The sequence below is a fragment of the Bordetella genomosp. 7 genome, from assembly GCF_002261265.1.
Lineage (GTDB): Bacteria > Pseudomonadota > Gammaproteobacteria > Burkholderiales > Burkholderiaceae_B > Bordetella_A.
Map to the genome: position 1 here is coordinate 391,615 of NZ_NEVK01000003.1, position 55,406 is coordinate 447,020.

Sequence of the window (55,406 nt, forward strand, 5' to 3'; positions counted from 1 at the left end):
GCGGTGGAGCTGGGGCCGCGGGGCATACGCGTCAATGCATTGGCTCCCGGGCCGGTGGAGACGCCGGGGGCGAGCTCGGTTATCGATGCGCAAGGCTGGGAAGCGCGGCGCGCCCGGACGCCGCTGCGCCGGCTGGCCGAGGCGGACGACATCGGCGCGGCCGCGGTGTTCCTGGCGTCGGACGAGGCCGTGTCGGTCGCGGGCGTCACGCTCAAGATCGATGGCGCCATGACGGTGATGGGCTACTGAGGCGAGGGCGGACCGGCACATGGAACAGAACACGATGCACGGTTCGAGCGCGGCCGCCAGGCTGGCGCGCGACGGGCTGGCGGCGCGCCAGTTCGGCGCCCCGACGCTCGCCCATGCCAAGCGCTGCCTGCTGGATTACTTGTCGTGCGCATTCGAGGCGCTGCCCTTGCCCTGGAGCGAGCAGGCCGCCGCGCTGGCGCCGGCCGCGCAGGGGGGAGCGCATGTGATCGGCCGCGCGGGGCCCCGGCAACCCGATGCGGCCGCCTTCGCCAATGCGGTGGCCGGGCATGGCCTGGTGCGTGAAGACATGCACGCGGGCAGCGTGGCCCACCTGGGGGTGGTGGTCTGGCCCATGGTGTTTGCGGTGGCCCAGCAGCGTGGCGTATCCGGCGCGCAGGCGCTGGACGCCGCCATTGTGGGCTATGAAACCGGCGCTCGCCTGGGCCGGGCGGTCATCACCCCGGACCTGGCGCGCTTGTTCCGGCCTACCGGACTGGTTGGGCCGTTTGCCGCCGCCATGGCGGGCGCGCGCCTGCATGGCTTCGATGAAGCTCGCACCCTGTACGCGCTCGCCCTGGCGGGAAATTGCTGCGCGGGCCTGAATCAATGGGCGCATACCGGCGGCAGCGAAATGTATTTTCATCCGGGTTTCGCGGTGCGCAACGCGTGGACTTGCCTGCAACTGGCCGCCGGCGGTGCGCAGGCTTCGGCTTCCATCCTGGAGGGCGAGGCGGGTTTTTTCCAGGCGTATGCGCGCGCGCCCATGCCGGCCGGCATTGCCTTGTTCGCCGACGGATCGGCGGAAATCGACCATGTGTTCAACAAGCCGGCGCCCGCCTGCAATTTTGCCCAGTCGCCTTGCCAGGCGGCGCTGCGCGCCGCGTGCGAGGCGGGGCGGCGGCGTATTGCATCGGTGCGCATCGAAACCACGCATGCCGCGGTGCGCTATCCGGGGTGCGCGGCCACAGGGCCTTTCGAGCACGCGCTGCAGGCCAAGATGAGCATTCCGTTCGGCGTGGCAGCCACGCTGGCGACGGGCGTGATTGCCGAAGACAACTACCGGCGCCTGGACGACCCCGAGATCGCGCGCTTGATCGCCGCAACCGAACTGTGCGCCGACGCCGAGTACACCGCGGCATTTCCCGCCAGGCAGGGCGCGCGCGTCACGCTGCTGCTGGAAGACGGTTCCCGCATATCCGGCGCGCTGGATGACGTGGTGGCGGCGGACGATGCCCTGATCCGTCAGCGCTTCCGGCAAGCGGCGCAAGCCGTGCTTGGCGCCGACACGGCAGCCCGCATCGAAGACCTGGTGGATCGCTATGAGCGGGTCGCGGATGCCGGAGAGTTGCCGCGCCTGTGCGCGGCGGCGGCCTGATCCCATTCTCGTAAGGAACCTTCATGACAGAACTACAAATCCATCTGGAAGCCTTCCTGCAATCGCTGGCCGCCGGTGTGCTGGTGGGCGGCATCTATGGCCTGATGTGTGTGGGGTTGGCGATGATCTTCGGGATCATGCGCGTCATCAACTTCGCGCAGGGCGATTTCATGATGCTGGGCATGTACATCACCTATTTCTTCTTCATGCTGCTGGCGGGACACGGGATGGCGGGCTCGGTGGCGAATCCCTACATCTCCATGCTGCTGGCGATGCCGGTGATGTACTGCGTCGGCTATCTGGTGCATCGCATGCTGATATCGCGCGTGACGGGTGGGCGGACAGCCAGCCTGGAAGGCGAAGGCCATTACGCGCAGCTGATCCTGACGCTGGGCATCGCGCTGGTGCTGCAGAACGGCGCCATGATGCTGTTCGGCCCCGAACTGGAATCGGTGCGCACGCCCTTGTCCAGCAGCGCCTGGGAGATCGGCCCGTTGTGGGGTGACTTCGTCAGCATTTTCGTCAACAAGGGGCGCGGCATTGCCGCGCTGATATCGGCGGCGGCCATCGTGGCGCTGGCGCTGGCGGTGGGCCACAGCCGCCTGGGCAAGTCATTGCGCGCGGCGGCCGACAATCCGGTAGCCGCTTCGTACATGGGCATCGACGTGGACGGCGCGTATCGCGTCGCCTTCGCGCTGGGCACCTGCATTACGGCCCTGGCCGGCGGGCTGCTGGCCACCAACTACCCGTTCCATCCTTTCGTGGGGCTGGAGTTTGTCATCGTGATGTACGCCGGCGTGGTGCTGGGCGGCATCGGCAGCATCGTGGGCGCGTTCTGGGGCGGCATGGTCATCGGCCTGGTGCAGCAACTGTCCAGCCTGGTGCTGCCCACACAATTGCAGAACGCCGCGATCTTCGTGTTCTTTCTGCTGATCGTCATCCTTCGGCCGCAAGGGTTCTTCGGCCGCGTTGCGGAGCGGACCTGATGAAATCCATGCGCACCTTACTGATCATGCTGGCTGCCGCGGCCGTTTATCTCGGCGCCGCGCTGCTGGTCGACAACTCGTATCACCAGCTGATTTTTACGCTGGTGCTGGTATGGGCCTGCTTTGGCCTGTCCTGGAACATGCTCAGCGGCTATACCGGCCTGGTGTCGTTTGGCCACGCCGCCTTCTTCGGCCTGGGCGCGTATGCCGCCGTGCTGGGCCAGATATACCTGGGCCTGTCGCCCTGGCTGATGATTCCGGTTTCGGCATTGATAGGCGCCGCGGCCGGGCTGCTGGTGGGCATACCCACGTTCCGTCTGCGCGGCCACTATTTCGCGCTGGCGATGCTGGCCTACCCGCTGGCACTGTTGTATGTATTCGAGTGGCTGGGCTACCAGGAAGTCACCTTCCCCATGGTGCGCGACAACCCCGCCCGCTACATGCAGTTTTCCAATCCCTGGCTGTATACCGTTGTGGCCATGGTGATGCTGCTGCTGTTCGTGCAGCTGACGCGCTACGTCGAGCGCACGCGTTTTGGCATGGCGCTGATCGCCATCAAGCAGAACGAAGCGGCGGCCGAGGCGGCGGGCATCGATACGCTGCGCTGGAAACTCAAGGCGATTGCGCTCAGCGGAGCCATCGCAGGAGCCACAGGCGCCTTCTATGCCGTCGTGCTGCTGGTGGTGACGCCGGTGTCGGTCTTCGGCATGCTGGTGTCGGCCCAGGCGCTGACGGTGTCCATGTTCGGCGGGGTGGGCACGGTATGGGGGCCCATCATCGGGGCGGCCATCCTGATTCCCCTGGGCGAGATACTGCATGCCGAGCTCGGCGCGGCTTATCCCGGCATCCAGGGCGTGATCCTGGGCGTTGCCATCATTGCCGTCATCCTGGCCGCGCCCGAGGGCGTGTACTGGAAAACGCGCGACTTGCTGCGGCGCCGCGGCGCCTTGCCGCCGCCGGCCGCAGCGCCGGACGGCGATGCCGCCCTGCCGCCGGACAGCGCCGAGGCGGTATCGTCCGTGCCCAATATCGCGCCGGGCATGCGCCCCGGGGGGGCGCAGCAAGGCGGAGAGCTGATTCTGGATGTGCAGGGCCTGTCGCGAAGTTTCGGCGGCCTGAAGGCCGTGCACAACGTCAGTTTCCAGGTGCGCAAGGGAATGATCCTGGGCATCATCGGCCCCAACGGAGCGGGCAAGACCACGCTGTTCAATCTGTTGAACGGGTTCCTGAAGCCGGACGCCGGACGCGTGGTGTTCAAGGGCGTCGACATGGCCGGCCGGAAACCGCACGTACTTTGCGCAGCCGGGGTGGGGCGCACCTTCCAGGTAATGCGGCCTTTCATGCGGCTGACGGTTGCGCAGAACGTCAAGATCGGCGCGTATGTCAAGGCGCGCAACGAGGCCGAGGCCGACGCGCTGGCGGTGCAGGCCATCGAACGCGTGGGGCTGTCCGACTGCGCCGACCGGGTGGCGTCGGTGCTGACGACGCGCCAGCTGCGCCTGATGGAACTGGCCCGCGCCATGGCCGGGCAGCCCGAACTGCTGCTGCTGGACGAAACTCTCGCCGGCCTGGGGCAGGGCGAAGTCGATGATGTGGTGCGCGCCATACGCGAACTGTCCGCGCAAGGCGTGACCATCGTCATCATCGAGCACACCATGCAGGCGATGGTCCGGCTGGTTGACGAGTTTGTCGTGCTGGACCACGGCGAAGTGCTGGCCGTTGGAGATCCGCAGGCCATTACGCAGGACACCCGTGTCGTCGAAGCCTACCTGGGCAAAAAATGGAGCAAGAAAAATGCTGCTTGAGATCGACAACCTGGTGGCGGGATATTCGGCGTTGCCGGTTCTGAACGGCGTGTCGGTGGCGGTGCGCGAAGGCGATTTCGTATCCATCGTGGGGCCCAACGGCGCGGGCAAAAGCACGCTGTTCAGGACCATATCCGGCACGGTATCGACCATGTCGGGCGCCATCCGCTATGACGGCCGGGACTTGCTGTCCGTGCCGGTATCGCAGCGTGCGCACCTGGGCATTGCGCACGTGCCGGAAGGACGTCAGGTATTCGCATCGATGACGGTACTCGAAAACCTGGAAATGGGCGCCTACACCGCGTCAGGCCGGCGCGACTGGGCGCACAACCTGGCCCGCATCTATGAATGGTTTCCCGTGCTCAAGCAGCGTGCGCGCCAGCTGGCCGGCACGCTGTCGGGCGGGGAACAGCAAATGGTGGCCATCGGCCGCGGCCTGGCGTCTTCGCCGCGGCTGCTGATGCTGGACGAGCCATCAATGGGATTGTCGCCGGCGATCGCGGATTTCATCTTCGAGCGCCTGATCGACATACGCAGGGAAGCCCGGCTGACCATCCTGCTGGTAGAGCAGAGGGTGGCCGAAGCCTTGCAGTTCGCCGACCACGGCTACGTGCTTGAAACGGGGCGCGTCGTACTGGAAGGCACCCATGAAACGTTGCAGGCGGACGACCGTGTCCGTCGCGCGTACCTCGGCATGTAAGCCCATACGAACAGCCGCGCAAGCGGACGAGAGGAGACAACCATGAGAATGCGATCGATCAAGAACCTGGGGCTGGCGGCGGGCATGGCCAGCCTGTTGGCGGTAGGCGCCCCTGCCATCGCGGCCGAACCGCCGCCCGTCAGCGTGGGCCTGATCGCCCCGATGTCGGGCATCTACGCGCGACCCGGCCAGGTGATGCGCATGGGCGCCGAGATGGCCGTGAAAGATATCAATGACCAGGGCGGCATCAAGGCCCTGGGCGGCGCCAAGCTGAAGCTGGTGGTGGTGGATTCGGGCGATTCGACGGAAAAGGCAAAGAGCGCGGCCCAGCGCATGGTCGCCGACTTTCCGGACCTGGTGGCCGGAACGGGGGCCTACCTGAGTTCGTTCACGCTGGCCGTCACCGAGGTGACCGAACGCGCCAAGCTGCCGATGCTGACTCTGTCGTATTCCGACCAGATCACGGCGCGCGGTTTCAAGTACATCTTCCAGACGTCCGCCACTGCCGGCCGCCAGGCCGACCTGGCGCTGCCGATGATCCTGGACCTGGCCGAAAAGGCGTCCGGCAAGCGTCCCAAGACGGTAGCCATTCTTACCGACAACACCGCCGCATCGCTGTCATCGGTAAAGGCCATGAAAGACGGCCTGCTGGAAAAGAACAAGCTGGAACTGGTCGTGGATGAAACCTTCACGCCGCCACTGTCGGATGCATCTTCGCTGATCCAGCGCGTGCGCTCGCGGCGTCCCGACCTGGTGTTCTTCCTGCCCACCGTGATTTCGGACGCCAAGCTCATTCTCGAAAAAATGAACGAGACCAATGTGCGCGTGCCCGTGATCTCGTTCGGCATCGCCATTGCCGAGCCGGACGTGCTCAATACGGTGAGCCCGAAGCTGATCAACGGCGTCATGTCGGCCGTGGCCAACTGGGGCGCCAAGGGGCAGGAGGCGCTGATCAAGCGCATGAAAGACGAATACAACGAGCCCTGGATGACCCAGAACGCGATATCCACCTATGGCGACATGTGGATCATCAAGGCAGCGCTGGAGAAGGCCGGCAAGGCCGACCGGGAATCGGTGGCGCAGGCGATGCGCACGCTGGATGAAGGCAAGACGCCGTATTTCCCGGGCGGCGAGCTGAAGTTCGACGAAGCCGGACATCGCGTCGGCGCCACGCTGACGGTCATCCAGTGGCAGAACGGCGTGCCGGTGACGGTGTTCCCGGAAGATGTCGCGATAGCCGAGCCCATCTGGCCAGGCCAGAAGTGACCGCCGGTGCGGCGTGGCGGGCGAGCCGCCATGCCGCTGCGGCAAAATAGTGATATTGTATTATTGTATTCTGGCTACACCACGCAGCATATAAAGGAATCAGCATGGAACATTCCAATCAGTTCGAAAAGGGCCTGGAGAACCGCAAGAAGGTGCTGGGCGCCGCGCACGTCGAAAAAGCCTGGGCTGCGGCGGACGATTTCAACCGGCCCATGCAAAAACTGGTCACTGAGTATTGTTGGGGCGAGATATGGGGTGATCCCACCCTGCCGTTCAAGACCCGCAGCATGCTGAACCTGGCCATGCTGACCGCCATGAGCCAGCACCACGAGCTGGCTTCCCACGTCAAGGGAGCGTTGCAGAACGGCGTGACCAAAGACGAGATCCGCGCAGTGCTGATGCAGGCATCGGTGTACTGCGGCGTGCCGTTGGCGCTGGCCGCTTTCCGCGTGGCCACGCAGGCGATCAACGCCCATGAGGCGGAAGCTGGACGGGCCTAGGAAGATCGCCATGGCGCAACAGGATAGAGTGGGGTTCATCGGGCTGGGCAACATGGGCGGACGCATGGCGCGCCGCCTGGTCGACGCCGGAATTGCCGTATGCGGCTACGACACGGACGCCGCCCGGGCGAGCGCAGCGGGGGCGCAGCCCGCGGCGACGCTGCGCGCAGCGGTCGAATCCGCCGACGTGGTGCTGCTTTCTTTGCCGGACAGCCGCGTGGTCGAAGCGGTAGTAGAAGGGCCGGACGGCATACTTGCTGCGTGCCGTGCCGGCCAGGTAGTGGTGGACCTGAGCACCGCGGCGGCCAGTTCCACCCGGCGCCTGGCCGGCTTGTTTGCCGACAGGGGCGTGCAGTTTGTCGACGCGGGCGTATCGGGCGGGGCGGCCGCGGCAGAGCAGGGCAAGCTGACGCTCATGGTCGGCGGCGATGCCGACACCGTCCGGTCGCTGCAATGGGCATTTGCGCCGATCAGCAGCAAGGTGCTGCACATGGGGGAAACCGGAGCCGGGCACGCCACCAAACTGCTGAACAATTTTCTCAATGCCATCAGCCTGGCGGCCACGGCGGAAGTCATGGTGGCGGGCAAGAAGGCCGGGCTGGATTTGCATCGCCTGCTGGACGTCTTGAACAGCAGCAGCGGCGTCAATTTCGCCACGCTCAACCGTTTTCCTCATATTGTGGATGGCAATTATCTGGAAGGCGGCTTGACCAGCAAGCTCATGACGAAAGACATCGTGCTGTATGTGGACCTGGTTCGCGAGCTGGGCGTGGCGTCGCTTAACGCGTCGGGGCCGCTGGCGAGCTTCGGCCTGGCCACGGCGCTGGGATACGGCGATCAGATCAGTAATCGTGTCGTGGATGCCATCGGGGATGTGAGCGGTGGCGTCCGCCTGAAAACTTGAAAGGAGGTTATCCAATGAAGGTGTTTCATGGCAGGGCGGAAGGCAAGGTTTCGGAGCAGCGCAGCTCTACATTCACCGGCATCGTGTGGGGCGACCCGATCATGCCCACCACCGACAACGTGACGATCAATTCGGTGTTTTTTTCGCCGGGCGCGCGCACGTACTGGCATACCCACGAACTGGGACAGATTCTGCAGGTGACGGCCGGCCGCGGCTGGATCTGCGCCGACGGACAGCCCGCGCAGGCCATCCGCCAGGGCGATGTGGTGTGGATACCGCCTAACGAGCGGCACTGGCACGGCGCCGCGGCAGATACTTACATGATCCATGTGGCCACTTCGCTGGGCAAGAGCAATTGGCAGGAAGAAGTGTCTGAGCACGACTACATCGGCGCCACAGCCGCCGCCGCCCGGGAGACGCCATGATCGTCGAACTGCGCATCTATCATTGCGCGCCGGGCCGCCTGCCGGCGCTGAACGATCGCTTCACCAACCATACGCTGGGCTTTTTCAAGAAGCACGGCATTGAACAGATCGGCTTCTGGACTACGCTGGTGGGGCCGTCCAACCAGTCGCTGACCTATTTGCTCAAATGGGAAAGCATGGCCGAGCGCGAGCAGAAGTGGAACGCCTTCCAGTCCGATCCGGACTGGATCGCCACGCGCGCGGCCAGCGAAGCCGAGAAGATCATTGTCGAGCGCGTCGAGAACCAGTTCCTGGCTCCGACTGCGTATTCGGCGCTGAAGTAGCACAGCGGACATTCCTGGCCGGCGCCTGGCGAGCGGCGCTTGGCCAGGGGCGCCCGGCGAGGGGCGTTGTCCTAGCCCGGCCCCGGCTCTGCCAGCATGCGCCGCAATTCCCGCTTGAGCACCTTGCCCGATGGGTTGCGCGGCAGGCTGTCGCACAGCACCAGCTTCTTGGGCGTCTTGAATCCCCCCAGCCTTGCCGAGCAATGCGTGCGCAAGGCGTCCAGCGTCAGGGTGGCGCCGGACCGAAGCACGACCGCCGCCGTCACGCATTCTCCCCATGTGGGGTCCGGCAGGCCGATCACGGCGGCTTCTTCTACTTCCGGCAGTTCGTACAGTACGCGCTCGACCTCCGACGAGGCGATGTTTTCGCCGCCGCTGATGATCATGTCTTTCTTGCGGTCGGTCAGGTACAGAAAACCCTCTTCATCGACATAGCCCACGTCGCCGGTGCGGAACCAGGCGCCGAAAAAGCTGGCGGCGGTCTTGGCGGGGTCGTTCCAGTAGCCCAGGCATACCTTGGGGCCGGACAGGCATATTTCGCCGGGCTGGCCGGGCGGCAGTGGCCGGCCCTCGTCGTCGAAGATGCCCAGGGCCACATGCGGCAGGGCGCGTCCGGTGGAGCCGATTTTCTCGAGCTCGCGCCCGGGTTCCATCATGGTGTCGCCCGAGCAGGTTTCGGTCAGGCCATAGGCGTCAATGTACCGGGCGTGGGTGAAGAGCTGCGTGAATTCGCGGATACGCTCTTCTGGCGTGCGCTCGCCGCCGCCGATCAGCCAGCGCAGGCTGCTCAGGTCATATTGCTGGCGTTCGGGCAACGCCAGGCAGCGATTGAGCATGACGGGCGCCATCCAGGCCCCCGTGATGCGCTCGCTATCGATCAGGGCCAGCGCGCGCGCGGCATCGAACTCGCGCTCGAGCACCAGCGCGCCTCCGGTCATCCATAGCGCAACGCCGGGCAGGTCATAGGCGCCCACGTGATACAGCGGCCCTACCACCAGCAGGCGGTCATCGCGCGACAGGCCCAGCGTCGTGATGTGGTCCAGGCATTTCCACGCCATGTTCGCATAGCTGTGCATGACGCCCTTGGGCCGGTCGGTGGTGCCGCTGGTGTACATCAGGCGGTACAGCGTATCGGGCGTTGCGGCGGGCGCGGCGGGCGGGGGCGGCAGGCCGGCCGCTCCCGGCAAGCGGCTGCTGTCGGCTTGCGCGGCGTCGTCGAGCCAGGTGACGGGGCACCGCTCGGGCACCGAAGCCCGTAGCTCGGCGTCGGCGAAGAGCCGCCGGGCGCCGGAATTGTCGAGGATGTAGTCGACCTCGTCTTTGCCCAGGCGGTAGTTGATGGGCAGCAGCACGGCGCCGGCCCGGCTGATGGCCAGGCTCAGTTCAAGAAAGGCAGCGCTGTTTTTCATGAGCAGCGCCACGACCTGGCCGGGCTGGATGCCCTGCTCAGCCAGCAGGGCGGCCGCCCGTCCGGCGCGCAGGTTCAGTTCGGCATAGCTGATGCGCTGGCCGCGATACACCAGCGCCAGCCGCTGGGGTTCCGCTTGCGCCCACCAGGCCACGCTTGCGCTGATAGAAACCATGGTCGTCTCCGTATTGTGCGGCAGGCGCGTCAGCGCCGCTCAGTAAGAGCGGGGCATCTGCAGCTCGTGGTTCGCGACGTAGTTCAGGATCATTTCTTCGGATACGGGCGCAAAGCGGAACAGCCGGCAGTCGCGCCACAGCCGCTCGACGTGGTATTCCTTGGCGTACCCCATGCCGCCCATGGTCTGCATGGCGCGCTCTGTGGCGCGGCCCACCGTCTGCGCCGCGATCAGCTTGGCCGCGTTGGCTTCGTTGCTGTAGGGCAGGCCCATGTCGAAGTTCGTGGCTGCCTTGTAGTTCAGCAGGCGCGCGGCCTCGATCTCGACATGGCATTGGGCCAGGGGAAACTGCAGGCCCTGGTATGAGCTGATCGGGCGGCCGCCAAATACGCTACGGTCGTTGGCATACTGCACCGCCAGCCTGATCGCCAGTTCGCCCCGTGCCCACCAGGCCGGCGGTCGTTACCATGCGTTCGGTGTTGAGCACGTCCAGCAACTCGCGCCAGCCTTGGTGCAGCGTCCCGATCAGTTCGTGCGGCTCGACGCGCACGTTGTCGAAGAAAACGCTGCTGGAGTCCAGCGTGCAGGTTCCCAGCTTGTCAATGGGGGTATGAGTCAGGCCCTCGCGTTCGACGTCTATCATGAACATCGACAGGCCGTCAGTGCGGGACTGGGCCTGCTCGAGCTTCTTGGTGCGGGCGATGACGAGCATCTTCGAAGCCGAGGCCACGCCGGTGATCCAGATCTTGCGGCCGTTCAGGCGCCAGCCGTCGCCGTCCTCGGCCGCATAGGTCTTGATTTCCAGCGTGTTGGTGCCGGCGTCGGGCTCGGTCAGCGCCATGCAGCAGTTGATTTCGCCGCTGATCAGCTTGGGCAGCAGCTCGCGGCGCATGGACTCGTTGCCGAAGCGGGCGATCGACACGCCGCCGAAGATGGGGTTGATCATGAACAGCTGGCCCACGGTGGACCCGCCCCCCGTGGCGGCAAGAGCCTCTACGATCAGCGACATTTCCAGCATGCCCAGGCCGCTGCCGCCGTATTCCTCCGGCAGCGCCACCCCGGACAACCCGGCTTCGCAGACGGCGCGCCAGTATTCAGTGGGAAAGGCCTTTTCGGCGTCTTGCTTGCGCCAGTATTCCAGCCCGAACCGTTCGCCGATCTGGCGGGCGGATTCGATCATCATGCGCTGTTCGTCGTTGAGTCTGAAGTCCATGGTGGTGTCTCGTGTCGAATTGAAGCTGCGCGCCCGCGGGCGGCGCAGCTGCCGATCTGTCCCGGCGTCGCCTACTGGGGTTGAATGCCCGCCGTCCTGGCGAGTTCTTTCCAGGTCTTGATTTCCTCGACCAGTTGATCCTGCGCCTGTTGCGGCGTGTCACCCACCGCTTCCAGGCCCTGCGAGGTCAGCCATTCGCGCATTTCCGGCGACTGCAGAATGGCCACGAACTCCTTGTTGAGCATTTGCACGGTGGCCGCCGGCGTCTTGGCCGGCACGTACAGGCCATACCAGACCGCCGCGTTGAAGCCCGGCACGCCGGATTCTGCAACGGTGGTCATTCCCGGCCACAGGTCGGAGCGCTGGGCGGTGGTGATGGCCAGCGCCTTCACTTTTCCGCCTTCGGCGTATCGCTTCGCAGTGGACAGCGGGTCGATCACCATCTGAACTTCTCCGCCCATCAGGCCGGTGAGCGCAGCGCTGGCCCCTTTGTATGGCACATGGGTCACGGGGGCCTTGGCCGCCGACTTGAAAAGTTCGCTGGCAAAGTGCACCGAGGTGCCGATTCCGGGCGTGCCGAAGTTCACTTTCTCGGGATTCGCCTGGGCGTATTTGACGAGATCGGCCACGTTTTTCACCGGCAGATCGTTGCTGACGAGCAGGGCGAACGGGCCACGGACCACGGTCGTGATGGACATAAGGTCGCGGGTCACGTCGTACGGCAGCTTGGCCTTGATGGCAGGCTCGGTCGCGATGGCGCCGCTGTGCAGCAGGATGGTGCTGCCATCGGCATCGGCGCGCACGGTGGCCTCGGTGCCAATGGCGCCGCCCGCCCCGGCCTTGTTTTCCACAATGACCGGACGCTGCAGGCGCGCGCTGAGTTGTTCGGCCAGTTTGCGGCCCAGGATATCCGAGGTGCCGCCAGCGGAATAGGGCACGATCAGGCGCATCTGCTTTTGCCCGGGAATCTCCTGTGCCGCCGCGGGCATGGCCCAGGCGGTTGCCGCCGCGAGTGTCAAAGCCAGTTTCTGAAAGCGCTTCATGGTTGTCTCCTTGTGTTCGTTCGTGTCTTAGGGCATGCCCGGGTGGTTTCCTGCATTGGGAACTGCATTACATGTGCAACGCCCGGCCATAGGCGGCCAGCACCGATTCGTGCATGGCCTCCGACAGCGTGGGATGGGGAAATACGGTTTCGATCAGCTCGGCTTCGGTGGCTTCGAGCGACTGCGCGACGGCGTACCCATGCACCAGTTCGGTGACTTCCGGGCCTACCAGATGCGCGCCCAGCAACTCACCGGAAGCGGCACTGAAGATCGTCTTGATGAAGCCGGCGGCCTCGCCTATGGCCACGGCCTTGCCATTGCCTTGCAGCGGGAACTTGCCGACCTTCACGTCCGGATGGGCCGCGCGCGCCTGCGCTTCCGTAAGGCCTATCGATGCGCTTTGCGGATGGCTGTATACGCACGCGGGAATCGCCGGCGCGCGCGCGCGCAGCGCCTGGGGCGGGCGGCCGGCGTGCAGGCGCGCGATATGTTCGACACATGCGATGCCTTCGTGGCTTGCCTTGTGCGCCAGCATGGGCGGACCCGTGACGTCGCCTATGGCATATAGCCCCGGCTCCTGCGTGGCGCCCCAATCGCCGGCTTCGATCAGGCCGTGGTTGATCACCGCGCGGCAATGTTCCAGGCCCAGATGCTCGGTATTGCCGACCAGGCCCACCGCCACCAGCGCGCGCTCTGCCTGCAGGGCGATGGCCTGGCCGGCGTCGGATTCCACCACCGCCTGCACGTGCCCGGCCGTGACGTCGGCACTGGCCAGCCGCGCGCCCGTCAGGAAGCGCACGCCGTCCTGCTCCATGGCCTGCCGGACGAAGTCGGACACCTCTTCGTCGCCGGACGGCAGCACGCGGGGCGCGGCTTCCACCACGGTTACGCTGCACCCCAGGGTTGCGTAAAAGCTGGCGAACTCAAGGCCGATAGCCCCGGCGCCTATTACGAGCAGAGACGCCGGAAGCTGTGTGGCGGACAGGGCGTCGCGGTAGCTCCAGACCCGCTCGCCATCGAAGGGCAGCGCGGGCAACTCGCGCGGCCGTGCGCCCGTAGCCAGAATGATGTGGGCCGCCGCGACCTGTTGCGCCGCCTGGCCGTCGGCCCCGCTGACTTCCAGGCGGCCCTTTCCCTGCAGGCGCGCGCTGCCGCTGAAGACTTTGACGCCGGCCTTTTTCAGCAAATGGGCCACTCCACGGTTCAGGCGTTGCGACGCGGTGCGCGACCGCTGCATGATGCGTGCGAAATCGATTTGCGGCGATTCGGCAACGATGCCTTCTGCATGGGCCTGGCGGATACGGCGCACCGTATCTGCAGAGTGCAGCAGGGCCTTGGTGGGAATGCAGCCCCAGTTCAGGCAGACGCCGCCCAGGTGCTCGCGCTCGACCAGCGCCGTGCGCAATTTCAGCTGCGAGGCCCGCAGCGCGGCCACATATCCTGCGGGGCCGCCGCCAACGATCGCCACGTCGAATTCCTGGCGGGATGCGGTTTGCATGGTCATATCGCGAGCAACCCTGCAGGTTGTTCCAGGGCCTGCACAACCCGCTTCAGGAACGTCAATGCGGTGACGCCATCGAGCACGCGGTGATCGGCCGACAGCACCATGCCCATTTCGCGGCGTATCGCGGGCCGGTCTTCTTGTCTATGACGGCTTCTCCTCCCGAAAAGAAGGTGGGCGCGCTCAGCGCCGGCCTGCGAGTTCTTCGCCACCTGGCGAGCGTACCGACGCCGTTGGGAGTCACGCGCATCGCGCGCGATCTCGAACTGAATTCCAGCACATGCTTCAATCTGCTGAAAACCCTGGTGCACGAAGGCCTGGTTACTTTCGACGAAGACACGAAAACCTACCGCATAGGCCTGGGGCTGGTGGAACTGGCCAAAGGCTCTCTGGAGCAGGCCTCGTATGCGCGGCTGCTGCGTCCCCACCTGCAGGAAATCGCCAGCCGTCACCGCGTCACCACGACGCTGTGGCAGCGCACCACCAACGACCGCGTGGTCATGGTGGACCTGGCCGACAGCGGATCGGCCCTGCGCGTGCACATGAGCATCGGCCAGCGGCTGCCGCTGTACATTGCGGCGCTGGGGCGCTGCATGGCCGCGTACAGCCCGCTCAGCCCCGCCGAACTGCGGTCGCGTATCAGCAGCCTGCGCTGGGGTATCAGCAGCCTGCGCTGGGAAGATGGGCCCAGTTTCGAAGCCTATATGCGCGACGTCGAGAAAGTGCGCGAGGTCGGCTACGCGCTGGACGAAGGGCACTACGTCAAGGGAATTACCACGGTGTCTTCGCCCATACTCGACGAGCATCGCACCCCCTTGATGGCCATCAGCGCAGTGGGATTCTCCGCCCAGTTCACACCATCGTCGCTGCAGTCGCTCGGTGAAGACCTGCGCGACCGCTGCCGCGAGGCCAGCAATTCCCTGTCGGGCGGCAAAGTCGGCCTGTTCTGGCAGACAGGCTCGTAGCCGCGGGCGCGCTGCGCACGGACGGCGGGGCAACACCCGATTGCGCCGTGCGCCATATCAGAGTATCCATACACCTGACAGCAGTTCACTAACGACCGCTGATGTCTGAGCGTACCGGGCGGCACAGTCCGGATGCACAGGCGGAGCCGGACCGTACAAGGCAGCCTGCCTTATGCGGATATACGCCAGGAGGGGCTTATGGCAGTGGTGTATGTAGAGTTCGAACGGGCGCGCCGTGGCAAGGCCCGTGTCGCCCCGAAAGCAGTGAACCAGGCCGTGCCGCGCCGCGATAGCGGCCGGGCCGTCTTCTGGGGCTGTCTTGGGCTGGCGCCGTTGGCAGGCCTGGCCGCCCCCGTGTGGGCGGTACCGCAGTTCGGCCATCTGGCCGGATGGGGCCTGGCGGGCGCCGGGCTGCTGGCCTGTGTGCTGATGTTGTTCGGCCTGGCCAGGCTCGAAGCCGACCGCGCGCGCGACGCCGGCCAATAGATCTTTTCCCGCTACGTCCGTCCGTCCGCATAGGCCGCGCATGGCCGCTCGCCCGCCCCGGCCGTATCGGCAGGGGGCTTGATGGCGGCCGGGCTTAGCAGGTATAGTTGTATTGTCATCAATACAACACAACATACCAGGAGATATCCCGATGGTCGGACTGCATCGAATCGCTGCGGCGTGCGCCGTTATTGGATCCATGGCGCTGCCGCCCGGCGCGGCATGGGCCCAGAACGACGCCATCAAGCTCGTGGTGGGAGCGCCCCCCGGCGGCACCACCGATACGGTGGCACGCAGCATTGCGCAACATATGTCGAAAGACCTCAAGCGCACGGTGCTGGTCGAGAACAAGCCGGGCGCAGGCGGCAACATCGCCGCCGACTATGTCGCCAAGAGCAACCCCGACGGCAGGACGCTGCTGGTGACCTTCACCAGTTTTTCCATCAACGCCACCCTGTACCGCAACCTTCCGTTCGACCCGGTGCGCGATTTCACGCCTATCAGCATGCTGGCCAATGTGCCCAGCGTGCTGGTCACGCGCAAGGACTTCCCGGCCAAATCGATGGAAGAGTTCGTGTCGCTGGTCAAGGCCAGCCCGGGCAAGTACACCATGGCGCTGGGGGCCATCGGTTCGTCGCTGCACCTGGCGGGCGAGCGCATGAAAATGATGGCCGGTCTCGATATTCTCAATGTGCCTTATAAGGGCACGTCGCCCGCCGTCAACGACGTGCTGGGCGGCCAGGTCGACATGATGTTCGCCAGCTCGCTCAACGCGCTGCCGCACATCAAGAGCGGGGCATTGAAGGCGCTGGGCGTCAGCAGCCCCGAGTCCCTGGCGCAGTTTCCCGGCGTGCCTCCTATTGGCGATACCATCAAGGGTTTCGAGTCCAACGCCTGGTTCGCGCTTTTCGGCCCGGCCAACCTGCCGGCCGACACGCTGGCCACGCTTAACGCCGCCGCGCGCAAGGCCGTCGATACGCCGGACTTCCGCCAGCTGCTCGAGCGCGAAGCCGCGTCCGCCGTCAGCAGCACCCCGCAGGAGCTCGACGCCTTTGTACGTGAAGACATCGAACGCTACGCCGAAATCGTAAAGTTCACCGGCGCCACCGTCGACTGACCGCCCACCCAGGAGCCCGCCCGTGTCCGATAGCCCGCTACCGCTGTATCACAAGGTATACCTGCTCTTGAAGCAGCGGTTGCGCGCGGGCGGTTTTCCGTACGATGTGCCCATGCCGGGCGAAAACGCCCTGGCCGCCGAATACGGCGTATCGCGCCTGACGATCAGGCGTTCGCTGGACCGCCTGGAATCCGAAGGGCTGGTCGAGCGCCGGCAAGGCCGCGGCACCTTCGCCGCACGCCCCTCGGCGCTGTCCGTCACCCAGCAGGGGGCCGATATTGACGGGCTGATGGCCCATCTGGCCAGCATGGGCATGCAGACCCAGGTGCAATTGCTCGAACTCGAAACCGTGCCGGCCGCCGGCCCGGTGGCGGCGCGCCTGGGCGTCGCGCCGGGCGCACTGGTGCAGCGGGCCGTGCGGGTGCGCAGCCACCAGGGCCTGCCTTTCTCGTACCTGACCACATTTGTTCCCGACGATATCGGCCGCCGCATCCGCCGCGAAGACCTCGCGTCCAAGCCTTTGCTTGCCATATTCCGCGACCTTGACGTCAGGGTGGCGGGCGCCGAACAGGCCATCTCGGCTGTGTTGGCCGAACCGGGCGTGGCCGAGCTGCTCGACGTGCCGGTGGGCGCGGCCTTGCTCAGCCTGCACCGGCTGGTGCGCGACGAATCCGGCCGGCCGGTGGAATGGCTGCATGCGCAGTATCGCCCCGACCGCTACGAATACCGCATGAACATGCAGGCGCACGATATGCCCGGCCAGCCCACATGGCTGCCGGCCGCCATGCCTGCGCACGCAAGCGCTTGAAGAGGTTCACTGTGACAGCCCAGACCCTGGCCCAGAAACTGCTGGCCGCCGCGGCCGGCCGCGATACCGCGCGCGTAGGCGAAATCCTGACCTGCAAGGTCGATCTGGCCATGTTCCATGATTCCAGCGGGCCGCGCCGCCTCAAGCCCATGCTCGAAGAGCTGGGAACCGGCCTGTGGGACCGCTCCAGGGTTGTGCTGGTCATGGACCATTACGTGCCCGAGGCCGACGACGAATCGCGCCGCATTGTCCGCATTGCCCGCGACTGGGCGCGCGAACAGGCGTTGCCGCACGTCTATGATTCGGTGGGCATCTGCCACGTGGTGGTGCCGGAACACGGCCACATCAGGCCGGGCATGTTCTGCGTGGGCGGCGACTCCCATTCGCCCACCGGCGGCGCGTTCGGCGCCTACATGTTCGGTGTGGGCAGCACCGAAATGCTGGGCGTGGTGGCCAGCGGCGAAATCTGGATGCGCGTGCCCGAAACGCTGATGATGCGTTGGAACGGGCGCCTGAATCCCGGCGTTACCGCCAAAGACATGATGCTGCACATGATAGGGCGCATGGGCATGAACGGCGGGCGTTACCAGGCCGTGGAGTTCTGTGGCGAGGCCGTCCGTGCGCTATCCATGCAAGAACGCATGACGCTGTCCAACATGTCGGCCGAGCTGGGCGCGCAGGCGGGGCTGGTGGCGCCGGACGAAACGACGCGGCATTACCTGCGGCAGGCGGGCGTTGCCGATGTCGACACGCAGCGATGGCAGTCTGACCCAGGCGCGCCGGCACAGTGGCACGATTTCGATGCCGCGGCGCTGGAGCCGCAGGTTGCGGCGCCGCATAGTCCGGCCAATGCCGCCCCGGTGCCGGCATATGGCGACACCCCGGTGCAGGTTGCCTACATCGGCGCCTGCACGGGCGCCAAGCTCGACGACCTGCGGGCCGCCGCCCGCATTTTGCAGGGGCGCACCATCGCCGCCGGCGTTCGCCTGATGGTGGCGCCGGCCAGCCAGCGCGACCAGGCCGCGGCGGACGCCGAAGGGGTATTGCCCGCGCTGCTGCGTGCAGGCGCCACGCTCTTGCCCACGTCGTGCGGGGCATGTTCGGGCTACGGCGGCTCTATTCCCGAAGGGGCAAATGTCATTGCCACCACCGCGCGCAATTTCAAGGGGCGCATGGGGGCGGCCACCGCCCGGGTGTTCCTGGCGTCTCCCTACACCGTGGCCGCATCCGCCGTCGCCGGCCGCATCGCCGATCCACGTGAATTCCTGTCATGACCCGTATTCATAACGCCTGGCGCATCGGCGACGATATCGATACCGACCAGCTCGCACCCGGCGCCTACATGAAGTTCGGCATTGCCGATATTGCGCGCCATTGTCTCGAAGGCGTGCGGCCCGACTTTGCTGCGGGCGTCCAACCTGGCGACGTGCTGGTGGCCGGACGCAATTTCGGCATCGGATCGTCGCGCGAACAGGCCGCCGCGGCGCTGGTGCACCTGGGCGTGCACGCCGTCATCGCGCCCAGCTACAGCGGCCTGTATTTCCGCAACGCGTTTAATGTCGGGCTGCTGCTGCTTACCTGCGAACGCGCCGGCGAAATCGCCGACTTCGAACAGATCGAGATCGACCTGCCCAATTGCCGTGTCCTGCGGGCCGACGGCGCCCCTCTGCTGTGCGAGCCGGTACCCGGATTCCTGCTCGACATGGTGCGCGCCGGCGGGCTGCTGCCGCAATTGAAGCGCCGGCTGGCCGATGGTTCGCTTCCCCGTTACCCCCAGAGAGCCTGATGGAAAATCGCCTTCTGAAAGACCGCCTGGCTGCCGGACAGGCCCTGCTCGCCCCCGGTGTCTACGACGCCCTGTCGGCCCTTATTGCCGAGCAGGCCGGCTTTGATGCGCTATACCTGTCGGGGGCGTCGATCGCCTATTCGCGTCTGGGCCGTTCCGACGTCGGCCTCACCACGTATACCGAGGTTGAAGACACGTTGGCGCGCATCACCGAAAGGGTGCGATGCCCCGTCATCGTCGATGCAGACACCGGCTTCGGCAATGCCCTGAACGTACAACGCACGGTGCGTGGGTTCGAGCGGGCCGGCGCATCCATGATCCAGATCGAAGACCAGGGCTTTCCCAAGCGCTGCGGGCATCTGGCGGGCAAGACAGTGGTGCCCGCCGCCGAAATGTGCGGCAAGCTGCGCGCCGCACTGGATGCCCGCAACGCCGATTCCACGCTGATCCTGGCCCGCACCGACGCGGTGGCGGTGGAAGGCCTGGAGGCCGCATTCGAGCGCGCCGAGCGCTATCTGGAATGCGGAGTGGATGCCATATTCATCGAAGCGTTGCGCTCGCCCGGGCAGTTGGACGCCGCCTGCGCGCGCTTCGCGTCGCGGGTGCCGCTGCTGGCCAACATGGTCGAGGGCGGCCAGACGCCCGTCGAAAGCGCCGACGCGCTGGCGGCAAGGGGTTTTCGCATTGTCATCTTTCCCGGGGGGACGGCGCGCGCCGTCGCCCACACCCTGCAGAATTACTATGGCAGCCTGCGCCAGCATGGCACGACTGCGCCTTGGCGCGACCGCATGCTGGACTTCGATCAGCTCAATGCGCTGATCGGCACTCCCGGCTTGATGGAAGACGCCCGCCGCTATGCCTGATACCGCGCATCGGGCGGCGGCTTATGGCCGTTCGCCCGATGCGACGGCGGAAGGGTTGCCGCGCGGCAGCCAGCGCCAGAACACCGCCGCACCCGCCAGGCCCAGCATTCCCATGGCCGCAACGGCTGCGCCCAGTGACACCAGCGCCGCCACGGCCGACAGAATCACCGGCCCCAGGCTGCTGCCCAGGTCGGCCACCAGCCGCCATATGCCCAGGAACTCGGTGCGCCCGGTCTTGGGCGCGGAGTCGGCTCCCAGCGTCATGACGATGCCCGAACCGATGCCGTTGCCCATGCCCAGCATCATCGATATCACGACGAATCCCAACACGCCCGTGGTAAACGATGTTCCTATCAGGGCGATGCCCATCAGCAAGGTGCAAGGCAACGCCACCCAAAGCCGTCCGCGCTTGTCCATCAGCGTGCCGGCCGGGTAGAACACCGACATGTCGATGGCGGCCACCAGGCCGTAGATCACCGAGGTGGCCGCCGCGCCGATGCCCAGGTGATCGGCCCACAACGGAATCACCACCTGGCGCGACGCCCGCACCGCGCTGACCAGCAGTATGCCCAGGCCCAGCGTCAGGAAGACGCGCCGGTGCGCCCGAGCCACGTCGAGCACGCGCGGCTTGGCGGGCGTTGCCGTCCCGCGTTGTTCAACAGGAGTCATGTCGGGGGCGTAGCGGGCAATCATCCCCGCGCCGGCCATCGCGGCCACGGCGACCCAGTAAGCGCCCTGCAGGCCCATGAAGTGGATCAATGCGGCGCCGGCGAACGGACCGACGAAGACGCCGATGCGCATGGTGCCGGCCAGGGTGGACAAGGCCCGCGCGCGCATGTGCACGGGTACGGCATCGATCATATAGCTCTGCCGCGCCAGCAAGAACACCGACGACGCCATGCCGATCAGGAAAACGCCCGCGGCCAGCATCGCCGCGTGCACGGCAAAGATGCACAGCAGCAGCGCAAGCACGCTCAGCGCGGCCGCGCCCACCATGGACCGCCGCTCGCCGTGGCGCGAGGTGATGATGGCTGCCGGGATATTGCTTACCAGCGAACCGATGCCGATCAGCGCCACGATCAGCCCCGACATGGCCACCGAGGCGCCCAGGTCCCGGGCAGTCAGGGCCACCACGGGCAGGATGGCGCCGTTGCTTACACCATAGAGAATGGACGGGCCGAACGCCGGTACGGCGATTTTTCGGAAACTGAAGGGCTCGGCGCGATTCGGCACGGTGCTGCGCGTAGGGGAAAGGGTAGGGCGCCATTTTAGCCGGCCTCGTATCGCTTGCCGGCGGCGTGGCCGCAAGCTATCTTTGTGGCATGACTTCTACTCCAGCGAGCGGTCCGGGTCCGTTCTTCATTGTGCAGAACATGGGCTCGGGGCGCGACGATGCCCGCGAAGCGCAGGCCACCCTGCGCCGCGTGCTCGATGCCGCCGGCGTTCGCTACGACATCATCGCGGTCGACGACGGCCGGCAATTGCCCGCGGCGGTACAAACCGCAGTGGGGCGGGCGCGCGACCAGGGCGGGGCGGTGGTAGCGGTCGGCGGCGACGGCACGCTCAGCGCGGTGGCCCAGGGCGTGCTGGATACCGGGTTGCCGTTTGGCATCGTGCCGCAGGGCACCTTCAATTATTTCGGCCGCACCTATGGCATTTCGCAGGACACCGAAGCCGCGGCGCGCGCCCTGCTGGCCGCCCGCCCCGAGCCGGTGCAGGTGGGGCTGGTAAACAGCCGCCTGTTTCTCATCAACGCCAGCCTGGGGCTGTATCCGCAATTGCTGGAAGACCGCGAGGTGTACAAGCGCCGCTATGGCCGCCGGCGATACGTCGCTTTATGGTCGGCTCTGGTCACCCTGGCGCGCGCGCATCGCCAGCTGGCGATACAGCTCGAACACGCGGGGCAGGTTCGCCAGATGCGCACCCCCACCATCGTGGTGGGCAACAACGCCCTGCAGCTGCAGCAGATCGGCATTGCCGAAGCCGACGAACTCTCGCAGGGCCGGCTGGTGGCGATGGGCGCCAGGCCGGCGGGCACCCTGGCTTTATACGGGCTGCTCTTGCGTGGACTGTTCAGCCGGCTGGGCGATGCCGACCACGTCTTCAGTTTCGGCTTCGACAGGCTCACCGTACGCGTTCGCGGCCGCAGCCGGCGGGTTAAAGTCGCGCTCGACGGTGAAATCTGCTGGCTGGATACGCCGTTGCACTTCCGTGTTTCCCCCCAACCGCTGCGCCTGCTGGTGCCCCCCGAAGCGCTGCGCGCCGAATCCGCATGACGCGGCTGTTGCACGTCTCCGATACCCATTTCGGTTGCGAAGACGCCACGGCCGTCCGCGCACTGCTCGCGCTGGCGCGGCAGGTGCAGCCCGAACTGGTACTGCTGGGGGGCGACGTCACGCAGCGCGCCCGGCGCGCCCAGTTCGCGGCGGCCCGCGATTTTGTACAGAATCTGCAATGCCCGGTGCTGGCCGTGCCGGGCAATCACGACATTCCGCTATACAACCTGGCGGCGCGCCTGCTCGACCCTTACCGGGGCTTTCGGCGGGCGCTGGGGGCGAACCTCGAACCGGTGGTCGAAACCGAGCGCCTGCTGGTCATCGGCGTAAATTCCACGCGGCCCAGCCGCCACAAGCATGGGCAGGTTTCGGGCGCGCAGGCCAGGCGCGTGGCGCAGCGCCTGCGCCAGGCGCATCCGGCCAGCCTGCGTGTGGTATTGCTGCATCATCCCGTGCGCGCCGTCGTCGAAAGCGACCAGTCCAACTTGCTTATTGGCCGCGAAACCGCCGTGCCGGCCTGGGTCGATGCGGGCGCCGACCTGATCCTGGGCGGGCATATTCATCTGCCATACGTCCTGCCGGTGCATGGGGCGGCCGGCCCGGCGCCGCGCCAGGCCTGGGCGGTGCAGGCCGGCACGGCGGTATCGCGGCGCATACGTGGCGGGGTTCCCAATTCGGTCAATGTCATCGAACATTCCTTCGACCATGACCCGGGCGCATGTTCAGTGCAGCGGTGGGACTACACCCACGGGGCCGGCGAGTTCCGCTGCGTGGCCGACCAGGCACTGCGCCTGCAGCGCGATCCCTGAACCCAACACCCTTGCGGCCGCCCGCCGGCCACGAATTCTGTTCAAACGGCTCTAATGGAAGCTTTCGTCGACTGGGTCGCTGTCCATCCTCTTCTGATCCTGCTGGCCGCCCCCGCTGCGGCGGCGCTATGCGCCTGGCTGGCGGCGCGCCATGTCCCCAGCGGCCCCGGGGCTCGACCCGTCTTGCTGTGGTCGCTCCTCGCTGCAGGGTCGGGCGCGGTGTTCCTGGCCCTTGCCGCCGCCATGGCCGGGCAGCCCGGCGAAGCACGCCTGGACAGCCGACTTGCCTCCGGCCTCAGTCTCGCGATGCCGGCGGCCCTGTTATGGACGATGTCGTGGTTCACCTACCTGGGCGACCGTAACCTGCTTACGATCATTGCCGTGGGCATGACGGTGTCGCTACTGTGGAAGCGGCAATGGGTGACGGCCCTGGCATGCGTGGCAGTCACGGGCGGCGCCGGCCTGCTCAACCTGGGGCTCAAGCATCTGTTCCAGCGCGTGCGGCCTGAACATCTGCATGGTTATGCCAGTGCCGATGGCTGGAGCTTTCCCAGTGGCCATACTTCGGGAGCCCTGGCGGTGTACGGCTTTGCCTGCTACCTGGCCGTGCGGGCGCTGCCGGCGCCCTGGCGGGCGCCCTGCGTGGCGGGCGTGGCCGCGCTCGTGGCGGCCATCGGCGTCAGCCGGGTGCTGCTGCAGGTGCATTACCTGAGCGACGTGCTGGCAGGCATCGCCATCAGCCTGGCATGGCTGACGGCGTGCATGGCCGCGCTCAGCGCGGCCCGGCAACGGCGCGCCAGATAATCTGCAGCAGCCGGCTCACGTCTGCGCCGCGGTGTCGGGCGGGCAGGGCGCGCATGGCGGGCTCGGGCGGCCCCGCTATATACAGGGCGCCCGCATCCCGGGCGGCATGGCCCAGGCGCTCGGCTGCTTCCCGCGGCAGGGGCCGCAGGTTCCACAGCAATTTATCGCGGATATCGGCGCCCACCCTGCCATCGCTGAATCGATCCAGCGTGCGGTCGATTTCCCGTTCGCCGGGCAGCGCCAGCACCACCAGATCCGATTCGTGCAGCGCTTCGCGGGCCGATGCCGCCAGTGTGGCCGCCCCGCGAAACGGTTCGCAGCGGGCCGGGTCGCGGTCGTACACGGTAAGCGCCAGATCGGGCTGCGCGTCTTGCAACAGGCTGCGCGCCGCCGCTGCGCCCGTTGTGCCCAGGCCCACCACGCCCACGCGCAATGGCCTGCTCGTCATGGCGCCGGCACCGACCACGTGCTTACGATATGCGCCACCGGCTCCGAGGCGCCCTCGCCATGCAGAATCACTTCGCCGGCGGCCAGGCGGCCCGTCTTCAACAGCCGGGCTTGCGCAACCACGGCGCCTGCGGGGCTCTTGCGCAGGAAGTTGATGGTCAGGCTGGCGGTGACGGCGTTGGGCTGCCCGGTAGCGCCCACCACCGCGGCGTACAGCGCCAGGTCCGCCAGCCCCATCAGTATGGGGCCCGCCACGATGCCGCCCAACCGTTGATGGGCGTCGCGCGCCGGCAGGATGGCGCGGGCCGTGCCAAAACCTATGTCGGTGATCTGTACGCCCAGCACTTCCGCAAAGGGGTGCTGCTCGGCCAGCAAGCGCCTGAAGTCGGCAACAGAGATACGGGCAGGGGGCGATGCGGTCATGTCAGGCTTGCTCCAGGTCGGCGCAGTAACGTTCCAGCAGGTCGTCGGCGTGCTGCCCCAGTGACTTGACGCGACGGGTATGGAACAGCAGCAGCAGCCCCATCAGATACGTGAACACCTGCATTTGCTCGATGGCCACCGTTTCATCCGGCCACTGGCGGGTTGCCTGCAAGCCGTGCCCCAACTGCGACACGCACGTGCGCAGCCGCGCATTCAGGCGTTCGTCGATGTCGCGGCCCAGGCCTCGCGGCCCCAGCCCCTGGAACAGGTACATGCCCAGCGCGAACTCGGTCGGACGCTCGGCGTAATAGCCGTAAAACGCCTTGACCACCCGCCGGGCCGCGCCCGCCGCATTGCCGGGCAGGGCGCCCGCCAATGCTGCGTGCAGGCGTTCCAGCGACGCATCGAGCAGCTCGGCATAAATGGCTTCCTTGCCGTCAAACCAGGGATAAATGGCGCCGGTGGTGCAGCCGGCTTCCTTGGCTATGGCGCGCACGGTTGTCTGTTCCAGGCCATCGCGCTGGAACACACGCTGTGCGGCCTCCAGAATCAGCTGGCGCCGCAACGCGATAAATTGTTGCGCACGGGACGAAGGTTGCGGGCGAGACGAGTCCATGGGCACGCCGGAAATATCAATGTGCTCATTTAATAACAACGTTATTTCCCTGGCAAGGCATGCCTTTCAGGGCCCATCGCCGGCGCGGGCAGCAAATGTATCTACCCGGTGCGCCGTGTATCCAGTATTGTGCAGAGTAACGGCGCCATGTCGGTGCAAAGCCGTCGCAGCCGGCGCGCTCAGCGCACCAAACGCCGTAAATACGCGCCTTTCCGAGCGCCTAGGGTAAACACGTAGGTGTTTCGGCTCCGGCTCGGCCAATGTTGCGAGATACCAACAGCCAGGGCGGCGAAGTCGTACTTTTAGGGGTGCGGCCATAGCCAGTGTCGGGGATTTTTGATGCAATAGCGTCAACTTCCCTTCGCGGAGTTAGGGGGGCGGCAGGCTGATGCAAGCGTTGCTGCTCTTGTCACTCAAATCAACGGAGATTTCTTAAATGAAAAAGACTCTGCTCGCTGCCGCCCTGCTCGCCGGTTTCGCCGGTGTGGCCCAGGCAGAAACCTCGGTGACGCTGTACGGCATCATCGATACCGGTATCGGCTACAACAAGGTCAAGGGCGACGGCTGGGATAGCGGCAGCCGCGTCGGCATGATCAACGGCGTGCAGAACGGTTCGCGCTGGGGCCTGCGTGGCACCGAAGATCTGGGTGACGGCCTGCAAGCCGTGTTCCAGCTGGAAAGCGGCTTCAGCTCCAGCAACGGTAACTCCGCCCAAGGCGGCCGTCTGTTCGGTCGTCAAGCCACCATCGGTCTGCAAAGCGACAGCTGGGGCCGTCTGGACTTCGGTCGTCAAACCAACATCGCGTCGAAGTACTTCGGCTCGATCGACCCGTTCGGCGCCGGCTTCACCCAAGCCAACATCGGCCTCGGCCTGAGCGCTGCCAACACCGTTCGCTACGACAACATGGTCATGTACCAAACCCCGTCGTACAGCGGCTTCCAGTTCGGCATCGGCTACTCGTTCAGCGTTGACGACAACACCGACGACGACGATCGCGTTGGCTTCCGTACCGCCGACAACGTTCGTGGCATCACCACCGGCCTGCGCTACGTGAACGGCCCCCTGAACGTCGCTCTGTCGTACGATCAGCTGAACGCTTCGAACCAGCAAGCTCAAGACGAAGTTGACGCCACCCCGCGTATGTACGCGATCGGCGCTTCGTACGACTTCGAAGTCGTGAAGCTGGCTCTGGCCTACGGCCGCACCACCGACGGCTGGTTCGCTGGCCAAGGCGTTGCCGGTCTGCAACTGGGTACCGGCGAAAGCGGCCTGGGCGGCAACGTGTTCGCCGACGGCTTCAAGTCGAACTCGTACCTGGTCGGCCTGACCGCCCCCATCGGCGGCGCGTCGAAGCTGTTCGGTTCGTGGCAAATGGTTGATCCCAGCAACGACCGCCTGACCGGCGGCGACGAGACGATGAACGTCTTCTCGCTGGGCTACACCTACGACCTGTCCAAGCGTACCAACCTGTACGCCTACGGCTCGTACGCCAAGAACTACGCGTTCCTGGACGACGTCAAGAGCACCGCTGTCGGCGTCGGTATCCGCCACCGCTTCTAATCGGCTGCGAGGCGCAAGCCTCGCATCGATTACCTAGCGTGCATGCGGCCTTCGGTCGCGTGCGAAAAGCCACCCTTCGGGGTGGCTTTTTTGTTACTGCAAAAGGTCAATTTGCCCTGGTTTTCAGTGCGCTGGGTTCAGCAGAGAGTCACCTCGCAAATGCTACAATCTGAAGGTTTGCGCATTTGACGGACGCCAGAATGAACTTGCAACAGTATTTTCCCGTCCTGCTGTTTATCGTGGTGGCTACCCTCATCGGGTTTGCGCTGCTGACGGCAGGGTCGCTCTTGGGGCCGCGGCGTCCGTACGCCGAGAAACTCTCGGCCTACGAATGCGGTTTCGACGCCTTCGACGATGCCCGCATGAAGTTCGATGTGCGCTACTACCTGGTGGCCATCCTCTTCATCCTGTTCGATCTCGAAATCGCCTTCCTGTTCCCCTGGGCCATTGCGCAGGGCACCGTCGGCATTGTCGGCTTCTGGACCGTCATGGTGTTCCTGGCCGTCCTGACGGTGGGCTTCATCTACGAATGGAAAAAGGGTGCGCTCGACTGGGAATAACCCGGGTCTGCACGCACGCTATCAGAGACCAATATGGCTATAGACGGCATTCTCAAGCAAGGCTTCATCACTACCAGTGCCGACAAGTTCCTGAACTGGGCAAAAACCGGTTCGATGTGGCCCATGACCTTCGGTCTGGCCTGTTGCGCGGTCGAAATGATGCACGCCGGTGCGGCCCGCTACGACCTGGACCAATTCGGCATCATCTTCCGACCCAGCCCGCGCCAGTCCGACCTCATGATCGTGGCCGGCACGCTGTGCAACAAAATGGCGCCGGCGCTGCGCAAGGTGTACGACCAGATGCCCGAGCCGCGTTGGGTGGTGTCCATGGGTTCGTGCGCCAACGGTGGCGGCTACTACCATTATTCGTATTCGGTCGTGCGCGGCTGTGATCGCATCGTGCCGGTCGATGTCTATGTGCCGGGCTGTCCGCCCACTGCAGAAGCGCTGGTCTACGGGTTGCTGCAAATGCAGAACAAAATCCGCCTGACCAACACCATTGCCCGCTGAGGCGTTGTGGCCGGCCTCGCGTAGTGCCGGCCACACCTGTCAGCATCTCGGTTCACCAAAGCAATCATGACGATGACCAGGCTCGAAACCCTGAAACACAACCTGCAGGCCGCGTTGGGCGCAGATGTCGCGCTCACCGAGGCGCTGGGCGAACTGACGCTCGAGGTGTCGGCCGACCAATGGCTCGCCGCGTGCAACAAGCTGCGCACCGACCCCGGCCTTGGCTTCGACACCTGCATCGATCTGTGCGGGGTCGACTACCTTACCTGGGGCAATGGCGCGCGTCCGGCGGCCGATGCCTTGACGCCGGGCGTCCAGCGCACCCGCTATGCGGTGGTCGCGCATCTGCTGTCCGTTCAGCACAACTGGCGCCTGCGGGTGCGCACCTGGGCGCCTGACGACGACTTCCCCATGGTGGCCTCGCTGGTCGAGTGCTGGCCCGGCGTGAACTGGTTCGAGCGCGAAGCCTTCGACCTGTTCGGCATTGTCTTCGAAGGCCATCCCGACCTGCGCCGCATCCTGACCGACTACGGTTTCATCGGCCATCCGTTCCGCAAAGACTTTCCCCTGTCGGGCACCGTCGAAATGCGCTACGACCCCGAACAAGGCCGCGTCATCTACCAGCCGGTCACCATCGATCCCCGCGAAATCACCCCGCGTGTCGTACGCGAAGACTCCTACGGCATGGGGCGTTAAATCATGGCAGAAATCAAGAACTACACCCTGAACTTCGGCCCGCAACACCCGGCCGCTCACGGTGTGCTGCGCCTGGTGCTCGAGCTCGACGGCGAAGTCATCCAGCGCGCCGATCCCCACATCGGCCTGCTGCACCGCGCCACCGAAAAGCTCGCCGAGCACAAGACCTACCTGCAGGCGCTGCCCTACATGGACCGCCTCGATTACGTGTCCATGATGTGCAACGAGCACGCGTATGTCATGGCCATCGAGAAACTGCTGGGCATCGAGCCGCCGCTGCGCGCGCAGTACATCCGCGTCATGTTCGACGAGATCACGCGCCTGCTCAACCACCTGATGTCGCTGGGCTCGCACGCCCTGGACGTGGGCGCCATGGCCGTGTTCCTGTACGCCTTCCGCGAACGCGAAGACCTGATGGATTGCTACGAAGCCGTCTCGGGCGCACGCATGCACGCGGCCTACTATCGTCCCGGCGGCGTCTACCGCGACCTGCCCGACTCCATGCCGCAATACGGCGACGGCAGCAAGTACCGGGGCGACAAAGAACTGCGCCAGATGAACGACGCGCGTTCGGGGTCGCTGCTCGACTTCATCGAAGATTTCACCAACCGGTTCCCCGGCTGCGTCGACGAATACGAAACCCTCCTGACCGACAACCGCATCTGGAAGCAGCGCCTGGTGGGCATCGGCGTTGTCGATCCCGACCGCGCCAAGGCCTTGGGCTTTACCGGCCCCATGCTGCGCGGCTCGGGCGTGGCCTGGGACCTGCGCAAGATGCAGCCCTACGAAGTCTACGACCTGGTCGACTTCGACGTGCCGGTGGGCGTCAACGGCGACTGCTACGACCGCTACCTGGTCCGCGTGGCCGAAATGCGCGAAAGCAACCGCATCATTCGCCAGTGCGTCGAATGGCTGCGCAACAACCCGGGGCCGGTCATGATCGAGAACCACAAGGTTGCGCCGCCCAGCCGCGCCAACATGAAATCCAACATGGAAGAGCTCATCCATCACTTCAAGCTCTTCTCCGAGGGTTTCCATGTGCCGCCGGGCGAGACTTACGCGTCCGTGGAACACCCCAAGGGCGAATTCGGCATCTACATGGTGTCCGACGGCGCCAACAAACCGTACCGCCTGAAGATCCGCGCGCCTGGTTTCGCCCACTTGCAATCGCTCGATGAAATGGCGCGCGGCCACATGATCGCCGACGCCGTCACCATCATCGGTACGCAGGACATCGTTTTCGGCGAGATCGACCGCTGATCCACCAGCCCGACCGCCCCGCATAACCCGGATTCAAACTATGCTGCTTTCCGCACAGGCCTACCAGAAAATCGATCGGGAACTCGCCAAGTTCCCGGCCGACCAGCGGCAGTCGGCCATCATGGCTGCGCTTGCCATCGCGCAAGAAGAAAAAGGCTGGCTGGCTCCCGAAGTCCTCGAAGACGTGGCCAACTATATCGGCGTGCCGCCCATCGCGGTGCAAGAGGTCGCCACCTTCTACAACATGTTCGACACCCGGCCGGTCGGCAAGCACAAGATCGCGGTCTGCACGAACCTGCCCTGTGCCTTGCGCGACGGCGAGAAAGCCGGCGATTACCTCAAGCGCAAGCTGGGCGTCGACTATCGCGAAACCACGCCCGACGGCCTGTTCACCCTGGTCGAGGGCGAGTGCATGGGCGCCTGCGGCGATTCTCCCGTGCTTATCGTGAACAACAAGCATATGTGCGTGCGCATGACTGAAGAAAAGCTCGACGCGCTGGTCCAGGGTCTGAAGGCGCAATCCCAAGGAGAATCGGCATGAGCGCGCCCGACCTGTACAAGCAATGGGCCCAGGGGCTGGACCCCAACCCCGGCAGCGACCTGTCCACGTCGATGTGCCTGCACGGCCGTCATCTGGGGCCGCAGATCCTCGCCGATCTCGACGGCCAGAACTGGCGCCTGCAAGACTACGTCAAGCGCGGCGGCTACGAGGCCCTGCGCAAGATCCTGTCTACCGGCATGAAGCCCGAAGACGTCATCGCCGAAGTCAAGGCGTCCGGCCTTCGTGGCCGCGGCGGCGCGGGCTTTCCCACCGGCCTCAAATGGAGCTTCATGCCGCGTGCCTTTCCAGGGCAGAAGTACCTGGTATGCAACTCCGACGAAGGCGAACCAGGCACCTTCAAAGACCGCGACATCCTGCGTTTCAACCCGCATGTCGTGATCGAAGGCATGGCCATCGCCGCATACGCCATGGGCATCAGCGTCGGCTACAACTACATCCACGGCGAAATCTTCGAAGTGTACGAACGCTTCGAAGAAGCTCTGGAAGAAGCGCGCGCCGCCGGCTTTCTGGGCGACAACATCCTGGGTTCCGAATTCAGCTTCCAGCTGCACGCGTTCCATGGCTATGGCGCGTACATCTGCGGCGAAGAAACGGCGCTGCTCGAATCGCTCGAAGGCAAGAAGGGCCAGCCGCGCTTCAAGCCGCCGTTCCCGGCCAGTTTCGGCCTGTACGGCAAGCCCACCACCATCAACAACACCGAAACCTTCGCCGCGGTGCCCTGGATCATCCGCAACGGCGGCCAGGCCTACCTCGAAGTGGGCAAGCCCAACAACGGCGGCACCAAAATCTTCTCGATCACCGGCGATGTCGAGCGTCCGGGCAACTACGAGATCCCGCTGGGCACGCCGTTCGCCAAGCTGCTCGAGCTCGCGGGCGGCATGCGGGGCGGCAAGAAGCTCAAGGGCGTGATTCCGGGCGGCTCGAGCGCGCCAGTGCTGCCGGCCGATATCATGATGGACACCACCATGGACTACGACGCCATCGCCAAGGCCGGCTCCATGCTGGGGTCGGGCGCGGTGATCGTCATGGACGAAACGCGCTGCATGGTGAAGTCGCTGCTGCGGCTTTCCTACTTTTACTACGAAGAAAGCTGCGGCCAATGCACGCCGTGCCGTGAAGGCACGGGCTGGCTGTACCGCATGGTCAACCGCATCGAACATGGCCAGGGGCGTCCCGAAGACCTCGACCTGCTCGACAGCGTTGCCGGCAACATCATGGGCCGCACCATCTGCGCCCTGGGCGACGCCGCCGCGATGCCGGTGCGCGGCTTCTTGAAGCATTATCGCGACGAATTCGCGCACCACATCGAGCACAAGTCGTGTGTGGTCCCGCAATATCTGTAGGTCTCAGGAACAGCAATGGTTGAATTAACCGTCGACGGCAATCAGGTCGAAGTCCCCGAGGGCAGCATGGTGATGCATGCGGCCCAGAAGCTGGGCCTGTACGTGCCCCATTTCTGCTACCACAAGAAACTGTCCATCGCGGCCAACTGCCGCATGTGCCTGGTTGAAGTGGAAAAGGCGCCCAAGGCGCTGCCCGCGTGCGCAACGCCTGCCACCAATGGCATGGTGGTGCACACGTGCTCTGAAAAAGCCAAGGCCGCCCAGAAGTCGGTCATGGAGTTCCTGCTGATCAATCACCCGCTCGATTGCCCCATCTGCGATCAGGGCGGCGAATGCCAGCTGCAGGACCTCGCCGTCGGCTACGGCGGCTCCACCTCGCGCTATCGCGAGGAAAAGCGCGTGGTGTTCCACAAAGATCTCGGCCCGCTGGTGTCGGCCGAAGAAATGACGCGCTGCATCCACTGCACCCGTTGCGTGCGCTTCGGCCAGGAAATCGCCGGCGTCATGGAACTGGGCATGCTGGGCCGCGGCGAACATTCCGAAATCGCCACCTTCGTGGGCCGCTCGGTCGAGTCCGAACTGTCGGGCAACATGATCGACCTCTGTCCCGTGGGGGCGCTGACGTCCAAGCCGTTCCGCTACACCGCGCGCACCTGGGAACTTGCCCGCCGCCGCAGCGTCAGCCCGCACGACAGCCTGGGCGCCAACCTGGTCATCCAGGTCAAGGGCGACCGTGTCATGCGCGTGGTGCCGTACGAAGACGAAGCCATCAACGAATGCTGGATCAGCGACCGCGACCGCTTCTCGTACGAAGGCCTCAACAGCGAAGACCGCCTGGCCGCGCCCATGATCAAGGGCGCCGACGGCAAGTGGCAGGAAGCCTCCTGGGCCGACGCCCTGCAGGCCGTGGCCCAGGGCCTGTCGCGCGTGCGCGACAGCCATGGAGCGGGCCAGATCGGCGCCCTGGCCGCCGAGTACGCCACTACCGAAGAATTCGCGCTGCTGGGCCGCCTGGTGCGCGCCCTGGGCTCCGAAAACATCGACTTCCGCCTGCGTCAGACCGATCCCGGCTTTGACGCCGCGCTGTCTGGCGCGCCCTGGCTGGGCATGCCGGTAGCCGAGCTCGACAACCTCGACCGCGTGCTGGTCGTGGGTTCGTTCCTGCGCAAGGATCATCCGCTCATGGCGCAGCGCCTGCGCCAGGCCGCCAAGCGCGGCACGCAAGTCCTGCTGATCGACAGCGCGGCCGACGATCCGTTGCTGCCCGTGGCCGGCCGCATCACGGTGGCTCCCTCCAGCCTGCCGCAAGCGCTGGCCCAGGTGGCGGTGGCGCTGGCGCAAGCCAAAGAACAGCCGGTTCCCGCCGAATTCGCCGGCATCACCCCCGATGACGCCGCGAAGCTCATCGCCGCCAGCCTGGCATCCGGCTCGAATGCCGCGGTGCTGGTGGGCAACATGGCCGTCGCATCGCCCCAGGCATCGCTGCTGGCCGCGAACGCGCGTGCCATTTCCAACCTGGCCGGCGCCCGTTTCGGCTTCCTGACCGCCGGCGGCAACACCGTGGGCGGTTACCTGGCCGGCGCGGTGCCAGGGCAGGGCGGCAAGACTGCCGCCGCCATGCTGGCCGAACCGCTCAAGGCCTATATCGTGCTGCACGCCGAACCGGCGCTGGATGCCGACAATGGCCCGCAGGCCGTGGCTGCGCTGCGCGCCGCCGAGTTCGCGGTCGCGCTCACTCCGTACGCGTCGGCCGCCCAGGACTGGGCCGATGTCATGCTGCCGGTGTCGCCGTTCACGGAAACGTCCGGTACCTTTGTCAACGCGCAAGGCCTGGCCCAAAGCTTCAAGGGCACCGTGGCGCCGCTGGGGCAGACCCGTCCGGCCTGGAAGGTGCTGCGCGTGCTGGGCAATGTGCTGCAGCTGCAGGGCTTCGACGACGAAACGTCCGAATCGGTGCGCGATACCGCGCTGGCGGGCGGCATCGAAAGCCGGCTGTCCAACGACGTCAAGGGCGCGCCCGGCGTGGGCCGCCCCGGCACGGGCCTCGAGCGCGTGGCCGACGTGCCCATCTATCGCACCGATGCCATCGTGCGTCGTTCCGGCCCGCTGCAGGATACGCCCGCGTCGCAACCGCCCACCGCGCGCATGAACGGCGCCACGCTGGCCTCGCTGGGGCTTGCCGCCGGCGTCAAGGTGCGGGTGGCGAGCGCCACGGGATCGGTCGAGCTCGAAGCCGTGCAGGACGACGCCGTGGCCGACCGTGCCGTGCGCATATCGGCCGGCTTCGAACAGACAGCCGCCCTGGGTGGCGCATTCGGTGAAATCAGCGTGGAGCGTGCCTGACATGGAATGGCTCGATATTCTTCAAAGCCACGGCCAGGCCTTGCTTGGTCCGACCGCATGGATGGTGGTCTGGACCCTCGTCAAGATCATCATCATTGCCGTGCCCATCATCCTGTGCGTGGCGTATCTCACGTACTGGGAACGCAAGATGATCGGTGCGATGCACGTACGCCTGGGGCCCACCCGCGTGGGCTTCCGCGGCCTGTTGCAGCCGTTCGCCGACGTGTTCAAGCTGCTGACCAAAGAAGTCGTGGTGCCCACGCAGGCCAACAAGATCCTGTTCGTCGTGGCCCCGGTTGTCACGCTGATGCCGGCTCTGGCCGCCTGGGCCGTCGTGCCGTTCGGCCCCGAAGTGGTGCTGGCCGACGTCAACGCCGGCCTGCTGTACATCATGGCCATCACGTCGGTGGGCGTGTATGGCGTGATCGTGGCCGGCTGGGCATCGAACTCCAAGTATGCGTTCCTTGGCGCCCTGCGGGCCTCGGCGCAGATGCTCTCTTATGAGCTGGCCATCGGCTTCGTGCTCGTGACGGTGCTGCTTGTCTCGGGTAGCCTCAACATGACCGAGATCGTGCTGGGGCAGACTCGCGGCTGGTTTGCCGACCGCGGCCTGACCTTCCTGTCGTGGAACTGGCTGCCGCTGCTGCCGCTGTTCGTCATCTACGTCATTTCGGCCGTGGCCGAAACCAACCGCCACCCGTTCGACGTGGTCGAAGGCGAATCCGAAATCGTGGCCGGCCACATGGTCGAATATTCCGGCATGGCATTCGCGCTGTTCTTCCTGGGCGAATACGCCAACATGATCCTGTTGTCGTGCATGGCGGCGATCATGTTCCTGGGCGGCTGGACTTCGCCCGTCGACATCGCCCCGCTGAACTGGATTCCGGGCTGGATCTGGCTGGGCATCAAGACTTTCTGCGTGGTCTCTCTTTTCGTGTGGTTCCGTGCGTCGTTCCCGCGCTACCGCTATGACCAGATCATGCGTCTGGGCTGGAAGATTTTCATCCCGCTGACCGGCGTGTGGCTGGTGGTCGTGGCGATCTGGATGCAGACGCCCTGGAACATTTGGCGCTGACGCGCCAAGCTGAGGCAGGATATGGAAGCGATCAAAGATTTCTTCGGCAGCCTGATGCTGGCCGAACTGCTCAAGGGCATGCGCCTGACGGGCAAGTACTTCTTCAAGCGCAAGGTCACCTTGCGCTACCCGATGGAAAAGACGCCGACCTCGGCGCGGTTCCGCGGTCTGCACGCCTTGCGCCGCTATCCCAATGGGGAAGAGCGCTGCATCGCGTGCAAGCTGTGCGAAGCCGTATGCCCGGCGCTGGCCATCACCATCGAATCGGACCAGCGCGACGACGGCACCCGTCGCACCACGCGCTACGACATCGATCTCACCAAGTGCATTTTCTGCGGCTTCTGTGAAGAAAGCTGCCCCGTGGACTCCATCGTGGAAACGCATATCCACGAATACCACGGCGAAAAGCGCGGCGATCTTTACTTCACCAAAGACATGCTGCTCGCCGTAGGCGACCGCTACGAAGCCGAAATCGCCCGCCGCCGGGCCGAAGACGCGCCATACCGCTGACGCCCAAGGTCTGATCCATGACATTCACCACAGTCCTGTTCTACATACTGGCCGCGGTCCTGGTGATCGCCGCCTTCCGCGTCATCACGGCGCGCAGCCCCGTAACCGCCGTGCTGCACCTGATCCTGGCGTTCGCCAACGCCGCCATGCTCTGGATGCTGCTGGGCGCCGAGTTCCTGGCCCTGTTGCTGGTGCTGGTCTACGTGGGCGCCGTGATGGTGCTTTTCCTGTTCGTCGTCATGATGCTCGACATCCGCATCGATTCGCTGCGCCGCGGGCTCAAGACATATCTGCCCCTGGGGCTAGTCATCGGCGCCGTGCTGGTGGTCGAGATGTCGTTCGTGCTGGGCGCCACCTGGTATGGCGCCGGCCCGCAAGCCGCCGTGGCAGGCGACTACAACAATACGCGCGCCCTGGGCGAGGCCATGTACACCCAGTACGTGTATGCCGTGCAGGTGGGCGCCGCACTGCTGCTGGTGGGCATGGTGGCGGCCATCGCGCTTACCCTGCGTCGCCGCCGCGACGCCAAGTACAACGATCCCGCCGCCGCCGTCCGGGTGCGCGCAAAAGACCGCTACCGCCTGGTGAGCATGCCCGCGCAGAGCGATCGCGCCCTGGGCCGCGTGGCCGGGCAGCCCGGCGACGCCCAAGGAGAAAAACAATGACGTTGACGCTGGCCCACTACCTGGTGCTGGGTGCGATTCTGTTCGCCATCGGCATCTTCGGCATCTTCCTGAACCGCCGCAACCTGATCATCCTGCTGATGTCCATCGAGCTCGTGCTGCTGGCCGTCAACATGAACTTCGTGGCGTTTTCCAGCTGGTTCGGCGACACCGCCGGACAAGTGTTCGTGTTTTTCATCCTGACCGTCGCCGCCGCCGAGGCCGCCATCGGTCTGGCGATCCTGGTGCTGCTGTTCCGCAACCTGAACACGATCAACGTTGACGATCTCGATCGCCTGAAGGGCTGACGGGGTATTGGAAGAAAATGTCTAGCTCACCAAACCTGTACTTGCTGATCGCGCTCGCACCGTTGGCCGGCGCGATTCTTGCCGGGCTGTTCGGCACGGGGTTCCTGGGCCGGCCCATCGGGCGCCGCGGCTCGCACATCATCACCATCCTGGGCGTGCTCATTTCCACGGTGGGGTCGGTCATCGTGCTGGGCGACGTGCTCAATGGCCACACCTACGACGGCACCGTCTACACCTGGAGCCTCATCGGCCAGACCAGCCTCGAGATCGGCTTCCTGATCGATCCGCTGTCGGCCATGATGATGGTCGTGGTGACGTCCGTGTCCCTGATGGTGCACATCTACACCATCGGCTACATGGCCGACGACCCGGGCTACCAGCGCTTCTTTTCGTACATCTCGCTGTTCACGTTCTCGATGCTGATGCTGGTCATGTCCAACAACATGGTCCAGCTCTTCTTCGGCTGGGAAGCCGTGGGCCTGGTGTCGTACCTGCTGATCGGTTTCTGGTACACGCGCCCTACCGCGATCTTCGCCAACATGAAGGCGTTCCTGATCAACCGCGTGGGCGACTTCGGTTTCGTGCTCGGCATCGGCCTGCTGTTCGCCTACACCGGCACCATGCACTACGCCGACGTGTTCGCGCAGGCCGACAAGCTGGCGGGCCAGACCCTGCCCGGCACCGACTGGATGCTGCTCACCGTGGCGTGCATCTGCCTGTTCATCGGCGCCATGGGCAAATCGGCCCAGGTGCCGCTGCATGCCTGGCTGCCCGACTCCATGGAAGGCCCCACGCCGATCTCGGCGCTGATCCACGCCGCCACCATGGTGACGGCGGGCATCTTCATGGTGGCCCGCTTCTCGCCGCTGTTCGAACTGTCGGATGTGGCCTTGTCGTTCGTCATCGTGATCGGCGCCATCGGCGCGCTGTTCCTGGGCATCCTGGGCATCATCCAGAACGACATCAAGCGCGTGGTGGCGTATTCCACGCTGTCGCAGCTGGGCTACATGACCGTGGCGCTGGGCGCCTCGGCCTACTCGGTGGCCATTTTCCACCTGATGACCCACGCGTTCTTCAAGGCCCTGCTGTTCCTGGGCGCAGGCTCGGTGATCATCGGCATGCACCATGACCAGGATATCCGCAACATGGGCGGCCTGCGCAAGTACATGCCCATCACCTGGATCACCTTCCTGCTGGGCACCCTGGCCCTGGTCGGAACGCCGTTCTTCTCCGGTTTCTATTCCAAGGAACACATCATCGAGGCCGCCGGCGCGGCCGGGGTGTGGGGGGCCGACTTTGCCTACTACGCCACGTTGATCGGGGTGTTCGTCACCTCGCTGTACTCGTTCCGGGTGTATTTCCTGGTGTTCCACGGCAAAGAGCGCTTCGATGCCCATGGTCACGACAGCCATGCCGGCCATGGCCATGACGACCACGGCCATCATGGCGGCGCCCCGCACGAGTCGCCATGGGTGGTGACCCTGCCGCTGGTGCTGCTGGCCATTCCGTCGGTCGTCATCGGCGCCTGGGCCGTCAACCCCATGCTGTTCGGAGGCTTCTTCGACGGCGTGATCACCGTGCTGCCGCAGCATCCGGCCATGGCCGAGCTTGCTGAAAACTGGCATGGCTGGGTGGCCTATGGCCTGCACGCCTTCCAGACGCTGCCGTTCTGGCTGGTGGTCGCCGGCGCGGTCATTTCCTGGTACTGCTACCTGGTCAATCCCAAGGTGCCGGCCGCCATCAAGTCGGGCCTGTCGGGTGTCTACAAGCTGCTGGACAACAAGTACTACGTCGACTGGATCAATGAACAGGTCATCGCGCGCGGCGCCCGCTGCCTGGGCCACGGCCTGTGGCAAAGCGGCGACCGCGGCCTGATCGACGGCGTGCTGGTCAACGGCAGTGCCCGCGTGGTGGGCTGGGTGGCCGCGGTAAGCCGCCATCTCCAGTCGGGCTTCATCTATCACTACGCGTTCGCGATGATCATCGGCATCATGGCGCTGATTACTTTCTTTGTGCTGATTCCCCAATGATGGCAAGCGAAATGGCATCCAACACTTTTCCCTGGCTTACGCTTGCGATCTTCGTACCGATCGTATTCGGCCTGCTGGTGCTGGCACTGGGTCGCGACGACCGTCCCGGGCTGACGCGCGTCCTGTCGCTGGTGGGCGCGCTGATCGGCTTCGCGGTCACCATTCCGCTGTACACCGGCTTTGACGCCTCCACCGCCGCCATGCAGTTCGTCGAGAAGGCGCCCTGGATCGAGGCATTCAACGTCAACTATCACCTGGGCATCGACGGCATTTCGCTGTGGTTCGTGCTGCTTACCGCGTTCATCACCATCATCGTGGTGCTGGCGGGCTGGGAAGTCATCACCAGCCGCGTGTCGCAGTACATGGCCGCCTTCCTCATCCTGTCCGGGCTGATGGTGGGTGTGTTCGCCGCGCTGGACGGCATGCTCTTCTACGTGTTCTTCGAAGCCACGCTGATCCCCATGTACATCATCATCGGTGTGTGGGGCGGCCCCAACCGGGTGTACGCGGCTTTCAAGTTCTTCCTGTACACGCTGCTGGGCTCGCTGCTGACCCTGGTTGCCTTCATCTACCTGTGGAACGCGTCGGGCGGGTCGTTCGACATCCTGACCTGGCACCAGGTCAAGCTCGGCCACACGGCCCAGGTGCTGATCTTCCTGGCCTTGCTGGCGGCGTTCGCGGTAAAGGTGCCGATGTGGCCGGTGCATACATGGTTGCCCGACGCGCACGTCGAAGCGCCCACCGGCGGCTCGGTGGTGCTGGCGGCCATCATGCTGAAGCTGGGCGCCTACGGCTTCCTGCGTTTCTCGCTGCCCATCACGCCCGACGCCTCGCATAGCCTGGCTGGCCTGATGATCGCCCTGTCGCTGATCGCCGTCATCTACATCGGCCTGGTGGCGATCGTCCAGGACGACATGAAAAAGCTGGTGGCGTATTCGTCGGTGGCGCACATGGGCTTCGTGACGCTGGGCTTCTTCATCTTCAATACGGCCGGCGTCGAAGGCGCCATCGTCCAGATGATTTCGCACGGCTTCGTGTCGGGCGCCATGTTCCTGTGCATCGGCGTGCTGTACGACCGCATGCATTCGCGGCGTATCGCCGACTACGGCGGCGTCATCAACGTGATGCCGCGCTTTGTCACGTTCTTCGTGCTGTTCTCGATGGCCAACAGCGGCCTGCCGGCCACCAGCGGCTTCGTGGGCGAGTTCATGGTCATCATGGGCGCCGTGGAACACAATTTCTGGATCGGCCTGCTGGCGGCCACCGCCCTGATCCTGGGCGCGTCGTATTCGCTCTGGATGGTCAAGCGGGTGGCGTTCGGCGACATCTCCAACGACCACGTGCGCGAGCTTACCGACCTGAACGGCCGCGAATTCCTGATCCTGGGCGTGATGGCCATCGCCGTGTTGTACATGGGGATCTATCCCAAGCCCTTTACCGACGTCATGCATGCCTCGGTTCAGGCCCTGCTGCAACACGTTGCCGTCTCGAAACTGTAAGACTGAACCATGATGCAATCTCACATCGATTTCGCCCTGGCCACACCCGAGATCCTGCTGCTGGCTCTCGGTCTGGCTATCCTGCTCATCGACGCGTTCAGCAGCAGCCCCGAGCGCAAGCCTGCTTTCCTGCTGACCTTGCTGACCCTGGGCGTGCTGACGGTGGTGTCGCTGGTGCAGTGGAACAGCGGCGCCGCGGGGCGTACGTTCAACGGCCTGTATGTTGCCGACAACCTGTCGCACCTGCTGAAGGTGGCCTCGTATATTGCCGTGGCGGTCACGCTGATCTACGGAAGGGTGTATATCCAGTCGCGCGACATGCTGCGCGGCGGCGAGATCTACGTGCTGACCCTGATGGCGCTGTTGGGCCAGATGGTCATGATCTCGGCGGGCAACCTGATCACGGTGTACCTGGGCCTGGAGCTTATGTCGTTGGCCCTGTACGCGCTGATCGCCTTGCGGCGCGACGACGTGACGGCCACGGAAGCCGCCATGAAGTACTTCGTGCTGGGCGCCCTGGCATCGGGTTTCCTGCTGTATGGCATGTCCATGGTGTACGGCGCGACCGGCCAGCTGGACATCGCCGAAATCGCCAAAGTGGTGGCGGCCGGCCAGCAACAGGACATGGCGCTGGTGTTCGGCGTGGTGTTCCTGGTGGCGGGGCTGGCGTTCAAGCTTGGCGCCGTTCCTTTCCATATGTGGGTGCCCGACGTCTATCAGGGTTCGCCCACTGCCGTGACGCTGATCCTGGGCGCGGCGCCCAAACTGGCGGCTTTTGCGATTACGCTGCGCCTGCTGGTGGAAGGCCTGCATGACCTGGCGGCCGACTGGCAGCCGATGCTGATGATCCTGGCCGTGCTTTCCCTGGCCATAGGCAACCTGACCGCCATTGCCCAGACCAACTTCAAGCGCATGCTGGCGTATTCCACCATCTCGCATGTGGGGTTCGTGCTGCTGGGCCTGATGTCCGGCGCCGTGGACGGCCGGCCTGACGCGTCGGCCCAGGCTTACGGATCGGCCCTGTTCTACATGCTGATCTACGTGCTGACCACGTTGGGCACCTTCGGCATGATCCTGCTGTTGTCGCGGCAGGGCTTCGAGTGCGAGCAGATCGACGACCTCAAGGGCCTGAATCGCCGCAGCCCCTGGCATGCGGCCATCCTGCTGCTGCTGATGTTCTCGCTCACCGGCATTCCGCCCATGGTGGGTTTCTACGCCAAGCTGGCGGTGCTGCAGGTGCTGGTGGAAGCCGGCCACGTTGCGCTGGCGGTCATTGCAGTGCTCTTTTCGCTGATCGGCGCGTTCTACTACCTGCGGGTGGTCAAGGTGGTGTACTTCGACGACCCCGCGGCCGAAGTGGGCCCGGTGTCCGCACCGTGCGCTCCGCGCGGCGTGCTGTCGATCAACGGCGCGCTGATCCTGGTGCTGGGCATTCTGCCGGGCGGGCTGATGGCGCTGTGCGTGCACGCCATCCAGACCTCCCTGGGCCTGTAGCGTCATGAGCCAGACCGTTGCCGTCTGGCTGCTGATCGCGCTGGCCCTGGTCAGCGCGAATCTGCCGTTCCTGACCGAACGCGTGCTGGTGGTGCTGCCCTGGAAGCAGGGCGCCAAGCCGTTCTGGCTGCGCATGCTGGAACTCCTGGCTTACTACGGCCTGGTGCTGGCCCTGGGGTTTGCCTTTGAAGCCGCACTTGGCAATCGGTTTTCGCAGGGCTGGGAGTTCTACGCCATTACCCTGAGCCTGTACCTGGTGCTGGGATATCCGGGTTTTGTCTATCGGTATCTGTTCAAGCGGCATCCGTCCTTGCGGACCTGATCCTGCATCGCCCCCACCCCAAGCGCCTGCTGCAAGCAGGCGTTTTTTTTTTGCCCTCGGGTGGATCGCTGGTTTCGACGTTCCGTGGCAATGCGCGTCGGGCGGGCCGTGTTCAGGCGTCTGTCAGTGGAAAAGTTCAGAATCTAGCCCCGTTAATTAATAAGAATTATTGCTATTTTTATTAACTGGAGAGAGCGTTGAGATCTTTGGATTCCTATTCCACGCAGTCGCTGGCGTCGTCGCTGGCCGCGGCGATGGTCGCGCCGGCGTTCTGCCTGGCTGCGCCCGCGGGCGCGCAAACCGCAGTTCCTCAGTTGTCGCCGGTGCAGGTAGAGGGCGAGTCGTCGTCTTACGATGTGCCGGTATCGCGCTCGCCCAAGATGACGGCGCCGCTGTTGGACACACCGCGCACCGTGCAGGTGGTGCCTCAGCAAGTGATCCAGGACCAGGCCGCCACGACATTGCAGGACGTGCTGCGCAACTCGCCCGGCATCACGTTTGGCGCCGGGGAAGGGGGCCGGGCCGGCGGCGACCTGCCCATTATCCGCGGCCAGAACTCGGCCGGCAGCATTTTCGTCGATGGCGTGCGCGACACCAGCACGCAGACCCGCGATACATTCAACCTGGAACAGGTGGAAATCATCAAGGGCCCCGATTCGGTGTATTCGGGGCGTGGCGGCGCGGGCGGCAGCATCAACCTGGTGACCAAGAAACCCAGGGCCAATGACTTTGCCGAAGGTTCCGTGCAGGTCGGCACCGACAACAATTACCGCGCAACGGCCGATGGAAATTGGCGGCTGGGCGAGCAGGCCGCCTTCCGGCTGAACCTGATGGGCAACAAGGGCGATGTGCCTGGCCGCGACAGCGCGGTGGATTTCGAGCGATGGGGAGTGGCGCCGTCGCTGATGCTGGGGCTGGGCACGCCTACCCGCATTACGCTGAGCTTCCAGCATTACCAGGACGACAGCATGCCCGACTACTCGATTCCGTACGATCCGGAGTCGGGCCAGCCGGTGACCGAAACCCGGGGCGTCAGCCGCAAGACCTTCTATGGCCTGACCGGGCGCGACTTCATGCGCCAGCGCGAAGACACGGGCACTGTCGATATCCAGCACGATTTTTCGGATCGCCTGCGGTTGCGCAACGTGACGCGATATACGCGCGCCACCATGGACTTTGCCGCCACCAATCCGGACGACAGCAAGGGCAATGTGGCGAACGGACTGGTGTACCGCGCCTTGAAATCGGGCTACTTCGCCACCAAGACGTTTACCAACCAGACGGATTTGAGCGGCGAATTCGAAACCGGCACCCTGAAGCACAGTTTCGATGTGGGGTTCGAGTACACCAACGTGGTGCAGGACAAGGACGGTTACGACGAGCTGGGCAAGCCCGGCAACGGCAGTAATTGCTCGGCGCCGCCCATGGCCGCAACGGCCTGGTGCACGTCGCTGTGGGATGCCGACCCGCACACGTACTACCCGGGCCGCCTGGAGCGCCGCGACAACCCCGCAACCTACACCACCAACACCATGGCGGTGTATGGCTTTGACACAATCAAGTTCAACGAGCAGTGGCAGGCCAGCGTGGGCCTGCGCTGGGACAACTACCAGATCAGCGGCAAGAACATCGCGCCGGGGCGTGGCGCGCCGGCAGGCACGCCCAACTACGATGCCAGCCGCGAGGACAATCTGTTCAATTACCAGTTGGGCCTGGCCTACAAGCCGCTGCCCAACGGCACGATCTACGCCACGTTCGGCACGTCGTCGACGCCGTCATCCGTCGCGGGCAACAACGTCAATGATGTGGTGTCTGAGGACAGCGCCGGCCTGGAGCCGGAAAAGAGCCGCACCGTCGAAGTGGGCACAAAATGGCAGCTGTTCGATGACAGCCTGATGCTGACCGCGGCGCTGTTCCAGGACGTGCGCAAGAACACCAATGTGATGGTGTCGGCTACCGAAAGCGAGCAGGTGGGCAAGTCGAAGGTGCGGGGCATTGAACTGGGCTTCTCGGGCAGTATCACCCCCAAGTGGAACGTTTTCGGCGGCTATACCTTCATGGATAGTGAACTGGTCAGCGGGGCGTTCGAAAGCGGTGCGGTGGGCCAGGAACTGCCCAACACGCCTCGCCACGCGTTCAGCCTGTGGTCCACTTACCAGGTCTTGCCGAAGCTGACCTTGGGCGGCGGGGCATATTATGTGGACAAGGTATATGGCAATGCGGATGCGGGCCGAAACGCCGACGGCACCCCCAGGGCACGATGGGTGCCTTCTTACTGGCGCTTCGATGCCATGGCGGCCTACCGGTTCAACGAGCACCTGAGCGCGCAGTTGAACGTGGTGAACCTGTTCGACAAGACGTACTACACGCGGGCCTACGGAGCGCACTATGCGGCGCTGGGCACCGGCCGCGCCGCGCTGTTGTCGGTAAACCTCAAGTACTGAGGCCGCGCGCCAGCGTCGCGGCAAAGGGTGCGCCATAAATGGGTGCCTGGCACCCAACGAAAGATCGTCGCGCCCGCGATTGGTGTCTGACACCGATAGGTGTCAGACACCTTGTGCGCCCAATCGAATGCAGTTGATGTCTGACACCCATAGGGAGTCAGACACCTTGCGCGCCAATAATGCAGTTGGTGTCTGACACCCATAGGGTGTCAGACACCTTACCGAACCACCGTCGTGCCGGAGTCTGGCTGCCTTTAGCGCCGGCGGTTCAGCTTTCGAACCAATTGAGCACCGCGTCCAACCCCGATACATTCAGGGCATAGGGCGTCTGCTGGCGCACGATGGGTTTGGCGCGGTAAGCCACCGCATAGCGGGCGGCGCCCAGCATTTTCAGATCGTTGGCGCCGTCGCCCAGCGCGATGGTCTGGTCGGGCGTTGCGCCGTGCAACTGCGCGAAGGCGCGCAGGTGGGCCAGCTTGGCGTCCGCGTCGAGAATGTCGCCCAGCACCTTGCCCGTGAGCACGCCATCACGGATTTCCAGGGTATTGGCGTGGGCGCTGTCGAGCTGCAGGCGTTCGCGCAGCCGCTCGGTAAAGAAGGTAAACCCGCCCGATACCAGCATGACTTTCAGGCCCGCCGCGCGCGCGGTGGAAATGAGCGTTTCCGCGCCGGGATTCAGGCGCAGCTTGTCGGCATAAACCTGTTCCAGCGCCGAGGCGGGCGCGCCCTGCAGCAGCGCCACGCGGCGCCGCAGGCTTTCGGCGAAATCCTTGATCTCGCCGCGCATGGCCGCCTCGGTGATCTGGGCGACCTGCGGCTTGACGCCGACCACGCCCGCGATCTCGTCGATGCACTCGATATTGATCAGCGTCGAGTCCATGTCCATGGCCAGCACCTTGCATTGCGACAGCCGCGCGCCGGCCGCGATGAAGGCCGTGTCCACGCCATGCTGTTCGCCCCATTGGGTGACCTGCGTGCGTACCTCTGCGTCGTGCGCGACATCGAGCAGGCGGGCGGCCGTGGCGCCCAGCTGCATGACGCCCTGCGCCTGCGCCAGCGCGGCCAGTTGTTCGGTTTGCCCGGCGCTCAGGGCCGGGGACTGGATAACGAGATGATGGGTAGGCATGGAATCTACAGGGTAGGCGGCATCGCCGGGATATTACTTCAGAGAGCGCAGCACCGCGCGGACGGCATCGGCGCGCGCGGCGACCTGGGGCGCCTTGAATTCGATGCGCAGCTTGTCCTGGCCGCCCAGTTTGATATGCCGTTGCTTCTGCACCAGTTCGATGATGCGCAGGGGGTCGACGGCGGCCTTGGGGCCGAACTGCAGCAGGGCCTGCGCCTCGCTGGCGTCGATCTTGGTGATGCCCAGCGGCTGCGCCGCCAGCCGCAGGCGGTGCGTCGTGAGCAGCACCTGGGCGGCTTCGGGCAGTTTGCCAAAGCGGTCCACCAGTTCTTCCTGGATGCGTATCAGGTCGTCTTCGTCGGCCGCATGCGCAAGCCGCTTGTATATGCCCAGCCGGGCATGCACGTCGGGGCAATAGTCCGATGGCAACAGCGCCGGCGCGTGCAGGTTGACCTCGCAGGCAAAGTTGAACGGCGCGTCCATATCGGGCTCTTCGCCGGCCTTGAGCGCGCGTACGGCCTCGTTGAGCATTTCGCTGTACATCGAGAAGCCGATTTCGTGGATGTTGCCCGATTGCGATTCGCCCAGCACTTCGCCGGTGCCGCGGATTTCCAGGTCGTGCATGGCCAGGTAGAAGCCCGAGCCCAGTTCTTCCATGGCCTGGATGGCTTCGAGCCGCTTCTTGGCGTTGGACGTGATGGCATCTTCGCCGGGCGTAAGCAGGTACGCGTAGGCCTGGTGGTGCGAGCGGCCGACCCGTCCGCGCAACTGGTGCAGCTGGGCAAGCCCGAAGCGGTCTGCGCGATGGATGACGATGGTGTTGGCCGAGGGAACGTCGATGCCGGTCTCGATGATGGTGGTGCACAACAGCACGTTGTAGCGTTGCTGATAGAAACCCTTCATCACCTGCTCGAGCTCGCGTTCGGGCATCTGCCCGTGGGCCACCGCGATGCGCGCCTCGGGCACCAGTTCTTCCAGACGGGCGCGGCGGTTGTGGATGGTCTCGACCTCGTTGTGCAGGAAGTACGCCTGGCCGCCGCGCTTGAGCTCGCGCAGCAACGCCTCGCGGATGGTGCTTCCGTCTTCGCGTCGCACGAAGGTCTTGATGGCCAGCCGCTTCTGCGGCGCGGTGGCGATGACGGAGAAATCGCGGATGCCTTCCAGCGACATGCCCAGGGTGCGCGGGATGGGCGTGGCGGTGAGCGTCAGCACGTCGACCTCGGCCCGCAGCGCCTTGAGGGTTTCTTTCTGGCGTACGCCGAAGCGGTGTTCTTCGTCGATGATCACCAGGCCCAGCCGCTTGAAGCGCACGTCCTTGGACAGGATTTTGTGCGTGCCTATCACGATGTCGACGCGGCCATCGTTGATGCCTTGCACCGCTTCGGACACTTCTTTGGACGAGCGGAACCGCGACAGCTCCACCACCCGCACCGGCCAGTCTGCGAAGCGATCGGAGAAGGTCTGGGCGTGCTGCTCCGCAAGCAGCGTGGTGGGGCACAGCAACGCCACCTGCTTGCCATTGGCCACGGCCAGGAAGGCGGCGCGCAACGCGACTTCGGTTTTGCCGAACCCGACGTCGCCGCAAACCAGCCTGTCCATGGGCCGGCCGGAGGTCATGTCGCCGATGACGGCCTCGATTGCCGCACGTTGATCGGCGGTTTCTTCGAAGCCGAAGCCTTCGGCAAAGGCCGCGTAATCGTTCAAAGGCAGATTGAAGGTGTAACCCTGGCGCGATGCCCGTTGCGCGTACAGCGCCAGCAGTTCCGCGGCGGTATCGCGCACCTGCTGCGCGGCCTTGCGGCGCGCCTTGTCCCATTGGCCCGAGCCCAACTGATGCAGCGGGGCCGATTCCGGATCGGCGCCGCTATACCGGGCGATGACGTGCAATTGCGAGACCGGCACGTACAAGGTGCTGCCGTTGGCGTATTCGAGATGCAGGAACTCCATCTCGCCATGGCCCATGTCCATGTTGACCAGCCCCTGGTACCGCCCGATGCCGTGCTGCGCGTGCACCACCGGGTCGCCCGTGCGCAGCTCGGACAGGTCGCGCACCATGGCTTCGACGTTGCTGGCGCGTTCCTGGTCGCGGCGGCCGCGGCGCGGCGCGCCCGCGTGGCCGGGATAGAGGTCGTTCTCGGTAAGAAAGGTAAGTTCTGCCGACGGAATGCCGAAGCCGGTGGTCAGCGGCGCCACGCCCAGCGCGAACATGGCCTGCGATGCCAGGAAGGCCTGGATCGATTCGGGCTGGGCATCGGGCGCCAGGTCGAACTCCGCCAGCATCTGCGCCAGGGTTTCGCGGCGGCCGGCAGAGTCGGCGCACAGCAAGACCCGTGATTCGCCGCGCGACAGCAGGGCGCGCAGGCGGCCGACAGGGTCTTCGGCGCGCCGGCTGACGCTGACATCGGGAATGGCGCGGAAGTCGGGATGCGGTCCGCTGTCGGTCAGCGCCAGGCGCGCGAATGCCTTGAAGCGCGCGTGCAGCGCCTCGGCGTCGAGAAACAGCGCCTCGGGCGGCAGCACGGGCCGTTCGCGGTCGCTTTTGAGGAAGGCGTAGCGGCTTGCGGTGTCTTGCGTGAAGCGCAGCACTGCGTCGTCGATATCGCCCAGCGTGACCGCGATCGAATCCGTGGGCAGGTAGTCGAACAGCGTGGCGGTTTCGTCGAAAAACAGCGGCAGGTAGTATTCGACGCCGGCGAAAGCAATGCCGTTGCCGATGTCTTTGTATGGCAGGGCGCGCGACGGATCGCCCTCGAACACTTCGCGAAAACGGGCGCGAAAGCGGTTGCGGGCCGCTTCGTCCATGGGAAATTCACGCCCGGGCAGCAACTCGACTTCGCGCACGGGATACAGGCTGCGCTGGGTATCTACATCGAAACTGCGGATCGATTCGATTTCATCGTCGAACAAGTCGAGCCTGTAGGGCAGGGCCGAGCCCATGGGGAACAGGTCGATCAGCCCGCCGCGCAGGCAGAATTCGCCGGGCGCGGTCACCTGCGTGACATGGGTGTAGTTCGCCAGGGTCAGCTGCGCCCGCAGCGCGGCTTCATCGAGCCTGTCTTTCTGCCTGAACGAAAACGTATAGGCGGCAAGGAACGACGGCGGCGCCATGCGATAGAGTGCGGTGGTAACCGGAACCAGCAGCACGTCGACACTTTTCTGCATCAGCGCGTGCAGGGTCTGCAGCCGGGCGGACACCAGGTCCTGGTGAGGCGAGAACGCGTCGTACGGCAGGGTTTCCCAGTCGGGCAGCTGGCGCACGCGCAGTTCGGGGCCGAACTGCGGAATTTCATCCGCAAGGCGTTGCGCCTCGAGCGGCGCAGCGGTCAGCACGACCAGCGGACGGCCTGCCTGGCGGGCCAGGTCGGTCAGCAAAAACGCATCGGCCGAACCGGGGGGGCGCGGCTGCGCATAGCGGGCGCCGGGCTTCAGGGCGGACAGCGTGGTGGCGGTGGCGGGTATGCGCGGAACCGCGCCGGGGAGTGAGGAATCAGGCATCAGGACGAAGATTATAAAATCACCGGGCCATGAGAGATTCCTTGATCGCCATTGTGCCCGCCGCCGGCGTGGGCCAGCGCGCCGGCCGCCCGGGGGCGCCCGACATTCCCAAGCAATATCGGCTGCTGGCCGGCCAGCCCATGCTGCGGCGCGCGGTGCACGCCCTGCTGGCCGATGCGCGCATCGCGCAGGTGCGCGTGGCGGTGTCTGCCGGCGACGAGCGGGCCGCGCCGGCGCTGGCCGGGCTGCCGCGCACGTCGTGGCGGGCTTGCGGCGGCGCGACGCGAGCCGCCACGGTGGCCGCCGCGCTGGCCGATAGCGGCGCCCGAGATGACGACTGGATACTGGTGCACGACGCGGCGCGCCCGGGGCTGCCCGCCGCGGCGCTGGCGCGGCTGATCGATGCCTGCCTGGACGACGGCGTGGGCGGTTTGCTGGCGCTGCCCGTGGCCGACACGGTCAAGTCGGCACGCTCGGTTTCCGGCGCGGCGCGGGTGGCCGCCACGCTGGATCGCAACGGTCTCTGGCTTGCGCAGACGCCGCAGATGTTCCGTGCGGGCGTATTGCGCGCCGCCCTGCGGCAGGCGCAGGCGGCCGGCGCCGAGGTCACCGACGAGGCCTCGGCCATCGAGGCGGCGGGGCATGCGCCGCTGCTGGTGCCGGGCGACATGCGCAACTTCAAGGTCACCTGGCCCGACGATTTCGAACTGATGGAAAAATGGCTATGAACTTTCCCTTCCGCGTCGGGCAAGGCTACGACGTACACGCCCTGGTATCGGGCCGGCCGCTGATCATCGGCGGCGTCACCATTGAGCACACGCACGGCCTGCTGGGGCATTCCGACGCCGATGTGCTGCTGCATGCCGTGACCGACGCCTTGCTCGGGGCGGCCGGGCTGGGCGATATCGGGCGCCATTTTCCGGATAATGATCCGGCCTATAAGGGGGCCGACAGCCGCGTGCTACTGCGCGAAGCGGTGGCCAAGGTGCGCGCCGCCGGCTGGATTCCGGTCAATATCGACGCCACCGTGCACGCGCAGGCCCCGAAAATCGGGCCGCACGCCGCAGCCATGGCGGCCAATATCGCCGCGGACGCGGGGCTCGATGCGACGGCGGTCAACATCAAGGCCAAGACCAACGAAGGTCTGGGCTATCTGGGGCGTAAAGAAGGCATCGCGGCCACCGTTGTAGCGCTGGTGGCGCGCTACCCCTAGGTGTGACAGCGCCGCGGCGCCTGACACCGTCTGGCGTCGGGCACGCGGCGTCAGCGCGGCTGCTTACTTGCCTTGGGCGGCCAGCGACAGCGCGGCTGCGTTGACAACCGAAGCAATGCGGCCAACGTCGCGCAATTGCTCGACCGTCAGGCCATCTTTCTTCAGGTTCTCGTAGTGCGACTGCACGCAGAAGTGGCACTTGCCGATGATGGACGCAGCCAGCGCGAACAGCTCAAACCGCTTCTTGTCCACGCCGCCGTGGGTGGCGTAGGCGTTCATGCGCAGTTGAGCCGGCAGGCTCTTGAGCTGAGCGTCGCCCGTCATTTCGACATAGGGGTACCACATGTTGTTCATGCCCATCAGCGCCGAGGCGGTGAGCGCGGCGTTGGCGTCGGTATCCGACAGGCCGCTCTTGAAGGCCTCGATCAGCACCGGGCTGCGCGCCGCGAAGGCGGCCGACAGGGCGGCGCCCACGGCATCTTCGGGGGCAAGGGTAGAACGCGCGATCACGGCATCCAGATTCAGGCGGATATCTTTGGCCCAATCCGGCAGTTGATCTTTGATTGATGAAAGAAATTCCATAGTTTTTACCTATAATCTGGAGCAGGAAAAGCCCGGACGAGCCGGGCCGGAGGTCTTACAGCGTTGCGCCGCCAACCGAACGGTTGCACGGGCACAGTTCGTCGGTTTGCAGACCGTCGAGCAGGCGCAGGACTTCTTCAGGGTTGCGGCCCACGTTCAGGTTGTTGACCGAGACGTGCTGGATGGTGTTGTCGGGGTCGACGATGAACGTGGCGCGGTAAGCAACGCCTTCGCTCTTGTCGCGCACGCCCAGCTGGTCAACCAGCGAGCCGGTCGTGTCGCCGAACTGGTAGTGAGCCAGCTTGTTCAGGTCCGGGTGCTCGCGGCGCCATGCCAGCTTGACGAATTCGTTGTCCGTCGAACCGCCCAGCAGGACGGCATCGCGGTCTTCGAAATCTTTGGCCAGCTTGTTGAAGCCGACGATTTCGGTGGGGCACACGAAAGTGAAGTCTTTCGGGTAGAAGTAGATCACCTTCCACTTGCCCGGGAACGAGCTTTCGGTGATGTCTTCGAACGCCGAAACACCGTTTTCTTCGTGCTGGTTGAAGCCAGGCTTGACGCCGGTGACCTTGAAGGGTTCGAGTTTGTCGCCAACAGTTTTCATAAATGCTCCCGTAGTTGTTGGGTGAAATTAAGGCATGGCCTCAAACCCTAAATTGTACGCTATTGGTTATCGGTGTCTAATTGATAATTCCTAAATTTGGCTTTGGGGATCTCTATCCGGGCGGTAAGCCCGCCGCCTGAACGGGGCAGCATTTTCAGGGACCCGCCCACGTGCTTGAGCAGGCGCTCGACAATGGCCAGCCCCAGCCCGGCGCCGCTGACGCCGGTACGGGCGGCCTCGCCGCGAGAGAAGGGGCGCAGCAGCCGGTCGACCTCTTCGGGGGCAATGCCCGGGCCGCGGTCGGACACTTCAATGACCAGCGTGCTGCCCTCCGCATGCAGGGTCATGCGCAGATGCGCCTGCCCGTCGGTGGACCGGCCGTAGCGCCGGGCGTTTTCGAGCAGGTTGCCGACCACCCGCTTCAGGTCCAGGGCGGTGATCCGTGCGCGCAGGCCCGGCTCGATGGACGCGGTCAGCTCGCCGCCCATCGATGCCGTATGGCTGCGCTCGCGTTCGTAGAGGTCGGCCAGCACGGCGGAAATGTCGGTGGCCATCTGCGGCAGGGTGCCGGCCGGGCGCGCGTATTCCATCAACTGCCCGATGCTGTGGTCGATCTGGCCGAGGTCTTCGTCGATAGCCTGGCGCGCATCTTCGGACACGCCGCTCATTTCGATCTCGAGCCGCATGCGCGCCAATGGCGTGCGCAGGTCGTGCGAAATGCCGGCCAGCATCAGTTCGCGGTCGGCTTCGGTCTGCCGCAGGTCTTTGGCCATGCGGTTGAACGAGGCGTTCAGGTCGCGGATTTCGAGGGGGCCGTGCTCGGGCAGGGGGGCCGGCGTTTCGCCGCGCGAAAGTACCTGGGCCGCGCGTGCCAGGCGTGACAGCGGCCGGTTGACAAAGCCCACGCTTACCGCGGCGCCCACCAGCGAAAGCAGCAGCGCGGTGGCGCCCCAGCCCAGCCATTCGATGCCGCCCGTCAGCCCGATCTGTTCGCGTTCGAACACCAGCCAGTACAAGTCCTGGTTGATCTGGAAACTGACCCAGAAGCCCGGCACCTGATTCACGCCCCATGAAATCTGGGTTTCCGGGCCGAACCGCGAGCGGATATGCTGCGCGACCCGCTGCCAATAGTTGTCGTCGGGCAGGGCTTCGGTAAAGTCGGTGACTTCGCGCGGATAGACCTGGATGCCTTCGTTGGTGGCCAGGTCCAGCAGCAGCTTGCTGCGCTCGGCGTCGTTCGAATAAATAAGCGCCGTGCGGGTGATGTTGACAGCCGTGATGACCCGCTGCGCCATCTGGTTGGCGCGCGGCCCGAGCTCCATGCTGAAGAACACCTGCAGCCACGCGCCCAGGCTGACCAGCATCAGGGCGGCGAGCAGCAGGAACGTGCGCCCGAACAGGCCCAGCCTGAGGCGCGACGTCAGGTTACGGAAGATCTTGCGCAAGCTGGGCACGAGACGGCGCTCTTGCCCCGGTCGGGCGGGATGGTCAGCCGCCGCCATCCGGGACGAATACGTAGCCCAGCCCCCATACCGTCTGGATGAATACCGGCTTGGACGGGTTGGGTTCGATCAGTTTGCGCAGACGCGAAATTTGCACGTCCAGGCTGCGATCGAAAGCTTCGTATTCGCGGCCGCGGGCCAGCTCCATCAGCTTGTCGCGCGACAGGGGGATCTTGGGGTGGCGGGCGAACACCTTCAGGACGGAAAATTCGCCAGTGGTGATCGGCACTTGTTCACCGTTGCGCGTGAGCGTGCGGGTGGACAGGTTGAGCACATACGGCCCAAAGGCGATGGATTCGTTTTCCTGGCTGGGGGCGCCGGGGTGTTCTTCGGTGCCGCGGCGGCGCAGGATGGCGTTGATGCGGGCCAGCAGTTCACGCGGGTTGAACGGCTTGGACAGGTAATCGTCGGCGCCCATTTCCAGGCCGACGATGCGGTCGATTTCTTCGGCCTTGGCCGTCAGCATGATGATGGGCGTGTTGTCGTGGCCCCCACGCAGCCGACGACAGATGGACAGGCCATCTTCGCCCGGCAGCATCAAGTCGAGCACCAGCAGGTCAAAGTGCTCGCGCTGCCAGAGTTTGCCCATTTCTTTGGCATCTTCGGCGACGAAGACGTTGAACCCTTGTTCCGACAAGTAGCGGCGCAGCAGGTCGCGCAGGCGCGGATCGTCGTCGACGACGAGGATCTTGCGGATGGGATTGGTGTTTTGCGTGTTCATGGCCGGAAATGTAACAGTGACGAGAACCAGCGGCTAGTGGGTATTCACAAGATATTACACATTGCGCGGTACAGTTGAAATCCCCCGGTTCCCCCAGGGGCGCGCGCCGGTTTCGTACAATCAGAACCTATGGAATTCAACCTGCTGGCCCTTGAGACCTCCTCGTCGCGTTGCGGGGTGGCATTGCTGCGCGAAACCGCCGTCGGCCCGGTGGTCAGCGTGCGGGAACACGAGGGCTCCCAGGAGCACGCCGAACGCCTGCTGCCCATGGCCGCGGAATTGCTGGCGCAGGCCGGTCTGCAAGCTTCGGACCTGCACGCGGTGGCGTTCGGGCAGGGCCCCGGGGGGTTCACCGGGCTGCGCGTGGCCTGCGGCGTGGCGCAAGGCATGGCCCTGGCCCTTCAGGTGCCGGTGCTGCCCGTGGTGTCCCATCTTGCGGTGGCCGAGCAGGTGGACGCCGTACCAGGCGAGCGGGTGCTGGTGGCGCTTGACGCCCGCATGAACGAGGTCTACCTGGCCGTGTACGAACGCCGCGCCGATGCCGGCCACCCCTGGCTGACATGCCAGGCGCCCATGCTGATCGCCGCGCACCAGGCTGCCGCCTGGGCCATGTACCACCTGGGCGGATCGCCCGGCGCCGGCGAACCGGCGCCGGTCTGCGTGGCGGGCGATGCCTGGGATATCTACGCCGCCGAAATGGCCGTTGCCCCCGGATGGCGGCGCGCGGACGTGGCGCGTCCCAGGGCGGACGCCGTCGCACGCCTGGCGCGCGAGGCGTGGCGACGGGGCGAGGCGGTCGCGCCCGAGCTGGCAGCGCCGCTGTACGTGCGCGACAAGGTGGCCTTTACGACGGCCGAGCGCGAACAGGGACACGGGGGCAACCCGAAGGCGGCGCCGGCCGCGCTGCCCGCCGCCGTGCTGGCCCCCATGACCGAAGCCGACCTGGACGAGGTGGCCGCGCTGGAAGCCCAGGTGCAGGCATTTCCCTGGACGCGCGGCAATTTCGCCGACGCGCTGGCTGCGGGCTACGAAACCCGGGTGTTGCGCGTGGACGGCGAGCTGGCGGGCTTTTGTGTGGCCATGCTGGCTCCCGACGTGGCGCACCTGCTGGTTATTGCGGTAGCCCGGTCGCGGCACCGCCAGGGGCTGGGGGCCATGCTGCTCGACTGGTGCGTCCAGTGCGCCCGCGAACGCGGCCTGCCTGCCGTGCTGCTGGAAGTGCGCCCGTCCAACCAGGCTGCGCTGGCCTTTTATGAACGCCAGGGCTTTCGCCGCATCGGCATGCGCCGCGGCTACTATCCCGCCGCCCATGGCAAGCGCGAAGACGCGCTGGTGATGCAGAAAAGCCTGGGAGACCGGGCATGAGCCAGACGGAAACCGGCGCGCCGCCGCCTAGTATCAATCCGCTGCAGAAATTCTGGCTGCGCGAGATCGGCATCGAGAAAACCTGGCTGCCCGCCGCGCCGCCGAAGGCGCGCGACGCGGCACGGGGTAGCAACGCCGAGCCGGCGCAGGCCTTGCAACCCCGGGCGGCGCCGTCCACGGCCACGCCTGGCGGCGATGCACCGCGGCCGGCGCCCGCCAGGCCGGACGCACCGGCGGCCGCCAGCCCGGCGCCAGAGTCGGCCGCGCCGCGTCCCTTGGCCCGTCCTGCGCCGCCTGCCGTGCCGCCTGCCGCCCCTGCCCGGACGGAACCGGTGGTGCCCGCGCA

At 65.4% G+C, this 55,406-nt stretch carries 57 protein-coding genes (2 of these 57 only partly in view); 41 read left to right on the forward strand and 16 right to left on the reverse strand.

The genetic code is table 11. The features are described 5' to 3' along the window. The 10 genes from CAL19_RS04230 to CAL19_RS04275 form a co-directional block, all read left to right on the forward strand. Positions 1 to 249, forward strand: partial view of an SDR family NAD(P)-dependent oxidoreductase gene (locus tag CAL19_RS04230; protein WP_026640243.1) — the final stretch only. 495 nt of this gene lie to the left of the window's left edge; 249 of the gene's 744 nt are visible here — the last part of the coding sequence; its start codon lies beyond the left edge, outside the window; it ends in the stop codon at positions 247 to 249. Between the two features lie 19 nt (positions 250 to 268). Continuing rightward, positions 269 to 1,624, forward strand: coding sequence for an MmgE/PrpD family protein (locus tag CAL19_RS04235; RefSeq protein ID WP_249276248.1), 1,356 nt, complete (start codon positions 269 to 271; stop codon positions 1,622 to 1,624). A gap of 23 nt (positions 1,625 to 1,647) precedes the next feature. Further along, positions 1,648 to 2,610 (forward strand): branched-chain amino acid ABC transporter permease, encoded by a 963-nt coding sequence (locus tag CAL19_RS04240; protein WP_170940285.1) that lies wholly within the window; start codon positions 1,648 to 1,650, stop codon positions 2,608 to 2,610. An 8-nt stretch (positions 2,611 to 2,618) separates the two neighbouring features. Beyond that, entirely contained in the window at positions 2,619 to 4,415 is a 1,797-nt protein-coding gene (locus CAL19_RS04245) for a branched-chain amino acid ABC transporter ATP-binding protein/permease (protein ID WP_249276249.1), read from the forward strand. Continuing rightward, positions 4,405 to 5,115, forward strand: a complete 711-nt coding sequence (locus tag CAL19_RS04250; RefSeq protein WP_094796101.1) for an ABC transporter ATP-binding protein — start codon at positions 4,405 to 4,407, stop codon at positions 5,113 to 5,115. The genes CAL19_RS04245 and CAL19_RS04250 overlap by 11 nt, the downstream gene beginning before the upstream one ends. A gap of 42 nt (positions 5,116 to 5,157) precedes the next feature. Beyond that, positions 5,158 to 6,381, forward strand: a complete 1,224-nt coding sequence (locus CAL19_RS04255; RefSeq protein ID WP_094796102.1) for an ABC transporter substrate-binding protein — start codon at positions 5,158 to 5,160, stop codon at positions 6,379 to 6,381. 104 nt (positions 6,382 to 6,485) lie between these two features. Beyond that, on the forward strand, positions 6,486 to 6,881 hold the full coding sequence (locus CAL19_RS04260) for a carboxymuconolactone decarboxylase family protein (RefSeq protein WP_094796103.1): 396 nt from the start codon (positions 6,486 to 6,488) through the stop codon (positions 6,879 to 6,881). Positions 6,882 to 6,891: 10 nt separating this feature from the next. Continuing rightward, positions 6,892 to 7,785, forward strand: coding sequence for an NAD(P)-dependent oxidoreductase (locus tag CAL19_RS04265; protein ID WP_094796104.1), 894 nt, complete (start codon positions 6,892 to 6,894; stop codon positions 7,783 to 7,785). A 14-nt stretch (positions 7,786 to 7,799) separates the two neighbouring features. Continuing rightward, positions 7,800 to 8,210 carry a cupin domain-containing protein gene (locus CAL19_RS04270; RefSeq protein ID WP_026640251.1) on the forward strand — a complete coding sequence of 137 codons (411 nt, stop codon included), beginning with the start codon at positions 7,800 to 7,802 and terminating at the stop codon, positions 8,208 to 8,210. Then, positions 8,207 to 8,533 (forward strand): NIPSNAP family protein, encoded by a 327-nt coding sequence (locus tag CAL19_RS04275; protein ID WP_026640252.1) that lies wholly within the window; start codon positions 8,207 to 8,209, stop codon positions 8,531 to 8,533. Before CAL19_RS04270 ends, CAL19_RS04275 begins: the two co-directional genes overlap by 4 nt. 71 nt (positions 8,534 to 8,604) lie before the next feature. Here CAL19_RS04275 and CAL19_RS04280 read toward each other — a convergent pair whose 3' ends face one another. From CAL19_RS04280 to CAL19_RS19940, 6 genes are all read right to left on the reverse strand, one after another. Further along, complete coding sequence (locus CAL19_RS04280) at positions 8,605 to 10,116, reverse strand: AMP-binding protein (protein WP_094796105.1); 1,512 nt, start codon at positions 10,114 to 10,116, stop codon at positions 8,605 to 8,607. 39 nt (positions 10,117 to 10,155) lie between these two features. Then, positions 10,156 to 10,530, reverse strand: coding sequence for an acyl-CoA dehydrogenase family protein (locus CAL19_RS19790; protein WP_249276250.1), 375 nt, complete (start codon positions 10,528 to 10,530; stop codon positions 10,156 to 10,158). Next, a complete protein-coding gene (locus CAL19_RS04285; protein WP_249276251.1) occupies positions 10,508 to 11,329 on the reverse strand; it encodes an acyl-CoA dehydrogenase family protein in 822 nt (273 codons plus the stop codon). The genes CAL19_RS19790 and CAL19_RS04285 overlap by 23 nt, the downstream gene beginning before the upstream one ends. Positions 11,330 to 11,400: 71 nt before the next feature. Then, positions 11,401 to 12,372: a Bug family tripartite tricarboxylate transporter substrate binding protein gene (locus tag CAL19_RS04290; protein WP_026640255.1), complete on the reverse strand. Its 972-nt coding sequence runs from the start codon at positions 12,370 to 12,372 to the stop codon at positions 11,401 to 11,403. Positions 12,373 to 12,439: 67 nt separating this feature from the next. Continuing rightward, positions 12,440 to 13,870, reverse strand: a complete 1,431-nt coding sequence (gene lpdA, locus CAL19_RS04295) for a dihydrolipoyl dehydrogenase (RefSeq protein ID WP_026640256.1) — start codon at positions 13,868 to 13,870, stop codon at positions 12,440 to 12,442. Positions 13,871 to 13,872: 2 nt separating this feature from the next. Further along, positions 13,873 to 13,986: a 2-oxo acid dehydrogenase subunit E2 gene (locus CAL19_RS19940; protein ID WP_432759129.1), complete on the reverse strand. Its 114-nt coding sequence runs from the start codon at positions 13,984 to 13,986 to the stop codon at positions 13,873 to 13,875. A gap of 33 nt (positions 13,987 to 14,019) precedes the next feature. Here CAL19_RS19940 and CAL19_RS04305 point away from each other — a divergent pair, with 33 nt between their 5' ends. The 7 genes from CAL19_RS04305 (at position 14,020) to CAL19_RS04335 (ending at position 19,898) form a co-directional block, all read left to right on the forward strand. Further along, positions 14,020 to 14,838 carry an IclR family transcriptional regulator gene (locus tag CAL19_RS04305; protein WP_094796106.1) on the forward strand — a complete coding sequence of 273 codons (819 nt, stop codon included), beginning with the start codon at positions 14,020 to 14,022 and terminating at the stop codon, positions 14,836 to 14,838. A 198-nt stretch (positions 14,839 to 15,036) separates the two neighbouring features. Further along, complete coding sequence (locus tag CAL19_RS04310; RefSeq protein ID WP_094796107.1) at positions 15,037 to 15,324, forward strand: hypothetical protein; 288 nt, start codon at positions 15,037 to 15,039, stop codon at positions 15,322 to 15,324. Between the two features lie 151 nt (positions 15,325 to 15,475). Beyond that, complete coding sequence (locus tag CAL19_RS04315) at positions 15,476 to 16,441, forward strand: Bug family tripartite tricarboxylate transporter substrate binding protein (protein WP_026640269.1); 966 nt, start codon at positions 15,476 to 15,478, stop codon at positions 16,439 to 16,441. Positions 16,442 to 16,463: 22 nt separating this feature from the next. Further along, complete coding sequence (locus CAL19_RS04320; RefSeq protein WP_026640270.1) at positions 16,464 to 17,249, forward strand: GntR family transcriptional regulator; 786 nt, start codon at positions 16,464 to 16,466, stop codon at positions 17,247 to 17,249. Between the two features lie 11 nt (positions 17,250 to 17,260). After that, complete coding sequence (locus tag CAL19_RS04325; RefSeq protein WP_094796397.1) at positions 17,261 to 18,523, forward strand: 3-isopropylmalate dehydratase large subunit; 1,263 nt, start codon at positions 17,261 to 17,263, stop codon at positions 18,521 to 18,523. Continuing rightward, on the forward strand, positions 18,520 to 19,035 hold the full coding sequence (locus tag CAL19_RS04330) for a 3-isopropylmalate dehydratase (protein ID WP_094796108.1): 516 nt from the start codon (positions 18,520 to 18,522) through the stop codon (positions 19,033 to 19,035). The genes CAL19_RS04325 and CAL19_RS04330 overlap by 4 nt, the downstream gene beginning before the upstream one ends. Next, the gene (locus tag CAL19_RS04335; RefSeq protein WP_094796109.1) at positions 19,035 to 19,898 is read left to right on the forward strand and encodes an isocitrate lyase/PEP mutase family protein; all 864 of its coding nucleotides are present in this window, start codon (positions 19,035 to 19,037) and stop codon (positions 19,896 to 19,898) included. Before CAL19_RS04330 ends, CAL19_RS04335 begins: the two co-directional genes overlap by 1 nt. A gap of 21 nt (positions 19,899 to 19,919) precedes the next feature. On the opposite strand, the gene CAL19_RS04340 is transcribed toward CAL19_RS04335, so the two are convergent. Further along, a complete protein-coding gene (locus tag CAL19_RS04340) occupies positions 19,920 to 21,131 on the reverse strand; it encodes an MFS transporter (protein ID WP_094796110.1) in 1,212 nt (403 codons plus the stop codon). 89 nt (positions 21,132 to 21,220) lie between these two features. Between CAL19_RS04340 and CAL19_RS04345 the strand changes: the two genes are divergently transcribed. Genes CAL19_RS04345 through CAL19_RS04355 form a run of 3 tightly spaced genes read left to right on the forward strand, consistent with a single transcriptional unit; the run spans position 21,221 to position 23,787 of the window. Beyond that, positions 21,221 to 22,174, forward strand: coding sequence for a diacylglycerol/lipid kinase family protein (locus CAL19_RS04345; RefSeq protein ID WP_094796111.1), 954 nt, complete (start codon positions 21,221 to 21,223; stop codon positions 22,172 to 22,174). Further along, on the forward strand, positions 22,171 to 22,983 hold the full coding sequence (locus CAL19_RS04350) for a metallophosphoesterase family protein (protein ID WP_038852461.1): 813 nt from the start codon (positions 22,171 to 22,173) through the stop codon (positions 22,981 to 22,983). Before CAL19_RS04345 ends, CAL19_RS04350 begins: the two co-directional genes overlap by 4 nt. Positions 22,984 to 23,037: 54 nt before the next feature. Next, entirely contained in the window at positions 23,038 to 23,787 is a 750-nt protein-coding gene (locus tag CAL19_RS04355) for a phosphatase PAP2 family protein (protein ID WP_094796112.1), read from the forward strand. Here CAL19_RS04355 and CAL19_RS04360 read toward each other — a convergent pair. From CAL19_RS04360 to CAL19_RS04370, 3 genes are read right to left on the reverse strand one after another with little or no spacing between them, the layout of a single operon-like run. Then, a complete protein-coding gene (locus CAL19_RS04360; RefSeq protein WP_038852462.1) occupies positions 23,756 to 24,235 on the reverse strand; it encodes an NAD(P)-binding domain-containing protein in 480 nt (159 codons plus the stop codon). The genes CAL19_RS04355 and CAL19_RS04360 overlap by 32 nt on opposite strands. Beyond that, positions 24,232 to 24,657, reverse strand: a complete 426-nt coding sequence (locus tag CAL19_RS04365) for a PaaI family thioesterase (RefSeq protein WP_094796113.1) — start codon at positions 24,655 to 24,657, stop codon at positions 24,232 to 24,234. The genes CAL19_RS04360 and CAL19_RS04365 overlap by 4 nt, the downstream gene beginning before the upstream one ends. A gap of 1 nt (position 24,658) precedes the next feature. Then, positions 24,659 to 25,273 carry a TetR/AcrR family transcriptional regulator gene (locus CAL19_RS04370; protein ID WP_094796114.1) on the reverse strand — a complete coding sequence of 205 codons (615 nt, stop codon included), beginning with the start codon at positions 25,271 to 25,273 and terminating at the stop codon, positions 24,659 to 24,661. Positions 25,274 to 25,709: 436 nt separating this feature from the next. Between CAL19_RS04370 and CAL19_RS04375 the strand changes: the two genes are divergently transcribed. The 17 genes from CAL19_RS04375 to CAL19_RS04455 all read left to right on the forward strand — a co-directional run bounded on the left by CAL19_RS04375 (position 25,710) and on the right by CAL19_RS04455 (position 44,452). After that, on the forward strand, positions 25,710 to 26,834 hold the full coding sequence (locus CAL19_RS04375; RefSeq protein WP_094796115.1) for a porin: 1,125 nt from the start codon (positions 25,710 to 25,712) through the stop codon (positions 26,832 to 26,834). Between the two features lie 200 nt (positions 26,835 to 27,034). Continuing rightward, a complete protein-coding gene (locus CAL19_RS04380) occupies positions 27,035 to 27,394 on the forward strand; it encodes an NADH-quinone oxidoreductase subunit A (RefSeq protein ID WP_026640281.1) in 360 nt (119 codons plus the stop codon). A gap of 33 nt (positions 27,395 to 27,427) precedes the next feature. Then, on the forward strand, positions 27,428 to 27,904 hold the full coding sequence (locus tag CAL19_RS04385) for a NuoB/complex I 20 kDa subunit family protein (protein WP_006217960.1): 477 nt from the start codon (positions 27,428 to 27,430) through the stop codon (positions 27,902 to 27,904). Between the two features lie 66 nt (positions 27,905 to 27,970). Further along, a complete protein-coding gene (locus tag CAL19_RS04390) occupies positions 27,971 to 28,600 on the forward strand; it encodes an NADH-quinone oxidoreductase subunit C (RefSeq protein WP_026640282.1) in 630 nt (209 codons plus the stop codon). A 3-nt stretch (positions 28,601 to 28,603) separates the two neighbouring features. Beyond that, positions 28,604 to 29,860, forward strand: coding sequence for an NADH-quinone oxidoreductase subunit D (locus tag CAL19_RS04395; RefSeq protein ID WP_026640283.1), 1,257 nt, complete (start codon positions 28,604 to 28,606; stop codon positions 29,858 to 29,860). Positions 29,861 to 29,900: 40 nt separating this feature from the next. After that, entirely contained in the window at positions 29,901 to 30,401 is a 501-nt protein-coding gene (gene nuoE / locus CAL19_RS04400; RefSeq protein ID WP_026640284.1) for an NADH-quinone oxidoreductase subunit NuoE, read from the forward strand. Beyond that, the gene (gene nuoF / locus CAL19_RS04405) at positions 30,398 to 31,765 is read left to right on the forward strand and encodes an NADH-quinone oxidoreductase subunit NuoF (protein ID WP_026640285.1); all 1,368 of its coding nucleotides are present in this window, start codon (positions 30,398 to 30,400) and stop codon (positions 31,763 to 31,765) included. The genes nuoE and nuoF overlap by 4 nt, the downstream gene beginning before the upstream one ends. A 15-nt stretch (positions 31,766 to 31,780) precedes the next feature. Beyond that, on the forward strand, positions 31,781 to 34,108 hold the full coding sequence (gene nuoG / locus CAL19_RS04410) for an NADH-quinone oxidoreductase subunit NuoG (RefSeq protein WP_094796116.1): 2,328 nt from the start codon (positions 31,781 to 31,783) through the stop codon (positions 34,106 to 34,108). 1 nt (position 34,109) lies between these two features. Further along, positions 34,110 to 35,183: an NADH-quinone oxidoreductase subunit NuoH gene (gene nuoH / locus CAL19_RS04415; protein ID WP_026640287.1), complete on the forward strand. Its 1,074-nt coding sequence runs from the start codon at positions 34,110 to 34,112 to the stop codon at positions 35,181 to 35,183. 21 nt (positions 35,184 to 35,204) lie between these two features. Further along, positions 35,205 to 35,693 (forward strand): NADH-quinone oxidoreductase subunit NuoI, encoded by a 489-nt coding sequence (gene nuoI, locus CAL19_RS04420; RefSeq protein WP_026640288.1) that lies wholly within the window; start codon positions 35,205 to 35,207, stop codon positions 35,691 to 35,693. A 17-nt stretch (positions 35,694 to 35,710) separates the two neighbouring features. Continuing rightward, the gene (locus CAL19_RS04425) at positions 35,711 to 36,358 is read left to right on the forward strand and encodes an NADH-quinone oxidoreductase subunit J (RefSeq protein ID WP_026640289.1); all 648 of its coding nucleotides are present in this window, start codon (positions 35,711 to 35,713) and stop codon (positions 36,356 to 36,358) included. Beyond that, positions 36,355 to 36,663 carry an NADH-quinone oxidoreductase subunit NuoK gene (gene nuoK / locus CAL19_RS04430; protein WP_026640290.1) on the forward strand — a complete coding sequence of 103 codons (309 nt, stop codon included), beginning with the start codon at positions 36,355 to 36,357 and terminating at the stop codon, positions 36,661 to 36,663. The genes CAL19_RS04425 and nuoK overlap by 4 nt, the downstream gene beginning before the upstream one ends. 17 nt (positions 36,664 to 36,680) lie before the next feature. Beyond that, positions 36,681 to 38,693, forward strand: a complete 2,013-nt coding sequence (gene nuoL, locus CAL19_RS04435; RefSeq protein ID WP_094796117.1) for an NADH-quinone oxidoreductase subunit L — start codon at positions 36,681 to 36,683, stop codon at positions 38,691 to 38,693. Then, positions 38,690 to 40,192, forward strand: coding sequence for an NADH-quinone oxidoreductase subunit M (locus CAL19_RS04440; protein ID WP_094796118.1), 1,503 nt, complete (start codon positions 38,690 to 38,692; stop codon positions 40,190 to 40,192). The genes nuoL and CAL19_RS04440 overlap by 4 nt, the downstream gene beginning before the upstream one ends. Before the next feature lie 9 nt (positions 40,193 to 40,201). After that, positions 40,202 to 41,686 (forward strand): NADH-quinone oxidoreductase subunit NuoN, encoded by a 1,485-nt coding sequence (gene nuoN, locus CAL19_RS04445; protein WP_026640293.1) that lies wholly within the window; start codon positions 40,202 to 40,204, stop codon positions 41,684 to 41,686. Between the two features lie 4 nt (positions 41,687 to 41,690). Next, positions 41,691 to 42,008, forward strand: coding sequence for a DUF2818 family protein (locus CAL19_RS04450; RefSeq protein ID WP_026640294.1), 318 nt, complete (start codon positions 41,691 to 41,693; stop codon positions 42,006 to 42,008). Between the two features lie 185 nt (positions 42,009 to 42,193). Beyond that, the gene (locus CAL19_RS04455) at positions 42,194 to 44,452 is read left to right on the forward strand and encodes a TonB-dependent receptor (protein ID WP_249276265.1); all 2,259 of its coding nucleotides are present in this window, start codon (positions 42,194 to 42,196) and stop codon (positions 44,450 to 44,452) included. A gap of 268 nt (positions 44,453 to 44,720) precedes the next feature. On the opposite strand, the gene serB is transcribed toward CAL19_RS04455, so the two are convergent. Together serB and mfd are read right to left on the reverse strand one after the other, a co-directional pair. Further along, the gene (gene serB, locus CAL19_RS04460; RefSeq protein WP_094796120.1) at positions 44,721 to 45,578 is read right to left on the reverse strand and encodes a phosphoserine phosphatase SerB; all 858 of its coding nucleotides are present in this window, start codon (positions 45,576 to 45,578) and stop codon (positions 44,721 to 44,723) included. Between the two features lie 33 nt (positions 45,579 to 45,611). Beyond that, on the reverse strand, positions 45,612 to 49,073 hold the full coding sequence (gene mfd, locus CAL19_RS04465; protein WP_094796121.1) for a transcription-repair coupling factor: 3,462 nt from the start codon (positions 49,071 to 49,073) through the stop codon (positions 45,612 to 45,614). A gap of 29 nt (positions 49,074 to 49,102) precedes the next feature. Between mfd and ispD the strand changes: the two genes are divergently transcribed. Beyond that, complete coding sequence (gene ispD / locus CAL19_RS04470; RefSeq protein ID WP_094796122.1) at positions 49,103 to 49,801, forward strand: 2-C-methyl-D-erythritol 4-phosphate cytidylyltransferase; 699 nt, start codon at positions 49,103 to 49,105, stop codon at positions 49,799 to 49,801. After that, the gene (gene ispF / locus CAL19_RS04475; RefSeq protein WP_094796123.1) at positions 49,798 to 50,286 is read left to right on the forward strand and encodes a 2-C-methyl-D-erythritol 2,4-cyclodiphosphate synthase; all 489 of its coding nucleotides are present in this window, start codon (positions 49,798 to 49,800) and stop codon (positions 50,284 to 50,286) included. The genes ispD and ispF overlap by 4 nt, the downstream gene beginning before the upstream one ends. 63 nt (positions 50,287 to 50,349) lie before the next feature. Here ispF and CAL19_RS04480 read toward each other — a convergent pair whose 3' ends face one another. Genes CAL19_RS04480 through risA form a run of 4 tightly spaced genes read right to left on the reverse strand, consistent with a single transcriptional unit; the run spans position 50,350 to position 53,695 of the window. Continuing rightward, entirely contained in the window at positions 50,350 to 50,868 is a 519-nt protein-coding gene (locus CAL19_RS04480; RefSeq protein WP_026640300.1) for a carboxymuconolactone decarboxylase family protein, read from the reverse strand. A gap of 55 nt (positions 50,869 to 50,923) precedes the next feature. Then, positions 50,924 to 51,472: a peroxiredoxin gene (locus tag CAL19_RS04485; protein WP_026640301.1), complete on the reverse strand. Its 549-nt coding sequence runs from the start codon at positions 51,470 to 51,472 to the stop codon at positions 50,924 to 50,926. A 59-nt stretch (positions 51,473 to 51,531) separates the two neighbouring features. After that, the gene (risS, locus tag CAL19_RS04490; RefSeq protein WP_432759158.1) at positions 51,532 to 52,926 is read right to left on the reverse strand and encodes a sensor histidine kinase RisS; all 1,395 of its coding nucleotides are present in this window, start codon (positions 52,924 to 52,926) and stop codon (positions 51,532 to 51,534) included. Positions 52,927 to 52,960: 34 nt separating this feature from the next. After that, positions 52,961 to 53,695 (reverse strand): response regulator transcription factor RisA, encoded by a 735-nt coding sequence (risA, locus tag CAL19_RS04495; protein ID WP_026640303.1) that lies wholly within the window; start codon positions 53,693 to 53,695, stop codon positions 52,961 to 52,963. A 129-nt stretch (positions 53,696 to 53,824) separates the two neighbouring features. Between risA and tsaB the strand changes: the two genes are divergently transcribed. Together tsaB and CAL19_RS04505 are read left to right on the forward strand one after the other, a co-directional pair. Further along, a complete protein-coding gene (tsaB, locus tag CAL19_RS04500) occupies positions 53,825 to 55,060 on the forward strand; it encodes a tRNA (adenosine(37)-N6)-threonylcarbamoyltransferase complex dimerization subunit type 1 TsaB (RefSeq protein WP_094796125.1) in 1,236 nt (411 codons plus the stop codon). After that, positions 55,057 to 55,406 carry the start of a uracil-DNA glycosylase gene (locus tag CAL19_RS04505; protein WP_094796126.1) on the forward strand. 556 nt of this gene lie beyond the right edge of the window, so 350 of the gene's 906 nt are visible here — the first part of the coding sequence; its start codon is at positions 55,057 to 55,059; the stop codon falls past the right edge of the window. The genes tsaB and CAL19_RS04505 overlap by 4 nt, the downstream gene beginning before the upstream one ends.

Bases quoted from the DNA above. Each gene is read 5' to 3' on its own strand.
- CAL19_RS04375 (WP_094796115.1), top strand. From the start codon at position 25,710: ATGAAAAAGACTCTGCTCGCTGCCGCCCTGCTCGCCGGTTTCGCCGGT.
- lpdA (WP_026640256.1), bottom strand. From the start codon at position 13,870: ATGCAAACCGCATCCCGCCAGGAATTCGACGTGGCGATCGTTGGCGGC.
- nuoK (WP_026640290.1), top strand. From the start codon at position 36,355: ATGACGTTGACGCTGGCCCACTACCTGGTGCTGGGTGCGATTCTGTTC.
- CAL19_RS04260 (WP_094796103.1), top strand. From the start codon at position 6,486: ATGGAACATTCCAATCAGTTCGAAAAGGGCCTGGAGAACCGCAAGAAG.
- CAL19_RS04255 (WP_094796102.1), top strand. From the start codon at position 5,158: ATGAGAATGCGATCGATCAAGAACCTGGGGCTGGCGGCGGGCATGGCC.
- nuoI (WP_026640288.1), top strand. From the start codon at position 35,205: ATGGAAGCGATCAAAGATTTCTTCGGCAGCCTGATGCTGGCCGAACTG.
- CAL19_RS04250 (WP_094796101.1), top strand. From the start codon at position 4,405: ATGCTGCTTGAGATCGACAACCTGGTGGCGGGATATTCGGCGTTGCCG.
- nuoN (WP_026640293.1), top strand. From the start codon at position 40,202: ATGATGCAATCTCACATCGATTTCGCCCTGGCCACACCCGAGATCCTG.
- nuoE (WP_026640284.1), top strand. From the start codon at position 29,901: ATGCTGCTTTCCGCACAGGCCTACCAGAAAATCGATCGGGAACTCGCC.
- CAL19_RS04390 (WP_026640282.1), top strand. From the start codon at position 27,971: ATGACGATGACCAGGCTCGAAACCCTGAAACACAACCTGCAGGCCGCG.
- serB (WP_094796120.1), bottom strand. From the start codon at position 45,578: ATGCCTACCCATCATCTCGTTATCCAGTCCCCGGCCCTGAGCGCCGGG.
- tsaB (WP_094796125.1), top strand. From the start codon at position 53,825: ATGGAATTCAACCTGCTGGCCCTTGAGACCTCCTCGTCGCGTTGCGGG.
- CAL19_RS04370 (WP_094796114.1), bottom strand. From the start codon at position 25,273: ATGGACTCGTCTCGCCCGCAACCTTCGTCCCGTGCGCAACAATTTATC.
- CAL19_RS04315 (WP_026640269.1), top strand. From the start codon at position 15,476: ATGGTCGGACTGCATCGAATCGCTGCGGCGTGCGCCGTTATTGGATCC.
- CAL19_RS04235 (WP_249276248.1), top strand. From the start codon at position 269: ATGGAACAGAACACGATGCACGGTTCGAGCGCGGCCGCCAGGCTGGCG.
- ispF (WP_094796123.1), top strand. From the start codon at position 49,798: ATGAACTTTCCCTTCCGCGTCGGGCAAGGCTACGACGTACACGCCCTG.
- CAL19_RS04450 (WP_026640294.1), top strand. From the start codon at position 41,691: ATGAGCCAGACCGTTGCCGTCTGGCTGCTGATCGCGCTGGCCCTGGTC.
- CAL19_RS04345 (WP_094796111.1), top strand. From the start codon at position 21,221: ATGACTTCTACTCCAGCGAGCGGTCCGGGTCCGTTCTTCATTGTGCAG.
- mfd (WP_094796121.1), bottom strand. From the start codon at position 49,073: ATGCCTGATTCCTCACTCCCCGGCGCGGTTCCGCGCATACCCGCCACC.
- nuoG (WP_094796116.1), top strand. From the start codon at position 31,781: ATGGTTGAATTAACCGTCGACGGCAATCAGGTCGAAGTCCCCGAGGGC.
- CAL19_RS04245 (WP_249276249.1), top strand. From the start codon at position 2,619: ATGCGCACCTTACTGATCATGCTGGCTGCCGCGGCCGTTTATCTCGGC.
- CAL19_RS19940 (WP_432759129.1), bottom strand. From the start codon at position 13,986: ATGGGCATGGTGCTGTCGGCCGATCACCGCGTGCTCGATGGCGTCACC.
- nuoL (WP_094796117.1), top strand. From the start codon at position 36,681: ATGTCTAGCTCACCAAACCTGTACTTGCTGATCGCGCTCGCACCGTTG.
- CAL19_RS04425 (WP_026640289.1), top strand. From the start codon at position 35,711: ATGACATTCACCACAGTCCTGTTCTACATACTGGCCGCGGTCCTGGTG.
- CAL19_RS04305 (WP_094796106.1), top strand. From the start codon at position 14,020: ATGACGGCTTCTCCTCCCGAAAAGAAGGTGGGCGCGCTCAGCGCCGGC.
- CAL19_RS04355 (WP_094796112.1), top strand. From the start codon at position 23,038: ATGGAAGCTTTCGTCGACTGGGTCGCTGTCCATCCTCTTCTGATCCTG.
- CAL19_RS04310 (WP_094796107.1), top strand. From the start codon at position 15,037: ATGGCAGTGGTGTATGTAGAGTTCGAACGGGCGCGCCGTGGCAAGGCC.
- CAL19_RS04280 (WP_094796105.1), bottom strand. From the start codon at position 10,116: ATGGTTTCTATCAGCGCAAGCGTGGCCTGGTGGGCGCAAGCGGAACCC.
- CAL19_RS04270 (WP_026640251.1), top strand. From the start codon at position 7,800: ATGAAGGTGTTTCATGGCAGGGCGGAAGGCAAGGTTTCGGAGCAGCGC.
- CAL19_RS04290 (WP_026640255.1), bottom strand. From the start codon at position 12,372: ATGAAGCGCTTTCAGAAACTGGCTTTGACACTCGCGGCGGCAACCGCC.
- nuoH (WP_026640287.1), top strand. From the start codon at position 34,110: ATGGAATGGCTCGATATTCTTCAAAGCCACGGCCAGGCCTTGCTTGGT.
- CAL19_RS04385 (WP_006217960.1), top strand. From the start codon at position 27,428: ATGGCTATAGACGGCATTCTCAAGCAAGGCTTCATCACTACCAGTGCC.
- CAL19_RS04240 (WP_170940285.1), top strand. From the start codon at position 1,648: ATGACAGAACTACAAATCCATCTGGAAGCCTTCCTGCAATCGCTGGCC.
- nuoF (WP_026640285.1), top strand. From the start codon at position 30,398: ATGAGCGCGCCCGACCTGTACAAGCAATGGGCCCAGGGGCTGGACCCC.
- CAL19_RS04480 (WP_026640300.1), bottom strand. From the start codon at position 50,868: ATGGAATTTCTTTCATCAATCAAAGATCAACTGCCGGATTGGGCCAAA.
- CAL19_RS04285 (WP_249276251.1), bottom strand. From the start codon at position 11,329: ATGGACTTCAGACTCAACGACGAACAGCGCATGATGATCGAATCCGCC.
- CAL19_RS04330 (WP_094796108.1), top strand. From the start codon at position 18,520: ATGACCCGTATTCATAACGCCTGGCGCATCGGCGACGATATCGATACC.
- CAL19_RS04485 (WP_026640301.1), bottom strand. From the start codon at position 51,472: ATGAAAACTGTTGGCGACAAACTCGAACCCTTCAAGGTCACCGGCGTC.
- CAL19_RS04380 (WP_026640281.1), top strand. From the start codon at position 27,035: ATGAACTTGCAACAGTATTTTCCCGTCCTGCTGTTTATCGTGGTGGCT.
- CAL19_RS04265 (WP_094796104.1), top strand. From the start codon at position 6,892: ATGGCGCAACAGGATAGAGTGGGGTTCATCGGGCTGGGCAACATGGGC.
- CAL19_RS04440 (WP_094796118.1), top strand. From the start codon at position 38,690: ATGATGGCAAGCGAAATGGCATCCAACACTTTTCCCTGGCTTACGCTT.
- CAL19_RS04350 (WP_038852461.1), top strand. From the start codon at position 22,171: ATGACGCGGCTGTTGCACGTCTCCGATACCCATTTCGGTTGCGAAGAC.
- CAL19_RS04365 (WP_094796113.1), bottom strand. From the start codon at position 24,657: ATGACCGCATCGCCCCCTGCCCGTATCTCTGTTGCCGACTTCAGGCGC.
- CAL19_RS04360 (WP_038852462.1), bottom strand. From the start codon at position 24,235: ATGACGAGCAGGCCATTGCGCGTGGGCGTGGTGGGCCTGGGCACAACG.
- ispD (WP_094796122.1), top strand. From the start codon at position 49,103: ATGAGAGATTCCTTGATCGCCATTGTGCCCGCCGCCGGCGTGGGCCAG.
- risA (WP_026640303.1), bottom strand. From the start codon at position 53,695: ATGAACACGCAAAACACCAATCCCATCCGCAAGATCCTCGTCGTCGAC.
- CAL19_RS04335 (WP_094796109.1), top strand. From the start codon at position 19,035: ATGGAAAATCGCCTTCTGAAAGACCGCCTGGCTGCCGGACAGGCCCTG.
- CAL19_RS04395 (WP_026640283.1), top strand. From the start codon at position 28,604: ATGGCAGAAATCAAGAACTACACCCTGAACTTCGGCCCGCAACACCCG.
- CAL19_RS04275 (WP_026640252.1), top strand. From the start codon at position 8,207: ATGATCGTCGAACTGCGCATCTATCATTGCGCGCCGGGCCGCCTGCCG.